General features: G+C 37.8%; 54 protein-coding genes and 4 pseudogenes (1 of these 58 only partly in view). 36 read left to right on the top strand and 22 right to left on the bottom strand.

From position 1 onward, the window contains the following. Nucleotides 1-50: 50 nt before the first annotated feature. Nucleotides 51-743, bottom strand: coding sequence for a site-specific integrase (locus QFZ72_RS22775; RefSeq protein WP_307438050.1), 693 nt, complete (start codon nucleotides 741-743; stop codon nucleotides 51-53). 325 nt (nucleotides 744-1,068) lie between these two features. Then, on the bottom strand, nucleotides 1,069-1,173 hold the full coding sequence (locus QFZ72_RS22765) for an Arm DNA-binding domain-containing protein (protein WP_307439948.1): 105 nt from the start codon (nucleotides 1,171-1,173) through the stop codon (nucleotides 1,069-1,071). Between the two features lie 298 nt (nucleotides 1,174-1,471). Between QFZ72_RS22765 and QFZ72_RS22760 the strand changes: the two genes are divergently transcribed. The 3 genes from QFZ72_RS22760 (at nucleotide 1,472) to QFZ72_RS22750 (ending at nucleotide 6,134) form a co-directional block, all read left to right on the top strand. Then, a complete protein-coding gene (locus tag QFZ72_RS22760) occupies nucleotides 1,472-2,158 on the top strand; it encodes a hypothetical protein (protein ID WP_307438048.1) in 687 nt (228 codons plus the stop codon). A 741-nt stretch (nucleotides 2,159-2,899) separates the two neighbouring features. After that, a complete protein-coding gene (locus tag QFZ72_RS22755; protein ID WP_307438047.1) occupies nucleotides 2,900-5,620 on the top strand; it encodes a DUF3289 family protein in 2,721 nt (906 codons plus the stop codon). 22 nt (nucleotides 5,621-5,642) lie between these two features. After that, the gene (locus QFZ72_RS22750; protein ID WP_307438045.1) at nucleotides 5,643-6,134 is read left to right on the top strand and encodes a hypothetical protein; all 492 of its coding nucleotides are present in this window, start codon (nucleotides 5,643-5,645) and stop codon (nucleotides 6,132-6,134) included. A gap of 378 nt (nucleotides 6,135-6,512) precedes the next feature. Here the strand turns inward: QFZ72_RS22750 and QFZ72_RS22745 are convergent, their stop codons facing one another. Together QFZ72_RS22745 and QFZ72_RS22740 are read right to left on the bottom strand one after the other, a co-directional pair. Then, nucleotides 6,513-7,064 carry a DJ-1/PfpI family protein gene (locus tag QFZ72_RS22745; RefSeq protein WP_307438043.1) on the bottom strand — a complete coding sequence of 184 codons (552 nt, stop codon included), beginning with the start codon at nucleotides 7,062-7,064 and terminating at the stop codon, nucleotides 6,513-6,515. Nucleotides 7,065-7,419: 355 nt separating this feature from the next. Continuing rightward, nucleotides 7,420-7,563: pseudogene (locus QFZ72_RS22740) on the bottom strand (helix-turn-helix domain-containing protein); the annotation flags it as partial. 235 nt (nucleotides 7,564-7,798) lie between these two features. Here QFZ72_RS22740 and QFZ72_RS22735 point away from each other — a divergent pair. The 6 genes from QFZ72_RS22735 (at nucleotide 7,799) to QFZ72_RS22710 (ending at nucleotide 13,433) form a co-directional block, all read left to right on the top strand. Continuing rightward, nucleotides 7,799-8,314, top strand: coding sequence for a GNAT family N-acetyltransferase (locus tag QFZ72_RS22735; RefSeq protein ID WP_307438041.1), 516 nt, complete (start codon nucleotides 7,799-7,801; stop codon nucleotides 8,312-8,314). Between the two features lie 140 nt (nucleotides 8,315-8,454). Beyond that, nucleotides 8,455-9,123: an O-methyltransferase gene (locus QFZ72_RS22730; protein ID WP_307438039.1), complete on the top strand. Its 669-nt coding sequence runs from the start codon at nucleotides 8,455-8,457 to the stop codon at nucleotides 9,121-9,123. A gap of 316 nt (nucleotides 9,124-9,439) precedes the next feature. Further along, nucleotides 9,440-10,726 carry an IS110 family RNA-guided transposase gene (locus QFZ72_RS22725; RefSeq protein WP_307437944.1) on the top strand — a complete coding sequence of 429 codons (1,287 nt, stop codon included), beginning with the start codon at nucleotides 9,440-9,442 and terminating at the stop codon, nucleotides 10,724-10,726. A gap of 501 nt (nucleotides 10,727-11,227) precedes the next feature. Continuing rightward, on the top strand, nucleotides 11,228-11,959 hold the full coding sequence (locus QFZ72_RS22720) for a hypothetical protein (protein WP_307438037.1): 732 nt from the start codon (nucleotides 11,228-11,230) through the stop codon (nucleotides 11,957-11,959). Between the two features lie 114 nt (nucleotides 11,960-12,073). Next, nucleotides 12,074-12,625: a hypothetical protein gene (locus QFZ72_RS22715; RefSeq protein ID WP_307438035.1), complete on the top strand. Its 552-nt coding sequence runs from the start codon at nucleotides 12,074-12,076 to the stop codon at nucleotides 12,623-12,625. Nucleotides 12,626-12,896: 271 nt separating this feature from the next. Beyond that, nucleotides 12,897-13,433, top strand: a complete 537-nt coding sequence (locus tag QFZ72_RS22710) for a cupin domain-containing protein (RefSeq protein WP_307438033.1) — start codon at nucleotides 12,897-12,899, stop codon at nucleotides 13,431-13,433. 712 nt (nucleotides 13,434-14,145) lie between these two features. Here QFZ72_RS22710 and QFZ72_RS22705 read toward each other — a convergent pair. The 3 genes from QFZ72_RS22705 to QFZ72_RS22695 all read right to left on the bottom strand — a co-directional run bounded on the left by QFZ72_RS22705 (nucleotide 14,146) and on the right by QFZ72_RS22695 (nucleotide 16,193). Further along, entirely contained in the window at nucleotides 14,146-15,018 is an 873-nt protein-coding gene (locus QFZ72_RS22705) for an NAD(P)-dependent oxidoreductase (protein ID WP_307438031.1), read from the bottom strand. Between the two features lie 208 nt (nucleotides 15,019-15,226). Further along, a complete protein-coding gene (locus QFZ72_RS22700; RefSeq protein ID WP_307438029.1) occupies nucleotides 15,227-15,691 on the bottom strand; it encodes a phage tail protein in 465 nt (154 codons plus the stop codon). A 22-nt stretch (nucleotides 15,692-15,713) separates the two neighbouring features. Next, nucleotides 15,714-16,193, bottom strand: a complete 480-nt coding sequence (locus QFZ72_RS22695; RefSeq protein ID WP_307438027.1) for a GyrI-like domain-containing protein — start codon at nucleotides 16,191-16,193, stop codon at nucleotides 15,714-15,716. Between the two features lie 110 nt (nucleotides 16,194-16,303). Between QFZ72_RS22695 and QFZ72_RS22690 the strand changes: the two genes are divergently transcribed. Continuing rightward, nucleotides 16,304-17,281: a helix-turn-helix transcriptional regulator gene (locus QFZ72_RS22690; protein ID WP_307438025.1), complete on the top strand. Its 978-nt coding sequence runs from the start codon at nucleotides 16,304-16,306 to the stop codon at nucleotides 17,279-17,281. 56 nt (nucleotides 17,282-17,337) lie between these two features. Here the strand turns inward: QFZ72_RS22690 and QFZ72_RS29635 are convergent. Then, nucleotides 17,338-18,307: pseudogene (locus QFZ72_RS29635) on the bottom strand (pLS20_p028 family conjugation system transmembrane protein); the annotation flags it as partial. Nucleotides 18,308-18,619: 312 nt separating this feature from the next. On the opposite strand from QFZ72_RS29635, the gene QFZ72_RS22680 reads away from it, so the two are divergent. Further along, nucleotides 18,620-19,468 (top strand): VOC family protein, encoded by an 849-nt coding sequence (locus QFZ72_RS22680; RefSeq protein ID WP_307438023.1) that lies wholly within the window; start codon nucleotides 18,620-18,622, stop codon nucleotides 19,466-19,468. Nucleotides 19,469-20,348: 880 nt separating this feature from the next. Here the strand turns inward: QFZ72_RS22680 and QFZ72_RS22675 are convergent. Continuing rightward, nucleotides 20,349-20,837: a DinB family protein gene (locus tag QFZ72_RS22675; protein ID WP_307438022.1), complete on the bottom strand. Its 489-nt coding sequence runs from the start codon at nucleotides 20,835-20,837 to the stop codon at nucleotides 20,349-20,351. A gap of 281 nt (nucleotides 20,838-21,118) precedes the next feature. Here QFZ72_RS22675 and desA point away from each other — a divergent pair, with 281 nt between their 5' ends. The 3 genes from desA (at nucleotide 21,119) to QFZ72_RS22660 (ending at nucleotide 23,940) form a co-directional block, all read left to right on the top strand. Next, a complete protein-coding gene (desA, locus tag QFZ72_RS22670; protein WP_307438020.1) occupies nucleotides 21,119-22,138 on the top strand; it encodes a Delta(5) desaturase DesA in 1,020 nt (339 codons plus the stop codon). A gap of 81 nt (nucleotides 22,139-22,219) precedes the next feature. Beyond that, nucleotides 22,220-23,344 carry a sensor histidine kinase gene (locus QFZ72_RS22665; RefSeq protein ID WP_307438018.1) on the top strand — a complete coding sequence of 375 codons (1,125 nt, stop codon included), beginning with the start codon at nucleotides 22,220-22,222 and terminating at the stop codon, nucleotides 23,342-23,344. Then, nucleotides 23,341-23,940, top strand: a complete 600-nt coding sequence (locus QFZ72_RS22660) for a response regulator transcription factor (protein ID WP_307438016.1) — start codon at nucleotides 23,341-23,343, stop codon at nucleotides 23,938-23,940. The genes QFZ72_RS22665 and QFZ72_RS22660 overlap by 4 nt, the downstream gene beginning before the upstream one ends. A gap of 325 nt (nucleotides 23,941-24,265) precedes the next feature. Here QFZ72_RS22660 and QFZ72_RS22655 read toward each other — a convergent pair whose 3' ends face one another. From QFZ72_RS22655 to QFZ72_RS22640, 4 genes are all read right to left on the bottom strand, one after another. Next, a complete protein-coding gene (locus tag QFZ72_RS22655) occupies nucleotides 24,266-25,171 on the bottom strand; it encodes an NAD(P)/FAD-dependent oxidoreductase (protein WP_307438014.1) in 906 nt (301 codons plus the stop codon). Nucleotides 25,172-25,338: 167 nt separating this feature from the next. Next, nucleotides 25,339-26,202 (bottom strand): class I SAM-dependent methyltransferase, encoded by an 864-nt coding sequence (locus QFZ72_RS22650; protein WP_307438012.1) that lies wholly within the window; start codon nucleotides 26,200-26,202, stop codon nucleotides 25,339-25,341. 87 nt (nucleotides 26,203-26,289) lie between these two features. Further along, entirely contained in the window at nucleotides 26,290-26,688 is a 399-nt protein-coding gene (locus tag QFZ72_RS22645; RefSeq protein ID WP_307438011.1) for an Rrf2 family transcriptional regulator, read from the bottom strand. Between the two features lie 301 nt (nucleotides 26,689-26,989). Next, nucleotides 26,990-27,475 (bottom strand): DinB family protein, encoded by a 486-nt coding sequence (locus QFZ72_RS22640; RefSeq protein ID WP_307438008.1) that lies wholly within the window; start codon nucleotides 27,473-27,475, stop codon nucleotides 26,990-26,992. Between the two features lie 141 nt (nucleotides 27,476-27,616). Between QFZ72_RS22640 and QFZ72_RS22635 the strand changes: the two genes are divergently transcribed. The 6 genes from QFZ72_RS22635 to QFZ72_RS22610 all read left to right on the top strand — a co-directional run bounded on the left by QFZ72_RS22635 (nucleotide 27,617) and on the right by QFZ72_RS22610 (nucleotide 32,636). Further along, on the top strand, nucleotides 27,617-28,447 hold the full coding sequence (locus QFZ72_RS22635) for a GNAT family N-acetyltransferase (RefSeq protein WP_307438004.1): 831 nt from the start codon (nucleotides 27,617-27,619) through the stop codon (nucleotides 28,445-28,447). 154 nt (nucleotides 28,448-28,601) lie between these two features. Continuing rightward, the gene (locus QFZ72_RS22630) at nucleotides 28,602-29,354 is read left to right on the top strand and encodes a helix-turn-helix domain-containing protein (RefSeq protein WP_307438002.1); all 753 of its coding nucleotides are present in this window, start codon (nucleotides 28,602-28,604) and stop codon (nucleotides 29,352-29,354) included. Between the two features lie 166 nt (nucleotides 29,355-29,520). Next, nucleotides 29,521-29,934: an NUDIX domain-containing protein gene (locus tag QFZ72_RS22625; protein ID WP_307437999.1), complete on the top strand. Its 414-nt coding sequence runs from the start codon at nucleotides 29,521-29,523 to the stop codon at nucleotides 29,932-29,934. Nucleotides 29,935-29,987: 53 nt separating this feature from the next. Then, nucleotides 29,988-30,524 (top strand): DinB family protein, encoded by a 537-nt coding sequence (locus QFZ72_RS22620; protein WP_307437996.1) that lies wholly within the window; start codon nucleotides 29,988-29,990, stop codon nucleotides 30,522-30,524. A gap of 71 nt (nucleotides 30,525-30,595) precedes the next feature. Further along, nucleotides 30,596-31,870 (top strand): MFS transporter, encoded by a 1,275-nt coding sequence (locus QFZ72_RS22615; RefSeq protein ID WP_307437993.1) that lies wholly within the window; start codon nucleotides 30,596-30,598, stop codon nucleotides 31,868-31,870. 295 nt (nucleotides 31,871-32,165) lie between these two features. Then, nucleotides 32,166-32,636, top strand: coding sequence for a GNAT family N-acetyltransferase (locus QFZ72_RS22610; protein WP_307437991.1), 471 nt, complete (start codon nucleotides 32,166-32,168; stop codon nucleotides 32,634-32,636). A 34-nt stretch (nucleotides 32,637-32,670) separates the two neighbouring features. On the opposite strand, the gene QFZ72_RS22605 is transcribed toward QFZ72_RS22610, so the two are convergent. Next, nucleotides 32,671-33,426 (bottom strand): alpha/beta hydrolase, encoded by a 756-nt coding sequence (locus tag QFZ72_RS22605; RefSeq protein WP_307437989.1) that lies wholly within the window; start codon nucleotides 33,424-33,426, stop codon nucleotides 32,671-32,673. Between the two features lie 162 nt (nucleotides 33,427-33,588). Here QFZ72_RS22605 and QFZ72_RS22600 point away from each other — a divergent pair, with 162 nt between their 5' ends. The 5 genes from QFZ72_RS22600 to QFZ72_RS22580 all read left to right on the top strand — a co-directional run bounded on the left by QFZ72_RS22600 (nucleotide 33,589) and on the right by QFZ72_RS22580 (nucleotide 38,243). After that, complete coding sequence (locus QFZ72_RS22600) at nucleotides 33,589-34,821, top strand: MDR family MFS transporter (protein ID WP_307437988.1); 1,233 nt, start codon at nucleotides 33,589-33,591, stop codon at nucleotides 34,819-34,821. A 333-nt stretch (nucleotides 34,822-35,154) separates the two neighbouring features. Then, on the top strand, nucleotides 35,155-35,682 hold the full coding sequence (locus QFZ72_RS22595) for a helix-turn-helix domain-containing protein (protein WP_307437986.1): 528 nt from the start codon (nucleotides 35,155-35,157) through the stop codon (nucleotides 35,680-35,682). A 45-nt stretch (nucleotides 35,683-35,727) separates the two neighbouring features. Next, nucleotides 35,728-36,504 (top strand): CPBP family intramembrane glutamic endopeptidase, encoded by a 777-nt coding sequence (locus tag QFZ72_RS22590; protein WP_307437984.1) that lies wholly within the window; start codon nucleotides 35,728-35,730, stop codon nucleotides 36,502-36,504. Nucleotides 36,505-36,523: 19 nt separating this feature from the next. Then, nucleotides 36,524-37,423 carry an ABC transporter ATP-binding protein gene (locus QFZ72_RS22585; protein WP_307437983.1) on the top strand — a complete coding sequence of 300 codons (900 nt, stop codon included), beginning with the start codon at nucleotides 36,524-36,526 and terminating at the stop codon, nucleotides 37,421-37,423. Continuing rightward, complete coding sequence (locus QFZ72_RS22580; RefSeq protein ID WP_307437981.1) at nucleotides 37,416-38,243, top strand: ABC transporter permease subunit; 828 nt, start codon at nucleotides 37,416-37,418, stop codon at nucleotides 38,241-38,243. The genes QFZ72_RS22585 and QFZ72_RS22580 overlap by 8 nt, the downstream gene beginning before the upstream one ends. Before the next feature lie 223 nt (nucleotides 38,244-38,466). Here the strand turns inward: QFZ72_RS22580 and QFZ72_RS22575 are convergent, their stop codons facing one another. Next, nucleotides 38,467-39,240, bottom strand: coding sequence for a SurA N-terminal domain-containing protein (locus QFZ72_RS22575; RefSeq protein ID WP_307437979.1), 774 nt, complete (start codon nucleotides 39,238-39,240; stop codon nucleotides 38,467-38,469). 324 nt (nucleotides 39,241-39,564) lie between these two features. Here QFZ72_RS22575 and QFZ72_RS22570 point away from each other — a divergent pair. The 3 genes and pseudogenes from QFZ72_RS22570 to QFZ72_RS22560 form a co-directional block, all read left to right on the top strand. Then, a pseudogene (locus QFZ72_RS22570) lies at nucleotides 39,565-39,857 on the top strand (hypothetical protein); the annotation flags it as partial. Nucleotides 39,858-39,881: 24 nt separating this feature from the next. Further along, nucleotides 39,882-40,394 (top strand): acyl-CoA thioesterase, encoded by a 513-nt coding sequence (locus tag QFZ72_RS22565; RefSeq protein ID WP_307437978.1) that lies wholly within the window; start codon nucleotides 39,882-39,884, stop codon nucleotides 40,392-40,394. 555 nt (nucleotides 40,395-40,949) lie between these two features. After that, nucleotides 40,950-41,636, top strand: coding sequence for an alpha/beta fold hydrolase (locus tag QFZ72_RS22560; protein WP_307437976.1), 687 nt, complete (start codon nucleotides 40,950-40,952; stop codon nucleotides 41,634-41,636). Between the two features lie 329 nt (nucleotides 41,637-41,965). Here the strand turns inward: QFZ72_RS22560 and QFZ72_RS22555 are convergent, their stop codons facing one another. Further along, nucleotides 41,966-42,352, bottom strand: coding sequence for a VOC family protein (locus QFZ72_RS22555; RefSeq protein ID WP_307437975.1), 387 nt, complete (start codon nucleotides 42,350-42,352; stop codon nucleotides 41,966-41,968). Between the two features lie 419 nt (nucleotides 42,353-42,771). Continuing rightward, complete coding sequence (locus QFZ72_RS22550; RefSeq protein WP_307437973.1) at nucleotides 42,772-43,662, bottom strand: LysR family transcriptional regulator; 891 nt, start codon at nucleotides 43,660-43,662, stop codon at nucleotides 42,772-42,774. A 138-nt stretch (nucleotides 43,663-43,800) separates the two neighbouring features. Between QFZ72_RS22550 and QFZ72_RS22545 the strand changes: the two genes are divergently transcribed. The 4 genes from QFZ72_RS22545 (at nucleotide 43,801) to QFZ72_RS22530 (ending at nucleotide 47,630) form a co-directional block, all read left to right on the top strand. Next, the gene (locus tag QFZ72_RS22545; RefSeq protein ID WP_307437972.1) at nucleotides 43,801-44,376 is read left to right on the top strand and encodes a LysE family transporter; all 576 of its coding nucleotides are present in this window, start codon (nucleotides 43,801-43,803) and stop codon (nucleotides 44,374-44,376) included. Between the two features lie 844 nt (nucleotides 44,377-45,220). Further along, complete coding sequence (locus tag QFZ72_RS22540) at nucleotides 45,221-45,604, top strand: VOC family protein (protein WP_307437970.1); 384 nt, start codon at nucleotides 45,221-45,223, stop codon at nucleotides 45,602-45,604. A 262-nt stretch (nucleotides 45,605-45,866) separates the two neighbouring features. After that, the gene (locus QFZ72_RS22535) at nucleotides 45,867-46,655 is read left to right on the top strand and encodes a DUF2935 domain-containing protein (protein ID WP_307439946.1); all 789 of its coding nucleotides are present in this window, start codon (nucleotides 45,867-45,869) and stop codon (nucleotides 46,653-46,655) included. Nucleotides 46,656-47,168: 513 nt separating this feature from the next. Further along, nucleotides 47,169-47,630 (top strand): SRPBCC family protein, encoded by a 462-nt coding sequence (locus tag QFZ72_RS22530; RefSeq protein WP_307437969.1) that lies wholly within the window; start codon nucleotides 47,169-47,171, stop codon nucleotides 47,628-47,630. A gap of 138 nt (nucleotides 47,631-47,768) precedes the next feature. On the opposite strand, the gene QFZ72_RS22525 is transcribed toward QFZ72_RS22530, so the two are convergent. Beyond that, a complete protein-coding gene (locus QFZ72_RS22525) occupies nucleotides 47,769-48,110 on the bottom strand; it encodes a YflT domain-containing protein (RefSeq protein WP_307437967.1) in 342 nt (113 codons plus the stop codon). A gap of 238 nt (nucleotides 48,111-48,348) precedes the next feature. Here QFZ72_RS22525 and QFZ72_RS22520 point away from each other — a divergent pair, with 238 nt between their 5' ends. Continuing rightward, nucleotides 48,349-49,065, top strand: a complete 717-nt coding sequence (locus QFZ72_RS22520; RefSeq protein WP_252204190.1) for a YebC/PmpR family DNA-binding transcriptional regulator — start codon at nucleotides 48,349-48,351, stop codon at nucleotides 49,063-49,065. 625 nt (nucleotides 49,066-49,690) lie between these two features. Here the strand turns inward: QFZ72_RS22520 and QFZ72_RS22515 are convergent. The 3 genes from QFZ72_RS22515 to QFZ72_RS22505 form a co-directional block, all read right to left on the bottom strand. Continuing rightward, nucleotides 49,691-50,917 carry an NAD(P)-dependent malic enzyme gene (locus QFZ72_RS22515; protein ID WP_307437963.1) on the bottom strand — a complete coding sequence of 409 codons (1,227 nt, stop codon included), beginning with the start codon at nucleotides 50,915-50,917 and terminating at the stop codon, nucleotides 49,691-49,693. 290 nt (nucleotides 50,918-51,207) lie between these two features. Continuing rightward, nucleotides 51,208-52,632 (bottom strand): aspartate ammonia-lyase, encoded by a 1,425-nt coding sequence (aspA, locus tag QFZ72_RS22510; RefSeq protein WP_373464624.1) that lies wholly within the window; start codon nucleotides 52,630-52,632, stop codon nucleotides 51,208-51,210. A gap of 48 nt (nucleotides 52,633-52,680) precedes the next feature. Continuing rightward, nucleotides 52,681-53,967 carry a cation:dicarboxylate symporter family transporter gene (locus QFZ72_RS22505; RefSeq protein ID WP_307437959.1) on the bottom strand — a complete coding sequence of 429 codons (1,287 nt, stop codon included), beginning with the start codon at nucleotides 53,965-53,967 and terminating at the stop codon, nucleotides 52,681-52,683. A gap of 223 nt (nucleotides 53,968-54,190) precedes the next feature. On the opposite strand from QFZ72_RS22505, the gene QFZ72_RS22500 reads away from it, so the two are divergent. Next, the gene (locus QFZ72_RS22500; RefSeq protein WP_307439944.1) at nucleotides 54,191-55,429 is read left to right on the top strand and encodes a sensor histidine kinase; all 1,239 of its coding nucleotides are present in this window, start codon (nucleotides 54,191-54,193) and stop codon (nucleotides 55,427-55,429) included. Next, the gene (locus QFZ72_RS22495; protein ID WP_307437958.1) at nucleotides 55,426-56,343 is read left to right on the top strand and encodes a response regulator; all 918 of its coding nucleotides are present in this window, start codon (nucleotides 55,426-55,428) and stop codon (nucleotides 56,341-56,343) included. Before QFZ72_RS22500 ends, QFZ72_RS22495 begins: the two co-directional genes overlap by 4 nt. A 348-nt stretch (nucleotides 56,344-56,691) precedes the next feature. Here QFZ72_RS22495 and QFZ72_RS29630 read toward each other — a convergent pair. Continuing rightward, nucleotides 56,692-56,784 (bottom strand): annotated as a pseudogene (locus QFZ72_RS29630) (small, acid-soluble spore protein, alpha/beta type); the annotation flags it as partial. Between the two features lie 654 nt (nucleotides 56,785-57,438). Between QFZ72_RS29630 and QFZ72_RS22490 the strand changes: the two are divergent. After that, nucleotides 57,439-57,671 carry the 5' end (the start) of a hypothetical protein gene (locus QFZ72_RS22490; RefSeq protein ID WP_307437956.1) on the top strand. It continues 622 nt past the right edge of the window, so the window shows 233 of its 855 coding nt (coding positions 1-233); its start codon is at nucleotides 57,439-57,441; its stop codon lies off the right edge, out of view.

The following is a 57,671-nucleotide window of genomic DNA, read 5'->3' as shown; positions in this document are numbered from 1 at the left end:
ATGCTAACTTTTTGCTAACTCTGAAGTTTTTAAAAACTTAATTTCACCAATTAGAGAAGACCTTTCGTAAGTTCGCTGAACTTATAGGAGGTCTTTTCTTCAATGTTTTTTGTCATGTGTGCATAGATGTTCATTGTTGTGTTTATGTCGGAATGTCCTAACCTCTCTTGTATTTCTTTTATACCTGCACCAGCTTCAATGAGAAGTGATGTGTGGGTATGTCGAAAGCTGTGTGAAGTAATGTGCTTGTCTATGTTCATTCGCTTCATCAAACGTTGTAATCGTAATGCTACTTGCTTCATAACCATTGGATTGCCTGTGTTTTCTGCAAAAATGAAGTTTTGATCTTTATAAACTAAACGTTGTTTCATTTTCAACTCCATTTGGTCACGCCTGTGGGCTTTAAATAAATTGATAAGACCATCGTCAATCATTATTGTTCTGATGGATTTTTTTGTTTTTGGAGTAAGAAGTTCATAACCTGTCTTTCCGTTATTTGGATTGTAGTAAGTCTTTGTGATTCTCAATGTTTTCTTTATAGAGTCCAAATCAGACCATTTTAATGCAAGCATTTCACCTAAACGCAGTCCTGTATATGCTAGAGTTGCAAAGCATAAATAGTCAAAAGAAAGCCCATGTTCTTTAGCTACGCTTAAGAAAGCTTTTAATTCATTTAACTCAAGAAACTTCTCTTGAATCTCCTCTTCTTCAATATCTTCAACAGTCACTCGTTTTTTTGGCATTACAAAACCATCTGTGGGATTTGTTCTTAATAAGTCTTGACGGATAGCGTGCTTAAAAATCATGTTTCCAGTCGTATGGATGCTGTCAAGATAGTTGCGACTTAATATCTTGCTCAATTCATTGAAATGAGATTGATACATGTGCCTGGTAATCTTCCGTAGGGGAAGAAGACCCCATACTGATAAAAGATGTTTCATGGCAATGCTACGAGCCCTAACGCTACTTACTTTTACTTGAGTAGCATAGTATTCAACCCATTCAGTTTCAAATTTCTCAAAAGTGATGTTTGTTTCCTGTATAACACCGCCATTTGCGATTGTCTCTTCAACCTTGTTCGCTGCGAGCTGTGCTTCTTTTTTTTGTTCTAAAACCTGATTTTGTTATTTGCCGACGTTTCCCGGTAACTGGATCTTTTGCAACTTTGACCATATATGCCCATTTATCTCCACGTTTAAGAATGTGTGCCAAATTTTTCTTCACCGCCTTTCAAATATCATTTTTATATTATAAAGTGGAGGAGTTCTTTAGAAGAACATTATTTCTGAGTATATCTTTTGTTGATTATGTAACCTTGTAACATAAAAGGAATTAATTTATATACACCCTAGTGCAATAACGAATAAGGCTCATATTTAGTTTTTTGGCTTATATACAGAGTAACTCAGTGTAACCTTGCTTTTTTCTTAAAGTAAAAGTAGATATTAATTAGAATGGGGATGGGCATAATATGGTGGGAAAACTTAAAACTGATGAAGGATTGACTAAACAAAAAACAGGGAACACCTCAAAATATAAAACTATACGAATACATCCGCAAGATTTTGAATTTCTGAGGTCTTGGGCATATTGTAACAATTCAACTGTAGTAAATGGAATTTCTCAGGTGATTCAGGAATACAAAAATAGTAGACTTCAAGAAAAAAAGAGTGTATTAGAAGATATAAGGTTCAATGATGATGACCATAGAAACAAATTTGCTGAGTATGTTGAACAATTTCCTGATCAATTGAATAGTAAAAACTTAGTAGCATTCTATGCTAATGCAGCAGTAGGTATTTTTTCAAATGATTTGAAAAACCCTTTAGGTTGGATAGGGAATTGGTCTGAATCTGGAATAGATCCTTCAGAAAACTATATACATCTGGAGTTGGGAAAACAACAAATTATAAATCTAGCATTCATTCTTTTAAAAAGTAATGATAAAAATTCCGTTATAGAGGAATTAATAAAAATTAATCCTGATTATCTTTTAATTGCTCAAGAATTGTTACGACTAAATCAAGTGGGTATGGATAATAAAAGTAGAAAAAAAATCCATATGACGAAAGAAGAAGCGCAAGCTTTGGCTGGGAGGATGATTGAGAATAGCAAGAAATATGGAATTCCAAATGAAGCCAAAGAAGAAAAAGGTTGAATAGTATATCCATCATATGTCATTGATTAACAAAAAGCCTTCCAAATGGAAGGCTTTTTGCTGTCCACTGCTCTAAAGGAGGTATTTTGCAATTATCCATAAAAAATCCTGTGTTGATGTGCATGATTTTTTCTTGTTCAGCAATCGGGCCATTTTCTTGAACAAAAGTTTTTGAAAAAATTGGCTGTATATATAGGTTCAATCTCTAAAGAAAGATCAATGATTCATAAGTCTGATAAAAATATTCAGGAGTTTTTTACCTTACATTCCATATTTATCCTATGTAAACTGATACTGAGTGGATAAATAAATTTTTTAGGGAGGGAAAGGAGAAAAATGAATTTATTCCTCAAGGAACGATAAGAGCTGTTACTGTTTTTTTATGCTCTTAAATGCTTTTGTATTTTCGCCACAGTCTAAGGACCAAAAAGCATCATCCCCTGAACATTTTATATAAACGGTGGGGAGCGAAACGGGGTCCATTCATTGGTTTACAGTTCGAAAATAGATTGGGGCAAAGATTTATTGATGTTCGGTAAATTTAAGTGTCATTCTGGCTCGAAAATTTTTGTAAAATTCAAATATCTTTTGATAAAGACAACAAGTTGCAATTAAAAAATAACACTTGTAAGGGAGTTGATCTAATGACATGATTTCAAGGATTTTGACAATATTTCTTCGGGTGGGAACCACGATAACGTCAAAGGTTAAATAAATATTTTAATAGAGGAGATTATCACGGTGGGAAAAAAATTAAAAAGGATGTTGAGTTTTTTATTGATCTTTGCAATGATTTTTAGCGGTTTTGGGCAAGCGGTCGTTGCCAAGAGCAATAACCAAGCTAATCAAGGAAAAAATAAGATTTCTAGTGAGCAAAATGTAAAACAGTGGTTAAGTGAATATGAATTCTATGAGGACACAAGAATTGCAAAAATCTATGATCAGATTGCAATAAAAGAATTAAAGCGTTTTGCCACAGTCATAAAAGAAACGAATGCGAAGTTTGATTCTAAACTGATAGCGGAAATGGATGAAACTGGAGACTTTAAACAAAAAGAGATAAATGAACCTGATGTACTTCAACAATTGATTAACGAATATGAACAAGCTGTTGAAGAGGAGTACATAAAAGAGGTGGTTCTTAAAAGTGATCGGCTCTTGAAAATCAAACATAAGTTAACCATAGGTCTATGGGGGTATGTAAAAGAAAACGATTTTAATGAACCAACTGAAGCATTACTTGCAGACATACTCTTTAATTTTTATTTATCTGATAAAATTGTCAATAAAAATGCTATCGGCATTTTAAAGGATATCTCTGATCAAACGGATCACAAAGGAAATAAAATAAAAGCTCATTTGAATAACGCTGTGAAAATGTCTGAAAAAGCGAATGGGTTTCTAGAAAAAGATCTAGCTATCCCTGCATCAAAATCCTATCAAAATGTATATAAACAAGTATTATTCGGACTTGAAAAAGCAGGCTATCAATTTAACACAGAATTCTTTGAATCTACTTCTGACACGGATGGTGACACGATAACCGATGGAATAGAATTCCTAGAGGGAATGAATCCATTTGAAAAGGATACAGATGGTGATGGATTAAAGGACAATATTGAATATGAGATGAAATCCTCTATTTCCCCTATAAAATATGATACAGATGATAATGGCATAAGTGATGCAGATGAAGATAGCGATGAAGACGGCCTGAAAAATAAAGATGAGCAGGCTTATCAAACAAATTTGATGAAGAAAGATTCAGACCAAGATGGTTTAACTGACGGATTTGAAGTTCAACAGTTTGATTCATTACCTAATAAGGATGATACAGATAGCGATGGATTAAGTGATGGAGATGAACATGCTTTAAAGACAAACCCGAATGCTGCAGACAGTGATAATGACGAGACCACGGATTCACAAGAACTCCATCAACAATCTATTCGTCAATCATTGAAACCGTCTGGTAAATCAGAAATTACAAGTGTAGAAGTTAGTTTTAGTGCAAAGGATAATATTAATAAAACGACTAGAATTAGCACAAACAAAGGCAATATGAAAACAACTAATTTACACGGTATTATTGGTTCTCCTATTAGGATCAATACGCAATCAGAATTTGAGAAAGCAAACATTACATTTACTTATGATGAATCAAAGCTAGGAGACACGTTGGAAGATGATCTAGCCATCGTTTGGTATAATGAAGAGGAAGAAATGTTTGAAGGCCTTAACGCTGTGTTAGATACAAGTAAGAATACAATAAGTGTGGAAACGACTCAGCTTAGTGAATATATGGTTGTTGATAAGAAAAAATGGTTGGAGCTTTGGAGTAAGGAAATAGACTACTTAAGCAGAGATAAGAATATAGTTTCTAGTAGCGATGATTCAAGTGGTGGAGAGACAGATCCAAAAGATTCAGATGGGGATGGCTTATACGATACCTATGAAACTAAAGGAATGAAAACACCATACGGTATCATCTACTCAGATCCTAACAAGAAAGATAGTGACGGAGATGGATTAACCGATGGGCAAGAAATGGGTCCATTCAAAACATTCACGATGGAATTTTTTGGAATTACTATTCATTTTGAAGGTTTCTTTCCAACCAGTTTTCCTGACCAAAAAGATAGTGATGGAGATGGAATTTTTGATAAAGAGGATGAAAGACCGTTGTTGTACTCTGATTTATCCAATTTAGTAATTTATCAATCAGATAGACCAGAAGGCTATGATGAAAATGGAGATGTAGCGAATGATATGAAAACAAATGATTATACTGGAGATGAAATGACTGACATTAGCTGGATGTTCAACTTCCAATTATGGGAATCTGATTGGCCAGATATTCTCTTTGATGAGTTCGAGTGGATGTCAACAAGCTTATTTTCTACGGGAGAAATGGAAGATGTTATTTTAGATATGATTGATCATTTTGAGGAAGGAAATGGTACTGATTATCGCAATCAGACTTTAACGAAAAAAGCGAGGGAGCATGAGACAACAAAAGCCTATATTGAATTCCTCAAAAATGCTTTAGTTGATGAGTTAAAGAAAAATGGAGGTAATTTGGCAGCACTTCAGTTTGATGAAAGTACAAAGGATACAGATAAATTTTATCAATATATACAGGATAATGCTGTTTACCCGACGTTTAGCACTTGGGGCGATAGAACAGGCGGACTTACAATTTCAGTAAATGATACTTGGGGGAATACCGTATCCGTAAAAGACTTTTCAGTAGAGAACAATCACTTTAAAGGTGTTATGCATGTTCGTTTATATGATCATTTTGGGTTAGATCAGCCAGATGTGGAAAAGGAGTATGTCAACTTAGCAGGATTTCGTGCCTGGTTTGTCTTACAGCATTATGATGATTATGATGGGGAATATAAGCCTTTTGTTACTTTAATGGATATGGAAATACCTTTCGAGGGGGAATTCAGCAATTAAAGTTAATTTAAAAATTCTAGTTTTGATTATTAGCATATGCTTCATTCCATTATACTTAATTGGATGTACAAAGAATGAGGAATCAAGCGGGGAAACAAAGATTTTCGAAATTGCCAATACAGAACAGGTCGTTGGTAAAAATGATGAAGAAGTGGTGACGCTTAGAAAGCATTATATGATTCTGAATCCACCAAAAGATTTAAAGGTTTTGAAGGAATTAGTTGAAAAATACATTAAGAATCATCCAGTTGAAGAAGAAATGAAAGTAATAGAAGGAAAAAAGAGGATTTTTTATATATCCTTCTATAGGGAAAGTGACGATTTGCCAAGAGACTGGCAGCCTGATGAAAGTTACATGAATACGGATCGGATGGAACATCATAAGCATGATCTCATTGCATCGATCATTTGGTCAGATGCTGAACCACAAAAAGAATACAATGTTTATGATAAAAGTAAGGAAGGAGAAATAATTAAGTGGTTGCGTTTTATTGAGGATCAGCTTGTTGAGTGATTAGACTGGGGATCACTATTCCCATATGACCCTCATTACTCGAATCGTTTCCATGTTCCGTTAAAGGGCGCAATTGTTGAGTAAATAAACCCAATTTCTCATGTGAAACACTGAGAGATTGGGTTTTTTAATCTTGAGTATAGATAATGGCTTCAAAATCTGGTTTTCCATCAGGGTCTGAAACACTAATTTTGCCATCGTGGATCTGTGTCGAGTATATATTTTTACCTTTCCATTAAACTTTGAAAGAACTATTCTACGACAATAAATCCTCATGAAATATGTAAATAATACTTATCTTTTAAATTTTCTAATGAGGTACCACCTAACATTTAGATTTGCTGCTTTTTGTACCAAGATATCCTTGAGAAACTCATCTTATTTTAGTAAATTAATAAATTCACGCATGAACCCAGGTAGATCTGGCCACGCATGACCAGAAACAAGGTTTTGATGTGTGTGTAATGTTTCATCAATATATGTAGCGCCACATGCAGTCACATCAGGTTTACAAGCAATATATGCTGTATACTCCCGGCCTTTCATCAAATCCGGTACAATAGTAAGCACTTGTGCCGCATGACAGATAGCACCTACTGGCTTATTTTCCTCAAAGAAGTGACGGATAATTTTCGGTAACGATTCCTCTAAACGAATATATTCAGGTGCTCGTCCTCCAGGAATAATCAACCCGTCATATTGCGAGGGATTAACATTAGCAAAAGCTACTTGAGAATCAATGCCATATGCAGGTTTTTCTACATATGTTTCCATTCCTTCTATAAAGTCGTGACTTACTGTTTGTAGTTTTTTTACAGAAGGTGAAGCAATCGTTACGTCAAATCCTTCTTCAAGACACCGATAATATGGATAAAAAATTTCAAGCGCCTCTACAGCATCCCCAGTAACAATCAGTACTTTTTTACTCATGAACATAACCTCCATATAAAATAATTTTAGTAGATAAAAAGTGTTTTTTCCTTCCATGTTGTCTTTTCATCTACTCAATTCAACATTTCTATACGATTTCCTTTTAAAGAAACGTACCCATATGTCTATTACTAAATTAAAAACATCTGTTAAGTTAACATTCCAATAGAATAAACCCTATTTGTGATTTTATAATATTGTTAGAATCCAATAATCGGAGTGTCACTTGATATATACCGAAATAGTGAGGATGGAGATATTTTGCATTTATTTCAAGTGTTATTTTGCACATCAACTTTAAAAACCCAGCTACCTTTCATGAGAAGATTAGCTGGGTTTCTTCATTACTTCCGATTTACTGTTTTTCTAAATAACGATAAATCGTCGTGCGAGACACGCCCCACTTTTCCGCAACATCTTTAATCGGTGTACCACTTTCAATTAAAGCTTTCATCATTTCAATATCTTTTGGTCCATACTTCTCCGGGCGCCCACCTATCAAATCAAAAAGAAGCGTGTTCAGAAAAGGACGAGTTTTGAAACATAGAAGACAAATGAGTAATCTAAATGTATAAATGAAAAAGCATTAGTAAATGTGGATTTGAAATAAATTTCAATAATGTACAAGATTTTTTCTTGTTCAGCAATCGGGCAGTAGAGTTTAATAAGAAGGAATTAATCTTAGATAAAGAGAACTGGTTAGATATTATCAAATATAGTGGAGTTGAATCAATGTGAACAACCAATTAACATTAGAAAGACTAAATAATGAAGATTTTATTGTGGAATTGGAAAGTGAATTTGAAAAACAGGGGAAAAGAAGAACAAAGGGCTATTTCGAAAAATGTTATTTAGAAAACATCAGTGGTAACAGAGTAACAATTCTGGCTTACTATAAAGGAAAACTAGCTGGATGCTGTCATTTAATAAAAAGTTCAGGTTATCCCTATTTTAATGAAAATAACATTCCAGAAATTAATGATTTAAATGTGTTCCCTGAGTACAGAAATAAAGGCATTGCAGGCAGCATAATCGATGAATTAGAGAAAATTATTTCTAAAACACACAATACAGTAGGAATAGGTGTAGGGCTTTATAAAGATTATGGAAGTGCTCAAAGACTGTATTGCAAAAAGGGCTACATACCTGACGGGAACGGAATTCAATATAATTATGAAAAAGTATTACCGGGGACACATGTATTTGTTGATGACGATTTAAATCTGTATTTCACAAAAAAACTGAAATAAGTTCTTCAACAATCGGGGGCTTTTCTTTAGGAACCCGTCTTTTTTTGACTAGTTAAAAGTACTGAAATTAATAACTGGAATAATAGAATAATTGTAAATGGAAATATGTCTATTAATACATAGGATAGGGTGTGAATATTATGAATAGATCTTTATGGAATGATGTAGATATTTACTTTAGCAGTAAACTTCAAGAGTCCGATCCGATTATGGATTCAATACTGAAAGCAAATGCAGAAGCTGGCTTGCCTGCTATTGATGTGTCACCTAATCAGGGAAAGTTACTTTACTTGCTTGCCAAGCTTAAAGGAGCAAAGAATATCCTGGAAATTGGAACTCTTGGCGGCTATAGTAGTGTTTGGCTCGCGCGTGCATTACTAGAGGATGGACATCTTGTTACACTTGAATTTAGTGAAAAGCATGCAAAAGTGGCTAAAGAGAATGTAAGATACGCAGGATTAGAGAATAAAATCGAAATCATTGTAGGACCAGCGCTTAAAACTCTTCCAACCCTAGAAAAGAAAGGATTCTCAAGCTTCGATTTCATCTTTATTGATGCGGATAAACCAAACAATCCAAATTATTTGAAATGGGCACTAGAACTTTCAAGACCTGGAACAGTTATCATTGCAGATAACGTGGTACGTAATGGAAAAGTGATTGAAGATGACACTGAAGACTCAAATGTGCATGGGATTCGTCAATTTATTGATTTGTTATCAGAAGAGTCACGTATTGATTCGACGGCTATTCAAACTGTTGGTGCAAAAGGATATGATGGGTTTTTTTTAGGAGTTGTAAAAGAGTAAGAGGATGACAATTGAATTAAGAGTTAATTTTCCACTTGAATTCTATTCAACAATCTGGCACTTTTCTTCGATAAGACAACATAAATGATATTCAACAATCGTGGGCTTATCTGTAATAAGGTAAGTGTCCTTTTTAATGGAATAAAAGATTGAGTTAATCACCAAATTTTGAAATAATTGGTATTAAGCAATCGGGCAGCATTCCTGTAATGAAGAAAAATGGGGTTTGAACAAAAAATAAACCTCTTGGTAAGATATGAGTGTCCAGTGCTTGCCGGCAAAAAGGACGAACTCAAATAACCAGGAGGCTGTTCAAATGAATTATAACCAAAATAAAAAGATTGCTCAAATAACTTCTCAAACACTAATTGTAGGTGTAGATATTGCGAAGTACAAGCATGTAGCTCGTGCTCAAGACTTTAGAGGCCTAGAGTTTGGTGCACCTTGTCATTTTGAAAATACCAAATCACATTTTAATCTTTTTTTAGGCTGGATAAAACATTTGATGGAACAACACGGCATGGATAAGGTGATTATTGGAATGGAGCCGACAGGTCATTATTGGCTCAACCTCGCTCATTTTCTTAAAGAAGAGGAGATAAAGTTTGTCGTGGTAAATCCTATGCATGTGAAGAAATCTAAAGAATTAGATGATAATTCTCCAACCAAAAATGATGTGAAGGACGCAAAAGTCATTGCACAGCTAGTCAAAGATGGGAGATATGCCGAACCTAATATTCCACAAGGAGTTTATGCAGAACTTCGTGTGGCAAGGAAAATACGCGATCTCTTATTTGTTGACTTACAAGCTGTGCAGGGGCAAATTCATAACTGGTTAGATCGATATTTCCCTGAATTCCTTACAGTGTTTAAGGATTGGGAAGGAAAAGCAGCACTACAATTATTAAAGTTAAATTTATTACCACATGAGTTAGAGATAGTCTCCGAACAAAAGATCCTCATTCACCTCAGAAAAGCTGTAAAACGTGCGGTTGGACTCAGTAAAATTCAAGAACTTAAACGAGTAGCCAAAGACTCTATTGGTATTCGTGAAGGTTCAAGGATGGCTAAATTAGAGCTTCGCACTTTACTAGACAAGTATGAGTTAATAAATGAAAAGTTCGAAGAACTAGAATCTGATATTGATGGACTCCTTGAACGGATACCAGGTGTTCAACAAATGTTGGCCATCACAGGAATCGGCAAGGACACTGTAGCTGGCTTCTTTTCAGAAGTAGGGAATTTAAGTTACTATTCTCACTCTCGACAAATCATCAAGTTAGCTGGGTTAAGCTTAAAGGAGAATACCTCTGGAAAGCACAAAGGACAAACGAAGATTACAAAGAGAGGTAGGAAGACACTAAGGGCTCTCCTCTTCCGAGTAGCGATGCCTTTGGTAGCTAAGAACACTGCTTTTAAAGCTTTACATGAGTATTTTACAACACGTAAAAATAATCCTCTAAAGAAAATGCAGTCTCTTATAGCGATATGTAATAAGCTGATACGTATTCTTTTTACGATTGGTACAAAACAATGTGAATTTAGTGAAGATAGAATGTTGAAGGATATTCCTCATATGGCTCCTTTACTGAAAGCAGCTTAGGGTTCATTAGTTAATATTCAAAAGGTTTTATTTAGGATTATTATTTAGACATTTGAAGCACGGATTAGTCAGTAAAACAACAATACTACGGACTTTGATCCTGTCGGGCAGCATCACTGACATCCACCTCATGGAAAGGTTGGACGAAGGAATTTTGGAGCATAGACTCTGTGAGACATGGGAGGGTTGACCTCCATGAGACATGTGGACATCCACCAGTGCAACCATACTTTTACTAGGTAACCACTTTTTGGATAGGAGTGGTTAGGCAGTTAAGGACTTTTTTTCTCTAACACTCCAAAAATATCCTTAATTTCAACTTAAATCCATAACTTTGATGTCTAATTAAAATAAATCTAGATGAAATCTTAAGAAAAAGCTAGAAATCCAGAGTTATTCCTTTCTTTATAGAGGGAGGATTGTGGAGTATAAGGATTAAGAAGATAATAGAAATTTGTAACATTTTTGGTTGATGCTTGGTTATATAGCTGAGGTGAAGATATGACCAAAAATAATTTAGAAGATAGGCTAAATAAACTTAAAAAATCTTATGTAGAAGTACCGGTAAAAACTGATATCCATAAGGTTGTTAAAAACATAAGGAATGTTGAGTGTAGAACAAAGTTAGAAATAATGAAAAGAAAGTACTTAATGTCTTTTCTCTCTATCACGACCATTTTCTTATTTACTGTTTTAATTTATCAAAGTTATATATCTAATAATAAACAACCACCGGAAGATACATCTCCTTTAAGAGTTGGTTTAGAAGATAGCGAGTCTTCAACTTCAGATGAGTCACCTTCAACCTTCAACATTAGCTTTGATACCAATGATTATCAAATAGTTGAAGATAAGGGTAAACATATCATCTTGCCAAAAGATCCATTGCCAAGGCAGTATCCTAAAGTATTAATGGAAATTGAACAAATTGATGACACTTCAATCGTAAATGAAGCAGATAAGTTACATAAATCATTATCCAATGATTATAAAAAGGTTGAACCACCAAAAAATATTTCATCTCCATTTAAAGGAGTTTCACTCTTTGCGATTGGTGGAAGTGGGGGAACGGATTGGAACGATCCAGTTATTAGGATATACATAACATCCAATCAATTAGATGGTGTATACATAATTAAACAACACTATTTTATTGAAGCCTCTGAAGGGCACGGTGCAAGATTTGATGAAATGCTAAACGATTTCCATATCATCAAGTCATTAAATAAGTAAATTGGTTATTCAACAATCGGGGGCGATTGCTTAACAAAGAGTCACCCTTACCTCAGATGCTATAAGCGATTTAATGAATATGCTATTGAAAATAACGAAAAAGGTGAATTTTTGATGGAACAATCAAATCCTTTAATGATAAAAATTGAGAATCAAAGATGGCTATACAATGATGAAAAAGACTTATGTTCTCACGGTGAAATTATCCTAAGTGTCAATGGAACTATCATTACACAATCTTATATAAACGAAGAATGGGGAATTAGTGAGTCTGCTTTGGCATTGTTAAGAACCCTTGATAAAGATTATATTTGTGACCCCGATAATGAGGAAGGTCTAATCCTCCACGGATGCGGTACAATTTTAATGATGGGTTGCCCTATTTCAATACATTGGAGCGTAAGACACATTGACGACCAAGTGATTTTATCGGATTTTGTTAAAGTTACTACAACCAACCCAGAAACGGGAAGTATATATTATCCTGGACTAGAAATCAAATTAAGCAAAAACGAATATAAAAACCAAATTGTTTCATTTGCCCTTCAAGCTAAAAAACTCTTTGATAATTCGAAAGAAAAGCTGATTTCTGATGACTTTGATAAAGAAATGTATGAAGATTTTTGGGGTGAATACAACCAGCTATTAAAAAGTAATTCACATTAGTGAAGTTCTTATTTCTGGCGACTATAATTATCAAACTCTTCTTCAACAATCGGGGGCTTTAATGGAATAAGAAAAGACCTTGCAGTATAAACTGGAGGTCCCATTTTTTAAAATGCACTTATAAAATTTTCAGTTCCATATATTGACAATGGGTAAAATTCTTGGCATAATATTGAGTATAAAGCGTAATAATTACGATTTGTGTATTTTTTTCTTGTTTCCCTTTTAGGTCATTACGATAATCACAACCCTACTAAGGAGCTGTATTCCAATGGCAAAATTACGTTTTCACGATAATCAAGAACGCATCGATAATCAAGAGGAAGTAACACAATACTTAGAGAGTCAGGGTGTGCCTTGTGAGCGTTGGGAGATTAATAAGATTCCCGCACGATTACGGGAAAAATATGATTTAACGGAGGAGGAGAAGGCAGAGATTTTTGCCGTGTTTCGTAATGAAATTGACGATTTAGCCAAACGTCGCGGTTATCGCCTCGATAACATCCTCTCGCTCTCTTCTGCAACGCTCGATCTAGATCAATTATTGCAGAGAATGGGACAGGAGCACCATCACAAACAGTATGCAGCACACTTTATGGTCAGCGGTCACGGTATTTTTACCATTCAAGTACCTAACGGCCGTTACGTGGATGTAGAGAAGGAAGCAGGTGATTTTTTCTGTGTGCCAGAAGGTTACCGCCATTATTTTGCCTTGATGGCCGATCGCCAAATGGTCGCTATTCAGAGTAGCATTGGAGAAGCGATCTATGAAAAGGATGAGAGTGGGGTTCAGCCGAGATACGTGTAAAAATGGGTCATATGCTTACTTTTATTTCCAAGTTGCACGATATCAAAAATAGCATCAAACTGATTTTCCTTACAGTACTCCTTTATCAAAATTAATGGAATTTTCAAGTGACAAGAAGTGTTTTGTATGTGGAAATGTTTAGGACTCCTAATTAAACTAAAAAGTGCATTCCTTTAATAAGGGATGCTTTTTTCTTATTGAAGTAAAGAGGCAGCATTCCTGTAATTAATAAAGTGGAAAAAGAAGAAGTTTGTGAAACAATGTACTTAAATTAACGGGTGCTATTGTTGAACAATCCAATCTAAAAAAGTCGGTTCCTTAGCGTACAGGAATTCGACTTTTTTAGGTTGAAATTCACAATTCGTGTTTCTTTAACTACATTAAGAAAATTTTAATTTTTAAATATTTTAAGATGCCAAATCATGAAGTGTTAATAACGTATTAACTCAAGTGTAAATCTATGTTACTCTCATAAGCATTGGTTCATTTGAATACTAAACTTTGATTTTTTGCAAGTTCAGTATTATAAAGCACCCCCCGGTGGGCGAGGATCGCTTACCAGTAACAGTTATCGGTTTGGGCAGTATGGGCTCGGCACTGGCCGAAGCATTCATCAAGGCGGGACATCTTAGCGCAAACCTCCCGGAGAGGGGCTTCATTCTTGAATTAGTCGCGTCCAAAATGGGCTGATAAGAAGTTAGCGGGAGACGAATCAGACGTCCTCGCGCAGCACTTTGATCAGAGCGCCAACTTCTTCGTTGCCGTATCCCGCAGCCTGTGCTTTTCTCAGGAGGCCTTGGGCGAATGCCGGGAACGCTGCGTTGATCTGTGCTTCTTGGGCTTGCTGCACGAACAGTTCCCCCGTTACAGCACAGGTATTCAGTGAGCTTTCGGGATTCTCGAACAATCCGGCTTGGATGACCTCACCGTTGTGCTTGTTGATCTCGCCCATAATCGGAGCGATATCGGCCATCATTGATCCGAAGGAATCTACACGCAGGCCTTCCGATTCCAGAATGCGTGCGGCATGAATGAACCCGAACATCGAACCGAATAGGTTGGCAAGGAAAGCCAAATCGTAGGCTGACGCTGAACCCACCTGCTCACCGAGATAAGGCACATTGCCAGCAAGGTCGTTCAGGAAAGGGACACTCTTCTGGAACGCACTATCGGAGCCCGATGTGAAAATCGTGGTGTCTGGTCTTCCCATTTGACTAGGCGTAGCCGCGATCGCACCATCCAGGTACTCCGCACCTCGTTCAAGGGCCCACGCTTCGTTATCTCTCGCCTGTTGAGGCGTGCCCGTGCTTAGCTGAATCAACACGCGACCGGCAAGCGCAGGAAGGACTTCTTTCGTATCCAGAATCCGATACGAGGTCTCGTAGTTGGCAACGCAGATAATCGTGACGGGACTCGCCTCGATTGCCGACGCCGCACTGGAGGCCAGAACCGCACCCTCACGAACCAGCGGTTCCGCATTGGCGCTGGTCCGGTTCCAAACCGTGACACTCTTGCCGTTCTTCAGCAGTGCCCGTACGAGCGCCGCGCCCATAGGGCCCAAACCGATAACAGATACTTGACTCATTTTTATTTCCTCCTCAGTGGGTTTTAAAACAGAACAGTTTCGTCTCGTTCTATGAATTAATAGTACAGTTCTGTCTCGTGTCAACAAGAAAAAAAATGTCCATTAGCAAGGCCCTAGAGTGAAAATAGCTTTCACTAAATTCAATGAAGAAAAAGGATGACCAATTACAATAAATGGCTAGATTCCACACCTTGCGCTCTTGCTTACTTTAATATTCTCCTTTGATTACAAAAAACGAGCCCCGAATGGTTCCAGCTAGTTTAGACTTTTGTCTAGCAAACTTAAACTTCCCTTCTAACTCCTTTGGTACCTCCATCCCCTCAGAAAGCTTAAAACCAACGGCCCGCTTCTTAGGGTCATCAACTGTATACATAACGTTGACCCCAAGACCGTCCTCATAAAAGACGTAGGCAAATTTGATATTTTCCACTTGAAAACGCGACGTTTCTAAAGGTTTGGCCGCAAACTCAATATTACGTTCTCCTTTCAAAATTCGGTTCACATAATCAAGGGTCTCCTGGCTTTCTCTAGCTGGTACAACCGTAAATTCATGCTTGTATTTATTCATAAAGTAACGGGCTTCATTAGCACGTAAACCAGAAAGCGCTTCTACTACAGGTGAGGATTCTAAACCAACCGTAGACACACTTTTAAAATCAACGATATAGGACATTTCCATCCCTCCAGTTATCTCTTTATTTCCTAACAACAGGAATCCACATTTCACCAAAAACTAAGCCGTTTCGCTGCCCCATCTCAACCGTTGCATTTGGCCCGCCAACATAGGCAAAATTCTTTGCTTCTGGCAAAACTTGACCAAAGGCAATGCCGGAAAGTTTATTATTCAATTCTTCAGCCGTCTTGCCTTCCCCTTTCACAACTAGGTATTCCCCCTTAGGAAATTGGATCACTCTGGCTTCTTCTGGTGCCGATGCCTCTGTCATGACGCCGGCATAATGCATCATCTTGTTATTCACTGCTTCGTTCACGGCAAAGACGTAGTCATTGATGGCTATAGCTTTTAAAGCGTCAAGCCTTCCATCTTGACTGAATGCCTGCCAAAAGTCTGACTTTTCCTTGTTTATGCCAGCATAGTCTGTGTAATCGCTCTTAAGCTCAGTTCCAAAACCTAAAACGGTAAAGCTATCTTTTTCTTGTAGAGTATAATTTGTCATATTTAAAACCTTCCTTTTTTTAGATTTATCAAATGAGTTTGTTATCTTCACTTGATAAGTTTATAATAGTCTAAAATCATGTCAAAAAATGATACTGTTTAGGAGTCCTGATGAAAAAAGTTGAACGGATTAATATCATCATGCGGTATATCAACAACCGCTCCCACTTTACAATTTCTGAAATCATGCGAGAATTTAACATCTCTCGTTCGACAGCTATCAGAGATATCAGAGAAATTGAGGCGATGGGGATGCCACTTGTCGCTGAAGTTGGAAGGGATGGGGGCTATTTTGTCATGCACAACTCTGTCCTGCCCGATGTTCGCTTTACCGATAATGAGGTCAAAGCTCTTTTTATTGCCTTTATGGCCACAAGAAATCAACAACTCCCCTATTTAAAGAGTCGTCAGTCTTTAGCTGAAAAATTACTTGGCCTCATCTCACAAAACCAGCAAGATGATCTTGTTCTTTTAAATCAAATCTTGCTTTTTGCAGGGACCAATCCCAATAATCCCGATCTACTTGATCTGTCGGACCTCCCCCATCCCATGTTAGAAAAACTCATCCAAATTCTTCTTTTGGATAGATATATATTGGTTACCGTCGAAGAAGAGAAGATAATAAAGACTTATCCAATCTATCTTTTGCACCTTTATCATGAAAAAAGCGTTTGGCTGATAGAAGGCTTTGACTTAAAGGAAGAAAAGAAGCAGATTTTTCCTGTCGACCAACTCACTTATGTCAAACCCTACCCGGCGAAAAAAAGATTAAGTAAGAAAAAGATATTAGAAAAACTAAGTGAGCAGGAAGAAGTAAACAACCTTGTCCTTGAACTTGGTCCAAAAGCAATTGCCCAGTTTAAAAAATACCATCCATTAAAATCTTCAATTTCCTATACGAATCCTTACCAAACCACAGCCATTCTAAAGACTTATATCAATGTTAATAAGCCCGAAGAATTGAACGAAATAACAAATTGGCTACTTTTCCTAGGTGGGGATATCAAGGTCAGGGAAGTACCAGAAGAAGTCCTAGAAGTTATACAAGAGAGATTATGCTTATATCGGCTTTCATTGTTTTCTCGATAATTTTTTGCTAGCTTGATAGCGATTGTCAGCAACGTAAAAGCCGTAATCGCTAGAGTAACGATGACGGTAAACCAATCTACCTTGTATTGATAATATTTTTCGTCATATTTGAGCCAACCGCCCTCTAATTTCACTTTTTTAGGGTTGCCATAATCGTCATACTGCAGTTTGTTAGAAAAAACCTCCGTGCCAATCTCTGTCATTTCTTCTTCCTTATCAGCAAACTGAAAATCCTTATCTATGCTTTGTGTAATATCAATCTTCATAATTCTGCTTTCTGGTATACGATTCGGCTTTTTTAACTCTGTCGTTGTCCAATTGGTTAAATCAAACTGCGCAAGATCAGTAATATTTTCTCTTAAAATTTTTTCGGCGGTAGAACCGTTATTTTCTTCCTCAATCGCATCGATCGCATCATCAGTAAATTTATTTGCTTTTTCCATGCCATCACCAAGCAACGCTAGAACAGCAAATGCCAAAAACATGTTGACTGCGATAGCTTCACGTTCGACCTTCTTTTGAAAGATAATCAGATAGCCGACATAGAGAAAGGAAAGACCCATTAATGTTCCACAAAGAGGCAGTAACATCTCTACGAGCCCCTCAACATCTGCATCAGTAAAGTAGATAGCAGCTCCAAGTATCACCACGATCCATGAGGCCGGGCAGCTGCTGATCCGCAAATCCATTCTCCTCCACGCCTGGCACATATAGCTTGCCACACTCGCATACATAAACCCGCTGTACAATGGCACCCCGAATACTTTTCTTATCCCTTCTTCAGGATACGCCCACGAACCCATCCGCACCTTATAAAGCTCAAGAGCAAGTCCGATAATATGAAAAACAAAAATAACCTTCACTTCATCTGCTGTTTCGTATTTGAAAATGAATCATCAGGATTTAAGCAGTAAGACAAATCAGTAAAATCAGATCATAGCGGGCAATTGAAGGAACTTCTATGTATTTTGTCAAAGCGAGAGTTAGAAAGATAATAACCGGAAAAAGGCAGGACACGGCTTGCATGTAACCAAAGTAAAGAGCACCTCTGGTAAAAGCGATTGTTTAAGCTTTTGAATTAAGTTATTGGAAAGAATAAATATTGTGCTTTGATGGTATCTCAAGCTCCGCACCTCGCATTCGTATCTGCTATTCGGAGCGGGTCTTGGTTCTATCGCTTTTCTTAGTATGGTTGAAACGAATTGGGAAGTTTATATAATTAAGTGATTTTCTTATTTGACAATTGTAAAATAATTGCTTGACTTCTTATGGTTACGAAAATATAATTACTTACATAAAGTAAGTCGTAATCAAATCATATTAAAGGGGGATTCATTTATGGAGTTTCATCAGCATCCGCATACGTATGTAGGTCAAGTCAGCATTAAAGTTCAGGATTTAAACAGGGCATTAACGTTTTATCAGGATGTGATCGGTTTTAAGATTCTTGATCAAACTGAAAGGCATGCTAATTTGACAGCTGACGGCAAAACGGTTCTTCTGTCGCTTGAACAGCCGGAAAATATTTCAGCTAAACAGCCTAGAACAACAGGGCTTTATCATTTTGCTCTGCTGCTGCCAAACCGGTCAGACTTAGGCAGGGTCCTGCAGCATTTGGTTCAGATCAGCTATCCTATTGGGGCATCCGATCATTATGTGAGTGAAGCCCTTTATTTAAATGATCCGGACGGAAACGGAATTGAAATTTATGCAGACCGTGCAGCATCAGAGTGGACATGGCAGGATGGTCAGGTTTCCATGGCTACAGAACCGCTTGACGCTCAAAGTGTTCTGGCTGAAGGGAAGGGTGAACCTTGGACTGTTCTTCCTGATGAAACAGTAATGGGACATATCCATCTGCATGTATCTCATTTGAAAGATACAGAAGAATTTTATGGAAAAGGTCTGGGATTTGAGGTTGTCACCCGTTACGGCAGACAGGCTTTATTCATGTCAACAGGCGGCTATCATCACCATATCGGTTTAAACACATGGGCTGGAGAAGGTGCCCCTGCTCCGTCCGAAAACAGCGTCGGGTTAAAATGGTTTACACTTGTCTTTCCTGATGAAGAAGCAAGAACTAATGCTATTCAGCACTTGAAGCAGACAGGTGCGGACGTCTTGGAAGAAAACGGCGAGTTGATCACGGCAGACCCTTCCGGTAACCGAATTTTATTGAAAATTTAATCACTGCTGCAGTCTTATTGGCGACGCCTGTAAGGCTGTTTTTTGTTACATCTGAGAATACTGATTAAAATTTGATTTGCACTGATTGGACTTAGATTTACACTGATAGAATCTATATTTGTTCTGATGGAGCTATGGGGCACCAAAACCGGGTAAAAGCTGAAAAAAATGTTTCAAAGTAGCAGAGTGGAGCACAAAACCGGGTAAAAGCTGAAAAAAGTGTTCCAAAGGATCAGAATGGAGCATTAAAACAGGGGAAAAGCTGAAAAAAGTGTTCCAAAGGATCAGAATGGAGCACTAAAACAGGGGAAAAGCTGAAAAAAGTGTTCCAAAGGATCAGAATGGAGCACTAAAACCGGGTAAAGGCTGAAAAATGTGTTCCGAAGGAGAAGAATGGGGCACCAAAACCGGGTAAAAGCTGAAAAAAGTGTTCCAAAGGATCAGAATGGAGCACTAAAAATGGTTAAAGGCTGAAAAAAGCGTTCCAAAGGATCAGAATGGAGCACTAAAACAGGGGAAAAGCTGAAAAATGTGTTCCGAAGGAGAAAGAATGGAGCACCAAAACAGGGTAAAAGCTGAAAAAAGTGTTCCAAAGGATCAGAATGGAGCACTAAAAATGGTTAAAGGCTGAAAATAGTGCTCCAAAAGAACAGTAGAGCACTAAAATCGGGTAAAGGCTCAAAAACATGCAGCAGCTCATTAATGATAAGCCCGGACCAGAGGGTGAAAAAGGAGTGATAGGATATAATTTTTAGCGCTTCTGTCTAGTGTCAGCGCCTAACTTCGGTCAGAACGGATCCTCCAGTAAAAGCAAAAAGCGCATTTACTGGAGGATCCTTCTCTGCCTTTCGGAGCTGACGAAGTGCTTGCATGGTTCTATTTAAGAAGTTGGAGCTCCCATATCAGACCATTCTTCTTTTGAAGGCCCATAAGCGCCCGTAACTGGAAGTCCTGCCTGACGCATCAAAACAGTCAGCTGTCCGCGATGGTGGATTTCATGTTTAACGAATAGAGATAAGGTCATCCCGTTTTTCCACTGAAAACCAAACACTTCTTTTGTTTCCTGCATCTTCTCATCATCCCAATCACTTACGCCCTCAAGAAGAGATTGAACTGCCACGCGGTATTGCTCCGCAATCTCTGCTGCTTTAGCCGGAGGCTCGCTGTTTGCAGGTCCCTGAATTTTTAACCCCATCGGTTCAAGCATTCCTGAAGACGGCACTAAATGCCATGCCAGATCACCAAGAGACCGATGTCCGGATGCAACTTCTTGCTTTAATGAGGCATCTGTTAAAGAACCTAGCAATTTTTGTGTGACGGCTGCTTCATTTTTGTAGTCACTGATAAAGCTCTGTACACTTAAATACATGTGATTAACTCCCATCCGATTTGGATTTGAAATAGAACATACGTACTGTTCCTTTATACAATTCTACATAACATCCTCTTTTCCTTCTTAAAACACATAACGTTTATTAAATCTTAAAAAACGCGTATAGAATATTTTTAACCTGCAGAAAATGAATGTGGAAATCATCTCCACTCCCTATATGACATTTATCATGTATCCAGCATGACACCTATGTCTGCACAGATGAATGGAATACCTCTATAATTTGAATTACCTTATTTAGAAGGGAATCAAAAACAATGAGCAAAGAATTGCAAAGAAACTTACGAAAACAAGTAGCTCCATATGAAAAAGCAAATACGAAAGACAGCATTATGCAGATCATCAATACGATAGGACCCTTTATGATCCTTTGGGTGCTTGCGTATCAGAGTCTGTCGATATCATACTTCCTGACACTTGGACTAGCTGTCCTGGCTTCTGGATTTTTAACAAGAATTTTCATTATTTTTCATGATTGCTGTCATCACTCGTTCTTTAAGAACCGTAAAGCAAATAAAATCGTTGGTACGATTACAGGTGTTTTAACGCTGTTTCCTTACAGCCAATGGCAGCATGACCATTCGATTCATCATGCAACCAGCAGTAATTTAGATAAGCGCGGAACAGGCGACATTTGGGTTCTCACAGTGGATGAATATCTGGCAGAGCCGGTGTGGCGCAGAATTGCCTACCGTCTATACCGAAATCCGCTTGTGATGTTCGGACTCGGACCAACCTACGTATTTCTTTTCAAGAACCGTTTTAATAAAAAAGGTGCAAAGACAAGTGAGAAAATGAACACTTATCTTACAAATGCATTAATTGCAGCAGCAGCGGCTGCTTTGTGTTTCACGATTGGATGGGAAGCCTTTCTTTTAGTACAAGGTCCGATTTTCTTAATCTCGGGATCAATGGGAGTATGGCTTTTCTACGTACAGCATACATTCGAGGATTCTTATTTTGAAGAAGATGAAAACTGGGATTATGTAAAAGCAGCTGTAGAAGGAAGTTCATTTTATAAGCTTCCAAAGCCGCTTCAATGGCTTACGGGCAACATCGGCTATCATCATGTTCATCACTTGAGCCCGAGGGTGCCGAACTACCGTCTTGAAGAAGCACACAACAACACAGCCCCTCTTCAAAACATTCCGACGATTACACTTGCAACAAGCTTGCAGTCACTTAAATTCCGTTTATGGGATGAAAGCAGCAAAAAGTTTGTCGGATATAAAGAAATAAGAGCTCTCTCAAAAATGAGAAGCAGTCATCAGATATAAGAATAATTGGAAAATACATGCAGTCTTATAGGCTGCATGTGTTTTATTATGATAAAATAGTTAAAAAAAGGAGTTTCCATCATGTTTAAACGATATATTAATAACGGAATTTCTCCTTATATATGGGCCGTACTCAGCATTCTGCCATTTTATTTTATCCTACAATCATCCTCAACGGCTGAGATCATCGTTGGAATATCTTTGACCATTTTATTTTTTATTATTTTTCGGTTTGCATTTATTTCAAAGGGCTGGCCTGTTTATGTTTGGACGTGTCTATTAATAGCCATTTCTTTTACGTCGATGTTTTTATTTACTTACATTTACTTTGCGTTTTATATTGCTTATCTGATCGGAAATATAAGAGACCGCATCGCTTTTTTGACGCTTTACATCATCCATTTAGTTGTTACTACAGTTACCATTAACTTCAGTATTATTTTACAGGAAGCATCTTTTTTAGAGCAGCTCCCATTTATTATTATCACGTGCATCAGTGTCATTCTTCTTCCTTTTAATATCTATAATAAGAAGGAGAGAGGACAGCTTGAAGAAAAGCTTGAGGATGCCAACAAGAAAATCTCCGAGTTTGTAAAGCTTGAAGAGCGTCAGAGAATTGCCCGCGATCTGCATGATACGTTAGGACAAAAGCTTTCGCTTATAGGTCTGAAAAGTGATTTGGCCAGAAAATTAATTTATAAAGATCCTGAAAAAGCACGCGAAGAATTAAAAGATGTTCAGGCTACAGCAAGGACAGCCTTAAATGAAGTGAGAAAGATGGTCTCGCAAATGCGGGGCATCAGGCTTAAAGAGGAAATGGTCCGCGTAAAACAGATTTTAAAAGCGGCTGAAATTGAGTTTGTGATAGAACAGGATGCGGCACTTTCAAATGTTTCCCTGCTTACGGAAAATATATTGAGCATGTGTTTAAAAGAAGCGGTAAACAATGTTGTGAGGCACAGCAAGGCAAAAACCTGTTATTTCGGGGTTGAACAGACGTGGGACGGAATTGTGATGACGGTCCGTGATGATGGAATCGGAAGCATCACAGAGGGTGATTTTACAAAAGGCAACGGGCTGAACGGCATGAAAGAGCGCTTGGAATTTGTAAATGGAAATCTCGAGATTCACTCAGAAAAAGGAACCACGCTTACCATTAAAGTACCGAATGATGTAAAACAAAAGGATAAGGAGGATCTCATATGATCCGAATCGTTATTGCAGAGGATCAGCAAATGCTTTTGGGCGCATTAGGATCACTGCTGAATTTGGAAGATGATATGGAAGTTGTAGGGAAGGCTCATAACGGGGAAGAGGCTGTGGCCCTTGTGAAAAAATTCAAGCCGGATGTTTGCATCACAGACATAGAAATGCCTGGAATGAATGGACTCGAAGCTGCCGAGAAGCTGAAGGCGGAAGGCTGTAAAGTGATTATTTTAACAACGTTCTCTCGCTCTGGATATTTTCAGAGAGCGGTAAAAGCAGGAGTTAGTGCCTATCTATTAAAGGACAGCCCAAGCGAGGAGCTTGCAAGCTCAATCCGCAGTGTAATGGAAGGCAGAAGAATTTACGCACCTGAACTCATGGATGATGTGTACAGTGAAGAAAACCCCTTAACGGAACGGGAAAAAGAAGTGCTGGAGCTTGTGGCAGACGGAATGAACACAAAAGAAATAGCCGAAGAACTTAGCATTAAAGCAGGAACAGTCCGGAATTATATCTCAACAATCTTTGAAAAGCTGGAAGTGAAAAATCGGATAGAGGCCATTTCCCAATCGAAGGAAAAGGGCTGGTTTAAATAAATGACTGTAAACCTTGATAAAGTGGAAAACACTGCATTGAGGTTTTTTGTTTTGGCGTGAATTGGCAGCTGTTTGAAAAAAAGTATTTTGTAAAACCGGACACTATTTGATTGAATTAGGATAGTAACTTAATTATATTGACAAGTAAAAGTATTATTTAAGAAAGTGAAAAAAGCTGGCGATCAAATTTTGAGTTCAGTTGATCAGTGCAAACAAATCAACTAACATATGAAAGAGCATACCAATTGGCATTGTAATTGGTATGCTCTTTTGTTGATTTGATAGGTTTTCACAAAAAGCACCTGTTATCTGAAGATTACCGTAATCAAAAACGTTCCATAGTTAGATCAGTATTTACGGAAACTGCAGCTTTATTACCTTCGGCAGCAGAAATCATTAATGAGGAAGGTCCGGATTTTTCAGTTTCTCCCGCAATATATATATTTTTGTGTGTTGTTCTACCAGCACCATCTGTCACAACTGTTCCATTTTCTTGAACTTCACACCCAAGCTTCTCAGCAAATAGATTGGGACGATAAAAAGATGGAACAACAAACCCGCCTGATCTTATGATCGTTTCTCCTGATACAAATTCAATTTTTTGCAGATAACCGTCATTACCTATTAAGTTTTTTACCGGCTCCGATTTTATTATGATATTGTGTTTTTGCAACTCTTGAACTCCTTCTTTAGAAAGTTCAACTCCATTTGTTATGACAACTAAATCCTCTGACCAGTTATAAATTAATTTAGCCATATGCAGGGAATGCTCTTCTTTTTCTGCCATTACAATTAATGGCTTATCCCTTAACTCCCAGCCATCACAATACGGGCAGCTAAAAAGGCTTTTCCCATAATAATTTCTTACACTTTGAATAGAAAATACCTCTTGAATACCAGTGGCTAATATAATCTTTTCTGCAGCAAATTCCTGACCCTCTGTTGCTGTAACAATAAATCTTTCATTGCCAATATCTTTGATAATTTCAGTAATTGTTGTATTAGAATATGATACGGTTGGATAATTCTCCAACTCTTTTAACCCTATTTCTTTAAACTCTTGTGGTTTTATCCCATCTCGAGTAATAAATCCATGTGACTCTTGTGTGACTCTATTCCTGTTCGTTCCATCGTCAAATAATGCAATTTTTCTCCTAGCCCTCCCTAAAGTTAAACTAGCACTTAATCCAGATGGACCTCCACCTATAACGATACAATCAAAAACATTCATTTTTTACCTCCCTATTCATTTCTGTTTTAATAACCATTAAAGACCTTTTATATCTATAATTAAACTAAAAAAATGATGTATACATCATTTGTTAATCTGTATCCACACAATTATCAATATTAATTTTCATAATGGTAAGCATAATATTTATCAAATAGTATTGATTCTTAATCTTCCAAATGAACAAGAACTTTTCCGAACCTTCCCCCCATCCTAACCGAGATTTCATCTTCATAAGTTTCACGTAAATATTCTTCAGATTTTCTAAGTAACTTTTCTTCTGCTGGAATCCCATATTCAATAAACCACTCTGTTAATTTATCTACTGCGCTATCTAAATCTATTTTCATAGTTTTCATCTGTTTTTCAATTAACGTTTGATAAGAATAACCGTTAACATAGAGTAATTGTAAAAGGTATGCCATATCAGAGGAACCTATTTCTCTTGGTTCTAAATCTATAATCGGTAAAAGTTCATCCATTAAGTGATTTTCTTTTGGACCAGCCATCATGCTTATATAGCAAAATTTCTTGGCGAAACTTAATGCTTTCTCCACCATCTCCCAATCCTTCATAGCTGGGCACATTGATGCAAAAACAAGATCGTACGATTGATTATGTTTATCTGTTGATATTTCCTCAAAGGGTTTTTGTATAACATTCACTTGAACTGAGTAGTTCATAGTGTTTTTTTCTAGCATCATAGACAATTCAGGAGAAGGTTCAATCGCAGTAACATTTGCTCCTTTTTCTGCAAAAGGGATACTGAATACACCAGATGCTGCACCAATGTCTAAAACAGAAAGATCCTTAAAGGAAACAACTTGATTTTCAATCCATGTCAAGATTCTATTACTACGTTGTCTACCTTCATGGCTAAAGGAATTTTTATCATATGATATCGCCCATTTTTTGAACTCTTCTGTTTGATAATTACCCTGGCCCAGTCTTTGCATAATTCTTAAAGAAGTGTTTGGATCATTATTCCAAGCAGAATTCCATACTTGATGTTTAAATAAATTCTCTTCCATAAAAATTCCTCCTCAATTCGACTGCAATTTTAACGACATGAAAGATATTTTATATCCATAATTGCGGTATAGAAGACAACATATTTTTTATAGTGTTGTCCTTTTAACAATCAAATCAGCGATTGTTTGTTTTCTTAGTTCTTCTTCCATTTTTTCTTCTGATCTCAACATGACTTTTTGAATTGAGCATTCAGATCCATGATCAAAATCACAATCAAACAAAGAAGACTTCCCTTCAATTGCATAAATAATATCGAGAAAAGAAATGGATTCCCACCCCTTAGTTAATGAGTATCCGCCATTAGCTCCTGAAGCAGAAGTAACCATGCCTTCTTTAACAAGCTTTGTTAGGATCTTAGATAAATAAGTAGGTGATACTTTTTGCTGTTCTGCCAGCATCTGTACACCAACAGGTTTTGCGGAATTTGACAATGCTAAGTGTAACATCGTGTGAAGAGCGTAATTAGTGGCTTTTGAATACTTCAATGGTTTTCATCATCTCCTTATAATAAAAGACTTTAAGAGTCTGCAATATCCATTATAATTCAGGTGATTTGATTGTCAAGTTAAAGGAAATCTTCACAATTTCCATGATGTGTTTTAACATAGATCTTCGATTTTATTAATAACGTTCTTTAACAATCTGACCCGATTATTGATCAACTAAACTGCTGGAATTTCCATTTTGTCATTGATTCTATCACCGAAAAAGCAGACCATTAATTCATGCTAAATGGTCTGCTGATTAGTATGCGATTTTACTGTTTTGCACCTCTGAACTTTTTGACTAAGCAGTCTGTTCCGCTTTTTTAATGGCTTTGTAGATGCGCTTTATAGTTTCAATATGCATGGCTTCGTGATAGAAACTGAATAAAAAGGTCTCTCCTACGGTATGAAACGTAATACCGGCCCGGTTGGTGAAAGGCTCTTTCAACTTTTGATGAAAGTGACCCGGAATGTACTCCTTTAACCTATCCTTTTGATTTTTCAGCACTTCTGAAATCTCAGCAAATGAAGGCGGTTTTCCATTCCAATCAGACGGTTTAGTGCCAGCGCTGAACAGCTCCTTGTAATGCCCAGGAACTCCAGCTTCTTCACCAGCGAGTTCAAAAACAAGCTTTTCCTGTATGTAGGCAATATGTCCAAAGTTCCAGCGGATGTTATTGTTATAGCCTGCAGGAATGATGTCCGCTGTTTCATCAGGTATTCTGCTGAGTGTGTTTTCTGTAATTCCTCTCACAAGCTCCATGTGCTGCATAATTGTATGTTCCATGAAAAATCACTCCTTTATATATGATTTATTCGTGTTTATGCCCTGTTTTCCTCCTCTTTTGCCTTATTTAAAAGGATTTTTGATTTCTTTTAAAGAATAATACTTTGATAGTCAAAACTTTATAGTTTCTGGAGGAAAAACATGTTAACTGAAAAACAGCTGATTGAGATTGGGGAGCTTCAGCATGAATGCGAAGCTAACGATAAAATACAATTAAAACTGAACTGGGAGATGCTTAGAAATCGTTCTGAAAATGAACAGAGTAATTTTCTTCATTATGAAGACGGAAAGCTTGCGGCATTCTTGGGAATATACAGCTTTGGAAAAAAGGCTGAACTATGCGGCATGGTCAAACCAGAGTACAGAAGAAAAGGGGTTTTCTCTAAGCTTATGAAACAGGCTTTGTCAGCCTGCACAGAGCAAAAGTACAGGGAAGTTCTTTTTAATGCTCCTGGACAGTCTGAAGCAGCAAAGGATTTTCTGAAAACCATTTCATGTGAATATTCCTTTTCTGAATATCAAATGAAGTGGGCGGAAAAAGAACTTGCCGCTGATAATCATGTCACGTTAAGGCAATCTGAACCTAGCGATCTGCCGCTCGAGATTCAGCTGGATGTAAGTTGCTTTGGATACATGGAACAAGATGCATCAGATTACAACCATTCCATCAAACGTGAAGATGATCAGGATTTTATAATGATTGAATTTGAAAACAAAGCAGTGGGGAAAATGCGTGTTTCTCATACAAATGGCGAGGCATGGATTTACGGATTTGCTGTGCTGCCTGCTTATCAGGGCAGGGGCATCGGAAGAAATGCTTTGCATAAAATAATTGCAAAGGAAAATGAAGCAGGCTATCCGATCTTCCTTGAAGTTGAGGCTAAAAATGCTCATGCTCTTAAACTGTATGAATCATGCGGATTCAGGTCGTTTCATGTTCAGGATTATTATGAATGGAAGAAAAGCAGTTAGAAATGTTTTGTCAGGCGTTATCAATTTACTTGATGACGCTTGTTATCTCTTAAGCTGACACAGTGTTTATTAAAAAAAATAAGAGAAAATGCTACTCATCATTAAATGCCTCTTTATAACTTTTTAACAGGAAGTTATGAGGGGGGATTTTTTGATGAAAAAAACGATTGATTTTCTTGCATGCCCTGAGACTTATAAAAAACTGCAGCTCTTTAGCACATGCGAAGAGCTTGACGCATCCATCTACAATCATTTGAAAGATGAGAATAATAGGCTTACCAAAACAATGATTGAGGTTTTAAAGCTTATTGGAAGATACAGTTTGAAGTACATGGGAGTCTCTTTTTTATCAAAAAATAAAATTGGTAAATTAACAGGGAAAAGCCGGAGAACGATTATCCGTGTTTGTCATCAATTAGAGGAATTTGGAATTATCAGGCAGTATGCTCTTAAGCGTAAAAGCGACAATCAGCAAACGTCAAATGCTATCGTCATTCTGCCTCATCAGCAAAAGCGAAATGTCACACAAGAGAAAATGCAAAATGTCACACCTTTAAACCATCCTTCTTTAAGCATAAAAAAAGAATTAAATACGTATCCAGAGATCCAGCCTTTGTCACCTTTTCTCCAATTTCAGCATATGTGCCAATGTTTTACAAAAGATCAAAAATTAATTAACCGCATGTACGGAATCTATACAGCACAAATTGTCCATTTAAATGGTATTTACATAGAAAAGACTTTATTAAAAATAGGAATTGAATCAGTCAAAATTGTGTTTCAAGCTGTAAAGCGAAAAAAGTTACGCAGCATCTCAGGGTACTTTAATGGCGTTCTAAATCAGCTTCTAGATCGATTGTATTATGAGGATATGGAGGAAAAGCATTGGAAGTATAAGGAAAGATAAGAAGTAGGTGTGTTCATTAATTTACAATTCACCTGTGACATTCCTGAATAGCAGAGCATAATCATATCAAATGACCAAGCACATTCTCTTCGCAGAATTCAGGGAGGAATAGACTATCAGGAGCCGATCAGAATTTGATGACTTTTTAAGCGTAGATGAATCCGAAATGGTTTCATTTCAGCCGTTGGCAGGATCTTTTGTTATTTTCAAATGCAGGGGAAAATTCCTGCTTTGTTTCAGTATAAAGAGAAAGCAATGGGAGCTTCCCGGCGGGAGAAGGAAAATCGGGGAATCTCCAAAAGAATGCGCAATAAGAGAGTTATTTGAGGAAACCGGGCAATTTGTTCCGGAACTGGATTTTGCAGGTTTGCTGAAAAAAAGAAAGAAACGCACGGGAAAAGTAAAATACAGTCCAATTTTTTTCGCTGCTGCAGAGGATTTAAAGCCGTTTAAAGTGAATAAGGAAACATCCAAGATTCAATTATGGAACCTTTCTAAAAACATAGGCTCTGTAGATGAAACCCACTTTAGGCTTTTGATCCGTTTGGAAAAGATGGTGAGGGATGGGAATTGGACATAGAATGAAGAATAAGAGTTTATAAAAGAGAAAATATTTGATAAAGGATGAGGAGCATGAACAAACGCCCGGAACAAAATGAATATGCACAGTATTATGCAGGATATATCAGCATGATACCTGAAGGAGATATTGAACAGCTTTTAAAGCAGCAAGTAAAGGATACCCTGCATTTGCTTAACGACCTTTCTGAAACAGAAGGGGAATTCAGATACGCACCGGGTAAATGGAGCATAAAGGAAGTGATCGGCCATGTTGTGGATACTGAAAGAATCATGGCATACCGTCTTTTATCCATTGCAAGGGGAGATGCGGCGCAGCTGCCTGGCTATGATGAAAATGCATATATAGCTCAGGCGAATTTTAATCAGGAGAAGATGGAAGATCTCCTTCAGAACCTGTTCGTTGTCCGAGAGGGAACGCTGCTCCTGCTTAAGAGTTTAAAAGAAAAAGACTGGCTGAGATGGGGAACGGCAAATCAATTGGATGTTACAGTACGTGCGATCGCATGTATTATTGCCGGTCATGAGCTTCATCACCGAAAAATCCTTAAAGAACGCTATTTGGGGGCGAAGGAATTTTCAGCTGGATGAAGCTTGAAGATTACTGCTGTGAAATTCTATGGTTAATTTAAAATAGAATAAAAGAGAATGAAGGTACATATATGAAACGTATTCACTATAGCTGGATCATTTTATCTGTCACTTTTTTGGCCATTATTGTAGCCGGCATTATCAGATCTTCCTCGGGAGTATTTATCGTGCCTTTTGAGAAGGAATTTGGCTGGGACCGCCCCGTCATATCGCTTGCTTTTGCCATCAGTCTGTTTCTATATGGCCTGTCGGGACCATTTATGGCTGCCCTGATCGAAGTGCTTGGCTTAAAAAGAATGATGATTCTTGCGATGACCACCTTACTGTCAGGGATTGTACTCACTTTTTTCATGCAGGATTCCTGGCAGCTCATTCTAATATGGGGTGTTATTATAGGTCTTGGTTCTGGGTTGTTTTTGACCGTATTGAGCCCTTATGTTGCAAATCGATGGTTTGTTAAAAGGAGAGGGCTTGCCGTTGGAATTCTGACAGCAAGCACCGCAACCGGCCAGTTGATTTTACTGCCGGTTTTAGCCTGGATCACTGAAGTTTATTCATGGCGGGAAGCCATTTCCCTTGTTTTATTCCTTTGTCTTGGAATGTTTGTAATCATCCTGATTTTTATGAAAAATTCACCAATGGATATCGGGATTTTGCCTTATGGATCAGAGGATGAAGAACCAATAGAAAGCTCGTTCCAAAAGGAAAATCCGATCATCATGGCATTTCAGGGCTTAATCGAAGCAATAAAAGCAAAGGAATTTTGGCTGCTTGCAGGAAGCTTTTTTATATGCGGGCTATCGACGAGCGGGTTGATCGGAACGCATTTTATTCCGGTTTGCATCAGTTTTGGTATTCCGGCAGTGACAGCTGCGGGCTTGCTGTCCTTTATGGGCATCTTTGATTTAATCGGAACAACGGCGTCTGGTTGGCTTTCAGATCGATTTGATAATCGCTGGCTGCTGTTTTGGTATTACGGACTTAGAGGTTTGTCTTTGCTGTTATTGCCATATGCATTATTTGAAGGCTCTACAAGTCTACTAATCATTTTTTCTATTTTTTACGGTTTGGACTGGATTGCGACTGTTCCGCCCACGATTGGAATATCGCAGCAAGTCTTTGGTATTGAAAAGAGCGGAATTATTTATGGATGGATTTTTGCTGCACATCAAGCTGGTGCTGCCGCGGCTGCCTTTGGCGGGGGAATGATTTATAAGGTTCTCAGCTCTTACACGTGGGCTTTTCTTATATCTGGTCTATTCTGCTTGGTGGCGAGTTTGTTTGTTTTAGTGATTAAGAAGCAGGAAGCGCCTGCAATTATGGAAAACCGTACTGTAAAAGGGTAACTAAAAAAAGCTGTGCCGCATAAGGACACAGCTTTTTCTTGTTATATAGCCTGGCTATGTTTCAGACAAACGTCTTTTGTTCACAATTATGCGGAATTAATATGAAAAGTCTTGGAATTAATGGCAAAAGTCTTGGAATTAACTCGAAAAGTCTCGGAATTAATGTGAAAAGTCTTGGAATTCACTCACAATGATAAACAGGTATAAATGACTGGTTGCGCCCAATTAAACTTTATACCTGCAGGTGAAAAAGGATGAGCTGAATAAAAGACAGCTTCAGTTAGAGGGGGATTGCATGCAGGTATTAATAAAAAAGATGAACCGAAGAATGGCTGCTGAAATTCTGCAATGGAACTATGAACCGCCTTATGATTTTTATAACATGGAGCTTACAGAAGGCAATATCAATGGAATGCTGTCAAACTCTTATTATGCGGTGGTTGACATGAACAACAGATTAATAGGCTTTTTTTGCCTGGGAAAACCGGCTCAAGTTCCGAACGGCCCTTTCCCGGGCATCTATTCAGAAAATATGATTGATATCGGCCTTGGTCTAGAGCCGGACAGAACAGGCAGAGGAATGGGTTATTTGTTTTTTTCGTTTATCCTGCATCATGTTCAGCTGGGATTTCCAAATATGCCTCTCAGATTAACAGTGGCTTCTTTTAATAAAAGGGCCATTCGTCTATACAAAAAAGCAGGCTTCATTGAAACAGTAAGTTTTGACAAGGGGCAGTCAACCTTCTTAGTCATGGTCAAAAAATAAAGGCTCTGTCAATAGATAGAGCCTTTTATGTGCATTAAACGGCAGTCTGATTCAGTACTTTTTCAATAAAGTGAAGCGACTCATCAATGATCTGCTGCTGGTCATGATCAAGCGTAGCGACATGGTAGCTGTTTTCAAGAGTGATCAGATTTTTATCCCTTGAAGAAATCTCTTTATAAATGACCTTTGAGTTATCCGGCGGGACAACGTTGTCCACTGAGGAAACGAAAATAAGTGCAGGACATGTGATCTCGTACAGGCTGTTTTTCACTAATGCCATGAGCTTATTAATCTCTTTTAATGATTGAACAGGTGTTTTTTCATAAGCAAGCTCGGTTACCTCAGGATTTTTAATGTCAGATCCAATTGCGTCCAGAAATCTGGCCTGAATTTGCTGGGCTCCTGCCATGGTCGGAATATCAATTGCAGCATTTATGGGAATGATCGCTTTTATTTCCGGATGTTTTTGGGCGAGATAGAGAGTAAGGGTGCCTCCCATTGAAAGTCCTGTAACAAAGATGGTGCTGCAGCGCGCAGACAGCCATTGATAGCCTTCTTCAACAGAAGCAGCCCAATCCTCATAAGTAGTTCCTTCCATTTCCTCATAATGTGTACCGTGGCCTTTAAGCCGAGGACCGCACACAGTGTATCCAGCTTTTGCGTAGGCTTCTCCAAGCGGGCGCATGCTTTGAGTTGAGCCTGTGAATCCGTGTGATACGAGAATCCCAACCGAATTCCCCTCAAAATAAAAGGGTTCTGCTCCTTTTAATACCGGATATCTTTCTGACATAAAAAAACCTCCTGCCAATTATTTAAAAACCTCAACGTTTTACCATTCGCTATTAGACTTGCAATCTCCTACTAAAGGTTGAGATTCATCCTTCCATTTTAGGATTCGGAAAATGAGAAATTGTGGTAAACTAGCTTTTATCACAAGGTGGAGGGTACATTCATGAAACAGCTTAAACAGATTCATCCGCTAGGGTGGAACATCTTAATCGGCACGATATTCGGCAGAATGGCAACATCCATGAGCATTCCATTCCTGGCCATCTATTTAACGCAAGTGAAAGGCGTCTCTGCGTCCATGACAGGGACCATTATTGCTGTCAGCTCACTTGCCGGCATTTTATCAAGCTTTTATGGAGGCTATTTGTCTGACAAACTAGGAAGGAAAAAAGTGCTGCTGACATCCATCTTTCTTTGGATACTTGTTTTTATTGGTTTTGGAGTGGCAGACAGTGTGCTTTCATTTTTTATTATGAATACTCTGAACGGGGTGTGCAGATCGGTATTTGAACCAACCACGAGAGCGCTGTTATCGGATATTACCGATCAGAAAAATAAGCTGCTGATTTTTAATTTGAGATATGCCGCCATCAATGTCGGGGTGGTATTCGGACCGATACTTGGCATCTTTTTGGGATCAGCAAAAACGACCTTTCCCTTTTATATTGCAGCCGCGATATATACCCTTTACGGCATCTCACTGCTGCTCACATTTATGAAAACGGAACTTCCAAGTGAAGCAGACGACACTGCCCGTATTTCATTTCGGGAGGCATTTCATGTAACGAGAAAAGATAAACTGCTTCTTTTAACTTTAGTCGGCATTATTTTATGCATTACAGGATTTTCACAGCTTACTTCTACATTGCCCCAATACTTTGCCATGTCTCCTGAGATTAAGGACGGGGCCAAAACGTTTTCTATTCTGCTGTCCCTGAATGCTGTCGTGGTTTTGATCATTCAGTATCCGGTTGTCAGAATTGCGAGGAACTATTCTCCCATCAGATCCATTATGCTTGGGAATTTATTTGTCGGTTTAAGCCTTTTCAGCTTTGCTTTTGCAAAAAGCATTTGGATGATCGGCCTGGTTGTCATTTTCTTTACTGTTGGAGAGGTCCTGCTCTTCTCAATGATGGATGTCCTGATTGATGAAATTTCCAATCCTGATATGAAAGGTACATATTTTGGCGCAATGGGATTTACTCAGCTCGGAAACGTTATCGGTCCATGGATCGGAGGGCTGCTTCTCGATTCTTACGGTGTCAGTGATCCGGCCATCTTATTCTGCTGTCTGATGCTTATCACATTAAGCGGTCTGCCGGTTCTGCTGCTTGTGAAAAAAGAAATGGAGAAAAAGGAAAAAAGTACAATTATTAAACAACATGTTCATGTGTAAGGAAGGAGGGATGCGTACAACTTGCGCTTCCTTCTTTTTTGACAGCAAACGATTTCAGCTATCCTTCGCCATGTTTCGTAGTTCTCTCTTATTTACATACGGAACCAATTAAAGCAGAACGGGTTGTCATCATAACCTGCTTGGAAAATTGCTGCATGCATAACTTCCTCTTTATATAAAGGTTTTATAGAATGATTTTAAGAGAAAATTTGGAAAAAACAATTGATTATTATCAAATAATGTATTATTATCAAAAGTGATAAACGTAGTTAATTTTTGTAAATTCTATCGTTATTCATAATGATAACAATGAATACACTGGAGGATAAAGACTTGAATAAATCAAAGATGAACCTGATCCTGCATCCTGTGAGAATGAAAATTGTTCAATCTCTGCTGAACGGCAAAGAAATGACTGTTGGCCAATTGGGGGAGCGGGCCAAAGATGTTCCTCAGGCGACACTGTACAGACATCTTAATAAACTTCTTAAAGCCAAGATCATTCAAGTTGTAAAAGAAAATCAAATTAGAGGAACGGTTGAAAAAGTTTATGCGCTTAATGAACCATCTGTACAGTCGCAGGAAGACTTTTTAAACTTATCAAGTGAAGAGCATTTAGAATTGTTCATGAATTTTACAACTCAGCTGATGGGCATGTATGAGAATTATTTACAGCAGGGAGAAGCTGATTTGATGAAAGATGGAGTAAGTTACACTGTAGCAAATGTTCATTTATCAGATACCGAATTTATGGAACTGATAAAGGGTATGGCTGAACTGCTGCAAAAGGCCATGCTTAATAAACCTTCGCCCGAACGTACAGGAAGAAACATTGCAACGATCGTCATACCGCAAAAGTAATAAAACGTAACAGCTGAGAGGGAGAGGCTAATGAAGGGGATGGATTTGAAATTAGCTTTATTGATTGCAGGCATCTGTTTTGCATCTGGTTTTCTTTTGCTGCCATATCAAATGAATTCATTAAAATCAGCGGTGTCTGCAAATGAATTTGAGGAAATGACCGGCGGTGCCTCCATGGTTGTTTTATCTCTAGTATCATCTGTTCAATTATTTATAATGAGTTTCCTCCTTGCATTTCTTGGTTTTAAACTGGCACGAAAAACTGGTTTTTCTTTTGACATCCTGCAATCGCTCTTTGAAAAAGGGAAAAAGAGGCCATTCAACCGTTCATCTCTGCTGCTCTCCATTGTTCTTGGAACAGTGGCAGGATTCATTATTGTCGGTTCAGACCGCTTTTACTTTCAGTATCAGATTCAGGAGATAGGGGGAAGCACGCCTGAATTCTCTTGGCTTGGATTATTCGCAGGTGTTCTGGCAGGCGGATTGTTTGAGGAAACCCTGATGCGGCTGTTTTTAGTCAGTTTGCTGGTATGGATTTTTCAAAAAACGGCCGGAAGAAAGAGGCAGCAGCTGCCGAAATCTTATTTCTGGGCTGCCATCATCATCGCTTCACTAGTATTTGCTGCTGGCCATTTACCGTTCACTTCAATGGTATTTGGTGATTTAACGGGTATCATTCTTTTCCGCTGCTTCCTGCTGAATGGTATTGGAGGTTTGTTCTTCGGTTACCTCTATTGGAAAAAAGGGTATGAGTATGCAATCGTCTCGCACATGTTTGCTCATATCTCGCTGCAGCTGCTGTTTATTCCATTATTCTATTAAAAAGGGAGCTTGAATACAGATGATTGAAGTCGCGGGTGTTTCAAAAACGTTTGGCAGTCAGACTGTGCTGAAGAACGTCAATTTCAAAGCAGAACAAGGAAAGATTGTAGGGCTCCTTGGACCAAACGGAGCTGGGAAAACAACATTTATCCGAATATTAAACGGCGTCATTAAAGCTGACAGCGGGACGATTTCGATCCTGAATCATGATCCTGTAACACATGGCGATGAGATCAGAAAGATTTCAGGAATTGTCACAGAAGGTGCAGGTTTGTATCATCAATTAAGCGGTGAAGAAAACTTAGCTTTTTTTGCAGATTTATATGGAGTCAAGGATAAATCCAGAATCATTCAATTGCTTGAGCTGTTTGATCTGGCTGAACATAAAGATAAACCTGCAGGAACGTACAGTACAGGCATGAAAAAAAGGCTCGCGCTTGGAAAAGCGCTTTTACACAGTCCGAAATTGCTGTTTCTGGATGAACCGACAAATGGCCTCGATCCGGACGGCATCAAAATGGTACTCGCTTATTTGAAAAAATACAACGAAGAAACCGGCACAACTATGATTATCTGTTCTCATGTATTGCATCAGCTGGAACCTGTTTGCGATTCCTTCGCTTTTCTTCTGAATCAGACCATTGTTGAGCAAGGCACAATGGCTGAACTTGAGAAAAAGTATTTAAAAGAAATCAAGGTAAAAGTAAACACAGATATGAAGCTTCATAGAAAAGGATACTTGGAGTTTCCTTGTGAACAACGTGCAGAAGGCGAAGTCATTTTCACACTGCCTGCAAAAGAAGACATACCTTTTTTACTGAAGGGGATTTTAGAAAAGCATCATGTCTATTCCGCAGAAATTTTAAATCATGATCTTGAATCCATTTATTTTAAAGTAAGGGAGATGCACAATGAATAGCGCAATGATGAAGGCGATCATCAAAAAAGATTTAAGGGATATTTTTCGCAGTAAAAATTTGTTTGCTACGCTGATTATTATTCCGGTTATTTTTTCAGCAATCATACCCGCAGCTCTCCTGGGAAGTGCTCTTATTTTTGATATCGAAGAGATGGCTGGAAATGATGCACAGAAGCTGATCAGCAGTTTCCTGACTCATTTGAAACAGGAGAATCTTGTGCTTGAAACATCGGAACAGCAATTTGTTTATTTGTTTATTAACTACATGCTTCCGTCCTTGTTTTTGCTGGTGCCGATTATCACGGCAAGTGTTGTAGCCGCCAACAGCTTTGCAGGGGAAAAGGAGCGGCGTACACTTGAGAGTTTGCTTTTTTCTCCTGTGCCGATTAAAACACTCTTTGTGAGCAAAATCCTTGGATCTTTTATTCCGTCTCTTCTCGTCTCCTTTTTGAGCTTTTTGCTGAGCGGAATGATTATTAATATTCTGGGGTTTCAGCTGTTTGAAGAAATGATCTTTCCATCTGCCAATTGGCTTGCGCTGATCTTTTGTCTTTCACCAATGGTGTCTCTTATGACGGTCTTGCTTATCGTCTTTATCTCCTCTCGTGTCAAAACGTATCAGGAAGCTCAGAACATTGGAGGCTTGATTATCCTGCCTGCTGTGGGAATGATGGCTGGTCAGTCAAGCGGTTTATTCTTTGTGGGAGCACAAATTACGCTGCTGATCTCACTTGTGATCCTGATCGTGAATGCCGTTTTGCTGCAGAGAATCACGAAGTACAATGATCGGTTTATGCTATTTGAAAAACAGATTCATTGAGGGGACTCGAATTTAAGATGATGGAAATCAGGTTTGCTTTATCCCTGTATCTGCACCAATAGAATTAGCGATTCCCTTAAAAGAATCTTCACCTGTTAGAAATCTTTTAACGGCAATTATTTTTTCTTCTTTTGAAAATTTATCCATAGAAAAACTGCACCTCCAATTGTTAGATGATGTCTAACAATTGGGGTGCAGTTCATATGGCACAGGGGGTTAGCTGTTAAATTTTAAGATCAATCTTCGCGTTTTTCTTCAGTTCTTCCACTTTTTGAGCAAGCTGTTCCTGCTGTTTTTGCTGCTGAAGAGATTGTTCAATCTGAGGTTTTACTTCTGCAAGTTTTGGAACTTCCTGTCCGCTGCTTTTTCCTTGCTCAGCGTATTGGTCATATGTTTTTTGAATTTCTTCATCTGAGATTTCACCTGCAGGCACTTCTTTTTCAATATACTGTCTGAATTTAATATCATCTGCAATTTGAGCTTCAAGTGTTTTCATGTCCATGCCAGATTTTTTAAGAGCTGCTTCGAATTCCTTTTCAGTTTTAAACTGTTTTCTCGTTTCGTCAAGCTGCTTTTTAACGTCTTCATCAGATGCTTTATAGCCTTTTTTGTTTGCCTCTTGAAGAAGAAGGGTTTGTCCGACTAAGCTGTCAAGTGTTTGTTTTTTCACTTGCTCTGCAGCTTCTTTAGAAGTAGGGTCTTGTCCCATTTGCTGCATTTGGCCCTGAGTTGATTGCAGGACGCTGTTATAGTCGCTGCCAAGGATTTTTTCGTCATTCACAAGAGCAACAGTTTTCTTTTCATCCACTTGCTGCGCTTCTAATTTCTTTTGCATTTCTTCCATTTGCTTTTGCTGATCCTTCTGCTGATCGGTTTCGGCTGTTTTTGCATCATTTTTTGCATCATTTTTTGCTTCTTTGCTTTCTTCATTGCCTCCGCATGCTGCTAAAACAACAGCCATTAGACCGGTTATTAATGGTAACATGACTTTTTTCATAATCGATCTCCTTCCTCAAGCTAGAAGTATAATTTTTTCTTTTGAAAAAAAATCATCTAGTGCGCATTATAAAGGAAATCCTGTGAAAAAGAAACCTTATGGAGCCGATCTGACGAATTGTAACAGGATTGAAACGTTTAAAATCAGCAGAGCGCTTTAGGGAAATATGTTAGAATATGGGTATCTGAGTGGGGGCGGGATGGATATTGGGAAGAGGGGCAGGTTTTGAATGAAAAAGTGCTGAGCAAGCATCGGCTTTTTATTCGGCTGTTTTTGGATGGCATATTGGTGATCCTAAGTGGGATAGATATCAAATGAGCACTTGAATATATACAAGCAAAATTAGAAGATATATACTTTTCCCAGCAGGAAGGTATTGATTATGCATTGAAAAAATATAATCTCGGGCGCCATCCTTTTTCCTTCGTATATTGGTTCAACGATCCTTCCATTGCCCTTCCTGCAGGGTATATGGAAAAGGGGAGGCCCTTTGGAATTACTTTAGCGGATCTGCTTTTAGTCAGGGGCTCTTAATAAAGCTTGGATTTTCTTATGAACAGCATACGAAGCTTAGAAAAAGTCCATACTTTGAGAATAAAATTCAGCAAAATTCTTAGAAATGCAATCAAAAGGAGAATACTATGACACAAATACCTAACAGCAAACCGTGTTCAGAATCAAGAGTCTTCCAAACAAACCGTGTACTTCCGCCTGATACGAATAATCATCAAACCTTGTTCGGCGGGAAATTAATGGCTTCAATAGATGTTGTAGCCTCAATTTCAGCTGCTAAACATTGCCGGTCAGAATGTGTCACAGCATCCATGGATTCGGTGGATTTTCTGCATCCGATTCGTCCGACTGATGCGGTGCATCTAGAATCTTTCGTCACATTCACGGGAAGATCATCGATGGAGGTATTCGTGAAAGTAACGGCAGAAGATTTAAAAAGCGGTGAATCCAGAGTTGCAGCGACAAGCTTTATCACATTTGTTTCATTGAATGAACAGGGTAAGCCAAAAGCCGTTCCGCGAGTTTATCCTGAAACAGAAGAGGAAAAATATTTATTTGATTCAGGTGAGGAGCGCTCGCTCATCAGGAAGGCAAGAAGAAAAGCGAGTATTACATTCTCTGAGCAAATTAAGCAATATTAATTGGTCACTCATACCGTGCCCACCTGGAAAAAAGTGCATCAAAGCAGTGTGTAGAGCAAAAAAACCGCCTCAACCCTGAAAAAAGTGCATCAAAGCAAGTGTTACCCAAAACACTGATTTTGCCCGTTATAGGGTATCATACGCACTCTTTGAGTACCTAAATAACGGATTTTTCATGTTTCAGGGTTCCATAGGCGCTCTATGATTACCCAAAACACTGATTTTGCCCGTTATAGGGTATCATACGCACTCTTTGAGTACCTAAATAACGGATTTTTCATGTTTCAGGGTTCCATAGGCGCTCTTTGAGTACCTAAATAACGGATTTTTTATGTTTCAGGGTAACATACGCGCTCTATGATTACCCAAAACCAGGATTTTACTTGTTATAGGGTTCCATGTGCTCTCTATGATTACCTATAACCAGGATTTTGCCTGTAAACTAAAGGGAGAAGAGTTTACGCAGAAAATATTCACACATTCGCTGAAATATATATGTATGGATTAAATAAATCGGGTTTAAATGACGAAACCCGCCCTAGGAGATGACCTGAGATGGAAACACGGGTGAATCAAATTGAGTTGAATGGACTCACTTTTCAATATCGTGAGAGTGGGGAACCTTCTGCACCGCTTGTTGCACTTCACGCGCTGGGAAAAAGTGCAGAATCATGGGATCAAGTGGCTGCCGTATTAGGAGAAAAATACCGCGTTCTAGCATTAGATCAACGGGGTCATGGTGGGAGTGACAGAACCAGTACATACACTTTTGAACTGATGTGCGATGACTTGCTTCATTTTGCGAATGCTATGAATTTGGAACGATTTACGTTAATTGGTCATTCCATGGGGGGGACAGTATCCTATCTTTTCTCGGAAACATTTCCGTCAAGGATAGAACGGTTGATTGTAGAAGACACTCCTCCTCCTTTTCTGGATAAGCCGATCGAAGTTCCTTCTAAACCATCTGATCCCCTGCCGTTTGATTGGCTGGTTGTGCCTTCGATTCTGCGGCAGCTTAATGAACCAAATCCCGAATGGTGGACGCGACTTACCGACATTATCATGCCGACTCTTATTATAGGCGGTGGGTCCAGTCATATTCCTCAAAACAAATTGCAGGAAGTTTCTGAGCTTATTCCGAATTGCGAATTGGTGACGATAGAAGATGCTGGGCACTTTGTGCATGATGCTAATTTACCGGCCTTCTTAGCTGCCGTAAAAAGTTTTCTTCACTTATGAGTTTCCGAACGCTTTCATTATTACCCTAATTTTATTAAACAAACGCACGCATTTCTAAACTGCTTGATTTTAAAATAACTGGAATAAGCAAATCGGGCAGGATTGTTGAATAAAGCCTATTAAAACAAAACTGGTTAGTTCATATAAAGGATAAGAAAAAGTTATTAATCACATTAAGAAAAAAGTCATACTATTTCAATAAAGGAATCAAGTGTTCGATTCCATTTTTATTATTGTTTTTTTGATCTTTTTGTAATTATCAAAATGTAAATTATCAGAGTCAATTCAGGAGGAAGGGAATATCTATTGAAAAACAAATTATCGTTCTTTTATTCCTTCTCTAGGTAATGTGATATCTCAATGAGATTCTGATCTGGGTCTCTAATATATACGGATAAAATTGGACCGAGTGCACCTGTTCTTTTTACAGGACCCTCCTCAATCATCACATTATTTTTTCTCAGATGCGTTATTACCTTCTCTATATTTTCATCAGAAATAAAACAAAGATCAGCAGATCCAGGTAGTGGGTGTTTTGCTTTAGGCTCAAATTCATTACCAGCCTCATGTAAATTTATTTTTTGAAATCCAAAACACAACGCTTTTCTTCCTAACCCAAAGGTTTCCTCTTTCATTCCCAAAAAAATTGTATAAAACTTTATAGTCTCTTCTATATCTTTTACTGTTAAAACCAGATGGTCGATTTGTTTTATCACAATCATTTCCTCCTATTAAAATATTTAAAGTTTTAAAAGGGTTATCAAACTTACATTTATAAATTATTACTTTTGATAAAGAATAATTTATAATAGAAATTTCCTTTCCTTGAATCTTACTTATAAGTTTTTTTCGTACGTGCTATAGCTATAGATTGTTTATATTATATGTATTTTTAGAAGACACCCTCGATTATGTTCCCGCATTTCATGTTATCATCGACTATTTATAATGTATACTCCATTATAATTATATTCTTAATACGTCTATGTAATAAATTAAGCTGCGTCATAAAAAAATTTTAATAAATAGAATGGCAATAAGTTAAATATTTTCAGACGCTGCTGCGTAAGTAATGGATGACATGTACAGCAAATTTAAAAGGATCTTTGAATAAAGATCCTTTTAAAACAATAAGTCAGCCATAAATCGGTGGCCGTACTGATTCTAATGTTAACTCAATAAACTTTTCAACCGCAGGGGATTGCCATTTTTTTGACTTGACGAGTACATGTGAGTAGATGGGTTCAAACCTCTCATTGTGTTCAAGAATATTTAATAACCCTTTTTCAACCTCATTTTTTACCGTGATATAGGGTAATACAGAAAATCCTAAACCACTCATTACTGATTGTTTAATAGCTTCCAAACTCCATAGTTCCATTGTCTGAAATTTAGGCAGTTTATTGTTGGCTAAGTATCTCTCAAACATGGAACGATAACTGCATCCCTCTTCATTTGTAATAAAGTAGTCAGTAGTCACCTTATTTTTATAATCATCAAAATGTTGATTTTTATTCGGACTAGTAATTAAAACGATCTCTTCTTTGTGTAATTGATAGTGAAGACAATTATTTACTTCTAATTTGGGCCAAACCATAAAAGCAATATCAACATGTCCACTCATAAGGTCTTTTTGGTTTTGCCCACAAGTTCCGTTACTCAATATAATCTTAACGTCTGGATATTTAGTTGAATACTCTCGCAGAATAGACCCTAATCTAGAAATAGTTAATGACTCAGGTGCAGCAATTTTTAATTCTCCACTTACTTTGTCATGATTCTTCATTTGGGATATACGATTATACGTATATAGCAATTCATCGGCCAAAGGAATTAATTCTTTTCCTAAGGAGGTCAATTTTAACTCTCGCTTGACGTAAGTAAATAATTCTCCGCCGATTTCTTCTTCCAATGCTTTAATATGAGAAGTAATTGTTGATTGAGTATAGCCTAATTTTATTGCAGCATTTGTGTAACTCCCGACATCAACAATTGTTCGGAAAGTAATAAATTGTCGTATTTCCATTAGCAATAACCTTCTCCCTTGTATTTAAAAAAATGATAATGATTATTTGTAATTTCAATTTTACCGATAGATAGTCCTATATTACAATTAATTACGCAGGATATTCAATTATTTTATTTAAAAGGAGAGACTAACTACGTGAATTTTACAGCATTCCTTTCCTACGTAATTATTACATCCTTTACACCGGGACCAAGTAATATTTTAGTAATGAATGAAGCAAGAAGATTTGGATTTAAAGGCTCCATACGCTTCAACAGTGGAATCATTTCAGGGTTTATTATTCTAGGTGCAGTAACCTCATTGATGACTACAAGTCTTTATAAGTGGGTACCAATGGTAGAACCCTACTTTAAAGTCGTGGGTGCCTCATATTTATTGTATCTAGCATGGAAAATTACTTTTTCTAAAAAAAATAATGATAAAGACATTTACGGAAAGTCTTCTTTTTTCTCAGGGCTGTTTTTCCAGATTCTCAATATAAAAAGTATATTGTACTTTTTAACAGCAGCGTCAACTTTCATCCTTCCTTATGTTAATTCAAATATATCTATACTCTTTTTTGTGTGTTTAACAATACTAATAGGTTGCGCCGCATTGTTATTGTGGGCTATATTTGGCTCGGCTTTTAAGAAGGTATTTGCAAAATACGATAAAATAATCAATTTGATAATGTGTTTGTTGCTCATCTATTCTGCAATTACAATTTTCTAAAAGTAAGATTCATCTATATATGAAAGAAAGGTCTTAATTTGATATTTTTCATATAAGATATTGTTCTTTTATAAAATATTACCTTATCATTCTGGTTTTTTCATTACCATTCCTTGCGATCGCCCTGATGCTGCAAGCAACATGTTAATTGCTGAAAAAATATTTGTTGCACCACTTTCAAAAGGAATTCGAGTAGCAGCATGCTCTGTTCCAGTTGCACAGATGTAAGGTCTAGCAGCTAAAATCCAACAGGCTAGCGATGTCGAATACTGTTAAATTATAGTATTTTTACAAAAAATCAAATCATCGTTGGTTCAATTTGTTTACTATATTCAAACAGTAGAGGGGAGGAGATTAAATGAGTAAATTATTGAATAACGGTATTGTTGAAGTAGCACCGCTAACACCTATTTCAATTCAGATAGGTGATCCAAGTAAAATGTTGATAGGATGTTAGAGCAAATGAAGTTTGAAGTTAGATTGTAATAGTGTACGTAAATGAAAGAGTAGCGTAGATCCAAGAAGGATCAACGCCTGTTATTTTACAAACGGGGCAGTTAATGGAATAAAAGTGACTGTTTGAATTTGAGCTATATGCACATAAATAGTGAACCAAGGTATACCTTTCTCCCTATCTGATGCGACTGCTTCTTAATCAACAATCCGGAGGCGATAATTAAGGAAGGATAACGTCTCTTTTTGTTGAATAATAACAATTGGGCAGGATTAAGTCGATTCCATTAGGAAATCAGCCTGTAAAGTTGTTTCATGATTCTAAACTGGCAAGTATTGTTCAATAAGGTGTGAAGGTTTTCAACAAAGATAATAGAAGGAGTGAATAGTAATGATTAATAAAGTTGGACAAATCATGGTATATGTAAATAACCAAGATGAGGCAGTGAAATTTTGGACAGAAAAAGTGGGGTTTACGGTTATTTCAGAAGAGGAAAACGGTCAAGGAATGAGATGGATTGAAATAGCTCCATTAAATCATGTTGAAACAAGTATTATTCTTCACAACAAAGAATTAATCGCAAAAATGCAGCCTGAACTAAATCTTGGCACACCTTCCTTAATGTTTTTTACAGAAAATCTCGATCAATTACATAGCCACTTAGTAAATAAAAATGTCACCGTCGGAGAAATTGTAAATATACCTTCTGGGAGAGTATTTAACTTTGCCGATAGTGAAGAGAATTATTTTGCCGTCATGGAAAAAAGTGAATAACAAACTGTAAAAAACAACTTTCTTTTCAAAAACGTTTAGTCGATTCCAATTGGAATCGGCTTTTTGATTCGCCATAGGTGTTACACACAAAAAATAATGAACCCCCTTCAACTAAGGGCAGTTAGTCGAAGAAAATCTCTAAAAATAATGAGCCTTTTTTAGAACAGATGTGCTTTCTCATACATTAATTTAGAATTAGTTAGAATATGGACAACAAATCAAATATATATTTAGAAAGGAGTGAGTAAATGGGGGGATTATTCTGGCAAACTCAATTGTTGCAAGGTCGCTGGATGAAATAAAATTTTGGTCAAGGATTATGAAAGAGCACGCCTTATTTTTAAGTTTGGGGTTTACACATGAACAGAAACAATTGATCAGTGAAGCGCAGCAGTTTATCACTATTTTTGAAAGAATAGAGGAAAAGTTGAGCAGGTTCACGGTAAACTCAGATTTACGTCAAATACAAGCTTTTAATAGCGAGGTTTATCAAGCAGCTGCTTCTATATGGTCTTACAAGAGAAAAGTGTTAGGCTTAACATTACGCTGCGAAATTCGTTCTAATAATTTCCCTTTATTAGTTGATCACATTAGCAGAGAAGCAGCTTACTTTGCTAATCGATTAAAAGAACTCAATGAAGGTAAACTAGTCCCTAAACCAGAAGCTATTATTGAAGAAAATGTATTCTTTCTTAGAATCATGGCAGATCATGCTAAGTTTATCGGACATCTTTTAGATCCTTCGGAACGAAAATTAGTAGAGCAGGCGAGAGACTTTAGTCATGATTTTGATCAATTGGTTTTTCAGGCAGTTGACTTGGATTCTATGCGACCACAATCAGAAACTAGACCTATACTTAGCCAATTCTTAAATCAAAATAGAGTATCAGTAGCCTCGTTAAGGGATTTTAAGAAAACAGCAAGAGAGTTAATTGAAGAATGTCGTATTAAGAGCATTATTCATCCCCTTCTAGCTGATCATACTTTTAGAGAAGCTGAAAGGTTTCTTGAGATCATTGATTTATTTGAAGCGAGTCTAAAAAAGGCCTAAATATTATTTTTGAAAAGGTATTTACTTCTTCAATTCAAGGGAACGATGATAGAATAGATCTATACTTTATTTAACTAAATTGGTGGCTTTAGTGAACTAAAAAAAGGACATAATTGGTCCTTTTTTTTTGTTTTTTCAGCAAGGTTATCTCCAAACATCATAATATAGTTGCATATAATGGTAACATAAGAGGAGGTTGAGACAGATAGATAAGATCTTTGAGGCTCTTGCCGATTTAAGTCGCAGACAACTGCTTGACGATCTGTACAGGAATGACGGGTAAACATTAAGAGAGTTATGTAAACATCTGGATATGTCTCACAAGCTGATACGAAACACTTGGTCATATTAGAAGAAGCAAATCTTGTTGCTGTGGTTTGGCAAGGGCGTGAGAAGCTTCATTATCTTAATCCCGTACCGATTAGTGAGATATATTAACGATGAATACGAAAATATGAAAGCCATCATATAGAAGCATTGCATGAAAAGTAAACTTGAGGAGGACCAGAAAAGATGACTAAACCAAAATTTGTCTATGTGACTTACATTGCAACAACTCCAGAAAAACTTTGGGAAGCATTAACAAACAGTAATTTTACAGAGAAATACTTTTTCGGAAGCAAAATTGAATCCAATTGGCAAGAAGGCTCAACTATTACTTATTCACGAAATGGACAAGTTTCCGATTACGGAAAAATACTAAAATGTGAGCCTCATCGTTTACTTTCTTTTACATGGACCTATGTAGAAGATAAAGCCTTGCGCGAGCAGCCCTCACAGGTTTCTTTTGAATTAGTCCCTTTGGATTCAACTGTAAAACTAACTCTTAAACATGAAAATCTTGTGCCTGCTGATATTGTAGAGAAGGAAGATACCTTTGAAGGTTTAAACAATGGTTGGCCTGCTATCCTAAGTAACTTGAAAAGTTTGCTTGAAACGGGAAACACTTTGCCGCCTATTTCAATAGATAATTGAGTTAAGTTTTAATTGAAGTATATTTATATGGTAATGATCATTAATAGTAGAAAATAGGATGAATTTTTTTCAGACATATAAAAAGCTCTAGCAGATATTAGCTAGAGCTTTTCATATTTTTGTTTGTTATAAGATAATTCAAAACGTCACTTCATCCTGATTTCTTACAACCAGCAGCGTTTTCCCTTTAGCCAATTCTTCTTCAACCTTTTCAGCCATTTCTTTTTCAAAGCCGATTTCTTCCATTTTCACCCGCAATTTATCGCCTTTGCTTCGGAACACATTTTTTAAGGCAGTTCCGACTCCGGTTACGCCTACACCGATTTTGTTGGCATCTGTTTCTTTGCGGTCGCGCCTTACATGGTCGTTGTCATGTGAAAGGATATAAATATCATCATCTCTGATTCCATCATTTCTTAGTCTATCAATGGATTTGCTTAATTGCTCGTCATCGTGAAATACTTTGAATTTCGGTTTCATTTAGATCGCCTCCATAGGTTAGAGATACCCGCTCAATTAACCGGATAAACAAGAGAATATTTTAGTAGATTCAGCCAAGAGCTGCTGGCCTTTCTTTTTTCAGCAAGATACTCGTGAAAAATGAGGCGAATTTGATATAATAGATTGAATGCAGTAAATAACTAGTTTTAATCATGCAGCGAACTTTTTATAGGCATCGAAACTGCCTTTTATATGAACGGAAAGAGAGTGAAAAAATATGGGTCGCAAGTGGAACAATATTAAAGAGAAAAAAGCGTCAAAAGATGCTAACACAAGTCGGATTTATGCAAAGTTCGGACGTGAGATTTATGTGGCAGCAAAGCAGGGTGAGCCAGATCCGGAATCAAATCAGGCGTTAAGAGTGGTGCTTGAGCGTGCAAAAACTTACAGTGTTCCAAAAGCGATCATCGACCGTGCGATTGAAAAAGCAAAAGGCGGTTCAGAAGAAAGCTATGATGAACTTCGTTATGAAGGATTTGGACCGAATGGATCAATGGTTATCGTGGATGCCTTGACTAACAACGTTAACCGTACAGCATCGGATGTCCGTGCGGCATTTGGCAAAAACGGCGGCAACATGGGAGTTAACGGATCTGTTGCCTATATGTTTGATGCAACAGCTGTTATCGGCATTGAAGGCAAAACAGCAGATGATGTGCTTGAGCTGTTAATGGAAGCAGATCTTGATGTACGCGATATTTTGGAAGAAGAGGATGCAGTGATTGTTTATGCAGAACCTGATCAGTTCCATGCTGTTCAAAAAGCATTTAAGGATGCCGGCATTACAGAATTTTCAGTTGCAGAATTGACAATGCTTGCGCAAAATGACCTTGAGCTTCCTGAAGATGCACAGGCACAATTTGAAAAAATGATTGATGCTCTTGAAGATTTAGAAGATGTTCAGCAGGTTTATCATAATGTAGATTTAGGGTAGAAAGAAGAAAAATACACAAGAAAACGGGTACTAAAGTGCACAGCATTTTAGTACCCGTTTTTTTATTTTAAAGTTTGTTCTTAAAAAAACAATTAGTTTTGAAGATGATGCAAAGGGAATCTAGTTATCCCTGTTTTAGGTTAACAATCGCCTACTATGATTCACCAAACCTTGTAGTAAGCGAGTTCCGGTTAATCAACCGGAGGCCTTTCGAAAACTGGCTGATAGTTTTCCTAATGAGGAAATTGATTAACTAGGAGAATACTTATTATTAATCTTGTAATACGACCATCTAAGACTAGTTTGTAGTTATTCAAGAATAGAGCGCTTTTATGAAGTAAGTAAAGCCTAGGCTTTTATATATATAAAAGGCATTTTCCATGCAATTAAAGATATTGAGTGCTGCAAGAGTAAATTATTTATTCAAATAGATAAAAAAAGCAATTTAAAAACAGTAGTTGATATATTGATTCTTAATTAGAATATCGGTTTTAATGAATCAGTCAAAGGAATGTACGACGCAGAATATGAAATAAAGATTTAGGAGTGTGCAATGAGCAATATCTATCTTAAACAGTCTGCTAAGTCGCTATCTAATTTTCGATTTAAATATTATAAGAGTGTATTATTCATTAAGGGATAATAAGCGTTTTTTAATGTCTTCTGGGTTGATAGTTGTTTGGGCCACTCCACTGTCTATTGCCGCCTGTGCTACAGCTGCTGCAACGTGTGCCGCAACTCTGCGATCAAATGGATCTGGAATTACATAGTCTGAATGAAGCTCTTGATCTGGAATGAGTTCGGCAATAGCGTAAACTGCTGCTAACTTCATTTTTTCATTGATTTCTGTTGCGTATACGTCCAGCGCACCGCGGAAAATACCAGGGAAGGCAAGGACATTGTTGACCTGGTTCGGAAAGTCGGACCGACCTGTACCGACTACTTTAGCACCAAAATCTTTTGCATCTTGAGGCATAATTTCAGGGATTGGATTTGCGAGAGCAAAAATGATTGGATCATGATTCATGGACTGAATCATTTCTTTATTGATAGCACCGGCAGCCGATACACCTACAAAGACATCGGATCCAACCATCGCATCTTTTAATGTTCCTTGTTTCTGCTCTCTATTCGTAATAAGTGCCATTTCTTCTTTAAAAGGATTCATGCCGGCAGGGCGACCCTTATAGATAATTCCTTTTGTGTCACATAAAATCACATCTGTTACACCCATTTGCAGTAAAAGCTTCACAATCGCTACACCGGCAGCACCTGCTCCATTGACAACAACACAAATTTCTTCCAACTTCTTTTCTACAATCTTAAGGGCGTTAATCAACCCAGCTACTGTTACAATCGCTGTTCCATGCTGGTCATCATGGAAAATAGGGATGTTGCAAGCCTTTCCTAATTGTTCTTCAATCTCAAAGCATTGGGGTGCTGCAATATCCTCCAAGTTGACGCCTCCAAAGGTAGGCTCTAACATTTTAACCAATTCCACGACTTTATTAGGATCAGTCGTATTGAGGCAAAGAGGGAAGGCATCCACATCGGCAAATGATTTAAAGAGAAGGGCTTTTCCTTCCATTACAGGCATTGCAGCACGCGGCCCGATGTTTCCTAACCCAAGCACAGCCGTACCGTCTGAAACGACCGCCACAAGATTGCCTTTCATGGTATAGTCATATACTTTTGATTCATCATGATGTATCTCCATGCACGGTTCTGCAACGCCAGGGGAGTAAGCAAGACTTAAATCATAGGCATCACGCACCGGAACTTTCGAGTGAACACCAAGCTTTCCTCTATTTTTTTTATGCATCTGTAATGCTTTTTCACGTAGACTGTTCATCTTTTTGTTTCTCCTCTCGCATATTGATTAAAAAGGGGGGGGGGGGAATGCTGAAGAAAAGGTACTTCTTCAGCATTCTATATAAATCCCTCATTTTTGTATGATCATGATTGTTTTTTTATCCCGTTTAGGCTTTTCTGTTCTTACATCTTCTTTTATAAGCTCATAAAGGTTCTCATAAAAGCGCTTGACAAGAACCCGCGAGGGAGATCGGCATTCGCTAATAAGAAATCATTGACATAGATGTTTTTAATCCATGCCAAATGATTTCCGTGGATTTAAACAGCAGGTTACTCTCTTTCAAAAAGGGCAGCACCTGCAATCCCAGGGTTTGTCATCTCGTAAGGATTTAAAATGAGATCAAGCTCTTCGGCTGTTAATACATCATATTGCAGGCACAGCTCGCGTACAGATTTTCCTTTTAAAATGGCTTCTCGTGCGATGCGTGCAGCCACTTCGTATCCAATATGCGGATTTACAGCTGTAATAATTCCAACGCTTTTTTCTACATATTCTTTTAACCGGACTTCGTTTGCCTCAATGCCTGCAAGGCAGTAGTCGGTGAATGACCGAAATGCATTGTTCATTATACTGATTGATTGAAGCAAGTTGAATACAAGCACAGGTTCCATCACGTTTAGTTCAAGCTGACCCGCTTCAGATGCCAAACAGATCGTATGGTCGTTGCCAATTACCTGGAATGCCACTTGGTTAATCATTTCCGGCATAACCGGATTTACTTTTCCCGGCATAATCGATGAGCCTGGCTGACGAGCCGGCAAGATTATCTCCCCAAATCCTGCACGAGGGCCTGATGCCATTAAACGTAGGTCGTTGGCGATTTTCGACATGTTCATCATACATACTTTTAGGGCGGCAGATACTTCTGTGTAGGCATCCGTATTTTGTGTTGCATCAACAAGATGCTCTGCACCTGTGAGAGGAAGGCCGCTAATGTCCGCTAAATGCTTGACCACATTTTTGATATAGCGAGGGTCTGCATTTAAGCCTGTGCCAACGGCTGTCGCTCCCATATTTACTTCATACAGATGCTGGCGTGATTGTTGAATACGTTTGATATCGCGCTCTAATACACGACTGTAAGCTTCAAACTCTTGGCCAAGGCGGATAGGTACCGCGTCTTGGAGGTGTGTACGGCCCATTTTAATGACATGATCGAATTGCTTCGCCTTTTTTTTAAACGATTCCAGCATATATTGCATTGTGCCTAACAATTTTCCAACTAAATTAAGTGTTGCAATATGAATCGCGGTTGGAAACACATCATTCGTTGATTGTGACATATTGACATGGCTGTTTGGGCTCAACTCAACATATGCCCCTTTTTCTTTGCCGAGCAGCTCAAGTGCACGGTTCGTAATGACTTCGTTTGCATTCATATTCATGGATGTACCGGCACCGCCTTGGATCGGATCTACGATAAACTGGTCATGCCATTTTCCTTCAATGATTTCGTCTGCTGCCTGAACAATCGCATCTCCAAGGCCTTTGTATAAACGTTTCACATCCATATTCGCGAGCGCAGCCGCTTTTTTGACGATTGCCAATGCTCTAATTAATTCCTCGTGAATGCGATAGCCAGTAATCGGAAAGTTTTCCACAGCCCTTAATGTTTGCACACCGTAATAGGCATTAATAGGCAATTCTCTTTCACCCAAAAAATCTTTTTCTATTCGTACATGTTCGTATTTCAAGTTGAATTCCCCCATCTATATTTTGCTCACTTATGATGTTAAGAAAGATTATGCTACATTTGTTTGATTACTGGCTTCAAGTGATTTGATATAATCTTGCGCTTTTTTTTCATTGAATTGACCTTCCCATTTAGACATTACAATGGTCGCAAGAGAGTTTCCTATAACATTGACCACCGTTCGTGCCATATCTAATACACGATCCACACCTGCGATAAAAGCTAATCCTTCCATCGGCAGTCCCATTGCGCCGAGCGTAGCCAAGAGCACGACAAATGAGGCACCAGGCACGCCGGCGATTCCTTTTGAAGTTACCATCAGAACTAACACAAGGGTGAGCTGTTCTGGAATAGACATGTCAATTCCATACATTTGTGCGATAAATAAAGCTCCAATCGCTTGATAAATCGTCGAGCCGTCCAGATTAAAAGAATACCCTGTCGGAATGACAAAAGACGTAATAGCTTTCGGACAACCGAAGCGCTCCATTTTTTCTATTAGTTTTGGCAACACCGCCTCTGAACTTGCGGTAGAAAAAGCGAGTACCATTTCATCTTTCAAGATTTTCATGAGTGTAAAGATATGGGTGCCGCACCATCTTGCAACCAATCCTAATACAATCAATACGAAGAAAATCATGGCACCGTATACCACTATTACAAGCTTGCCAAGCGGAATAAGGGAAGCAAGACCAAATTTTGAAACCGTGACGCCGATTAAGGCAAATACCCCAAACGGTGCAAACTTCATTACTTGATTTGTCACCCAAAACATGGTGTCGGCAACTCCCTCAAAGAATGTCAAAACGGGCTTCCCTCTTTCACCGAGTGATGCTACCCCAAGACCAAACAAAATTGAAAAGAAAATAATCGCAAGCATATCGCCCTTCATTAAGGACTCAAATATGTTCGAAGGTACTATATTAACGAAAGTATCGGCAATTCCATGACTTTTTTGTTCGTTGGCTGAATCGACATACTGATCGATGTTGGTCGTACCTAACTCATTCATTTGAATGCCTGCACCAGGCTGTACAATGTTTGCAGCCAGCAACCCGACGATAATCGCAATGGTTGTGATGACTTCAAAGTATAGAATCGTTTTGCCGCCAAGTTTTCCAAGCTTTTTTATATCACCCACGCCGGCAACACCGACAATCAATGTTGCGACGACAATCGGCACGACAATCATTTTAATTAAGCGAATAAAAATATCTCCAATCGGCTGGAGGAATCCTTCAATATTTGGATTTCCATAAAAGGCAGCTCCAACCGCGATTCCTAAAATGAGACCAATTACAATCTGCCAAGCTAAGCCAAGTTTTAGTTTTTTCATCCAATCCACCCCTTCAAGTCTATTACTAATATTAGTGTAAGCGGTTACCTACAATAACCTACTGAATCATACCAAAACCTACAAATACTTATAAAAAAATAAAAAATTTTCTCATAACTGTTTCAACTATCCAAAGGTTTGAGTACAATGTGTAATGTTTGTACTTTGTTTTGTATGGAGGTGTCCGAACCTGAAGGAACGAATTTTAGCAGTTTTATTGTTGATGATTGCCGTACCGCTCGCTGGAGAGTTTAAATTCTATCCGTTCAATGATGCATTCCGTGTCAGCCTGGGGACACCGGCATTTTTCTTGTTTTTGTTATGGAACAGGAGTATTCACACGTATATTGCAGGGATTTTAACTGGGACAAGTGTGTTTATGTTTCGGTTTTTGCTGGCGGTCATCATCAGTGACATACCGGTTGAAGAGGCAATCTACCGTCATCTTCCTGTATTCCTTTATTACGCCATGTACGCTTTCATCTTTCATATTACAAAGCTGAATGAGCAGCATAACAAGCCGTTTATGATTGGATTACTAGGCGTGGTCATTGAATTTGGGGCAAGCTTGTCGGAAATGGCGATTCGATCCTCGTTAGCGGATAAGACCATTTCATTTCACGCAATCAAACAGATTATCTTTATCGCGTTTATTCGAAGTTTTTTTGTACTTGGTTTTTTTAACATTATTAAACTTAGAGAAGCAAAATTAGCAGAGGAAGAGCAACGCAGACAAAACGAGCAAATGCTGCTGTTCATTTCAAATTTGTATGAGGAATCTGTTCAGCTTAAGAAAACGATGCAAAATGCAGAAGAAATCACCCATAAATGTTATGATTTTTATCGCAGGTTGAAATCGGGAGATTCTCATGGCCATGAGGCCCAAACAGCACTGCAAATCGCAGGTCTCGTGCATGAAATAAAAAAAGATAATCAGCGGATTTATGCTGGACTATCAAAGTTGATGGACTCTGAAAAGCTAGAGGACTACATGAACATTGAGCAGCTGAGTAACATTATGTTTGTTTCAAATAGAAGGTATGCGGAGTTATTAAATAAACACGTTTCGTTTTCTCTGCATGTGGAAGGAGAACATCCGCCATATCAAGTATACATGGTTTTATCATTGATAAATAACTTGATCGGAAATGCGGTGGAAGCCATTGAACAAGAGGGACATGTATCGTTGTATGTCATTCGAAGAGACCGGATGGTAGAATTTCATGTCTGTGATAATGGACCAGGCATTGAGCAAAAGCTGAAAGAAGTTATTTTTAAGGAGGGGTTTACAACGAAATATGATTCTCGCGGCAATCCTTCTACAGGCATTGGACTTTCGTATGTGAAACAAACTGTTGACAAGCTTGGCGGACATATTAAGCTAATAGATAGTCATAAAGAAACCACATTTTTCATCGGGCTTCCGATTGATGCGATGATACAGAAAGGACAGGTCATATGAATTACTTCATTATAGACGATGATCCAGCTATTAGAGCGATGCTGACAGACATGATTGAGGATGAGGATTTAGGCAAAGTGGTGGGTGAAGCAGAAGACGGATCATTGGTGGACAATGGGAAGCTTGCGCTCAAAAAAGTAGACGTGGTGCTCATGGATTTACTGATGCCAAAGAGGGATGGAATTGAAACAATTCGTGTTCTTTCTTCTGAATTCCAGGGGAAATTCGTGATGATTTCTCAAATGGAGGCAAAGGAGCTCATAGGGGAAGCATATAGCTTAGGAGCAGAATACTACATTACAAAGCCGTTAAACCGCCTTGAAATAGCAGGAGTGTTAAAAAAGGTAAACGAGCGTGTGATTCTGGAAAAATCAATTCGAGGCATTCAAGAATCGTTAACATTATTTACAGGTCTTCAGTCGCCGCCATCCAGCTCTTCTCATACAAAAAATATAATCGAAGCAGGCCGTTCATTGATTTCGGATTTAGGGATGATCGGAGAAAGCGGCAGTGAAGACTTGATGAAAATTTTAGAATTCCTGCAGGATGATAAACAAAAGTTCGGATCCTCCTGCATCTTTCCGCCTCTAAAAGAAATATTTTATGGAAATGCCCAAAAAAAGCTTGGTGAACAGGCTGCCGAGGCGGAAATACAAAAAGAAATGAAAGCCTCCGAACAACGGGTTCGCAGAGCTATTTACCAGGCGCTCAACTATATTGCCTCATTAGGGTTAACAGATTACACGAATCCAAAATTCGAAGCGTATTCATCCACATTTTTCGATTTCTCGGAAGTCCGTAAGAAAATGTTGGAGCTTGAAGATAAAAGTGAACGAAGCACCAATCAAAGCCGAATCAATATGAAAAAATTCATTCAATCGCTCTATTTAGAAGCACAGCAGTTGGTGGATTAGAAAATAAATTTGTTTCTTGCAAATTGCAGGGATATAAAAGTGTTGCAGTCATGTTGTAAAAAGGTGTGCGAGTTGTTGCTTGACAACATGTTCAGAAACGAACAATAAAACTAGGGGTTTCACCGAAACCTTCATATTCGAATAGATGGGGGAAGTTCTCGTCACTTGAGACTCTGACATGCAAAAAGAAAAACCATTCATTTTGTATGAAGCTCGGTTTGCACCAGACCCTAAGTTGAAAATAAACACTAAGGTTGATTAGGAAAAAAGCCTTCTGAACTAACAGAAGAAGAACTCGATAATTTTAGAATTAAATAAATAAAGAGCATGATCATTAGAGATCGTGTTCTTTTTTGTTCTATCAGCACCTAAGTTCACACCAAATTCGTGAGCAATTTCATACTTGATTTAATTAATTGCTTGTTGAGATCCAGGAACCATTACTTCATCACCAATGTTGTTTCTTCCTATCACCTGAATTAACTCCTTAAATAGTGTTGAGGTTATGTTGGATTTGCACCATAGACTGCTCTTTACCCGCTTTGCTAACCCATTAATTATATGTGCTAAGTATAAAATTTTCTGTTGAATGACAATAAAGATGTTTAAACAGTCATACTATTCAACAATCGGGCCATTTAATGGAATAACTTGTATTACTTGAAAATAAAGTTCTTTACCGAACAAAATTGATGTTAACTGAACAAAAAAGGTTGTTTACTAAGGGTATGTAGTAAATAAAGGAAAACATACAGCTGGTTTTTATAAAATTGTTTGGACTTTATACAGTTCTTGAATAGTGGTAAGTTTTTTTGTTCGTTTCGTTTGTTGATAGTAACAACTTTATTCCTATCGTCCCCTTTTTTTAACAAGGGGGACGATAGGAATAGATAGACGAAATGGTTTAATTATTTTTTCACACTAGTATTTAATATATGCAAAACGGTTTCATTTGCTTATTTTGATTCAAGTTGTATCTTATTGGAGTTTCCCTGTATGTCCTTCAAGCTTAGGAGGGCTTTCATTTTCCAAATATTTAAAGGTATCTAACGGTTATGCTTTGTAAAAATAATAATAAACATAGGAGAAACCAAAATGAGTAATAAAACATGTTGCCAAATATTTATCGTTATTTTTATATTAGCCTGTATGGTTAACCATTTGACATATGCAGATGAATTGGAAGATGAAGATACACCGATTAGCTTTAAAATCGAAATGTTGCCTTGGGAGGAAGTGAATGAGATCCTTCCTAATAAAACAAAGTTTACCATTATAGATGTTGAAACAGGCTTACAATTTAAGGTTCAACGAAGAGCCGGGAATCA

This window comes from Bacillus sp. V2I10 (assembly GCF_030817055.1).
In the GTDB taxonomy this organism is placed as follows: Bacteria; Bacillota; Bacilli; order Bacillales; family Bacillaceae; genus Bacillus_P.
This window is presented reverse-complemented; position numbering and strand designations above follow the sequence as displayed.

Coding starts and splice junctions, on each gene's coding strand:
- QFZ72_RS22715 (WP_307438035.1), top strand. CDS start 12,074: ATGGAACAATCAAATCCTTTAATGATAAAAATTGAGAATCAAAGATGG.
- QFZ72_RS22710 (WP_307438033.1), top strand. CDS start 12,897: ATGGCAAAATTACGTTTTCACGATAATCAAGAACGCATCGATAATCAA.
- QFZ72_RS22690 (WP_307438025.1), top strand. CDS start 16,304: ATGAAAAAAGTTGAACGGATTAATATCATCATGCGGTATATCAACAAC.
- QFZ72_RS22695 (WP_307438027.1), bottom strand. CDS start 16,193: ATGACAAATTATACTCTACAAGAAAAAGATAGCTTTACCGTTTTAGGT.
- desA (WP_307438020.1), top strand. CDS start 21,119: ATGAGCAAAGAATTGCAAAGAAACTTACGAAAACAAGTAGCTCCATAT.
- QFZ72_RS22500 (WP_307439944.1), top strand. CDS start 54,191: ATGATTGCCGTACCGCTCGCTGGAGAGTTTAAATTCTATCCGTTCAAT.
- QFZ72_RS22520 (WP_252204190.1), top strand. CDS start 48,349: ATGGGTCGCAAGTGGAACAATATTAAAGAGAAAAAAGCGTCAAAAGAT.
- QFZ72_RS22585 (WP_307437983.1), top strand. CDS start 36,524: ATGATTGAAGTCGCGGGTGTTTCAAAAACGTTTGGCAGTCAGACTGTG.
- QFZ72_RS22765 (WP_307439948.1), bottom strand. CDS start 1,173: ATGGTCAAAGTTGCAAAAGATCCAGTTACCGGGAAACGTCGGCAAATA.
- QFZ72_RS22515 (WP_307437963.1), bottom strand. CDS start 50,917: ATGAACAGTCTACGTGAAAAAGCATTACAGATGCATAAAAAAAATAGA.
- QFZ72_RS22675 (WP_307438022.1), bottom strand. CDS start 20,837: ATGTATTTAAGTGTACAGAGCTTTATCAGTGACTACAAAAATGAAGCA.
- QFZ72_RS22580 (WP_307437981.1), top strand. CDS start 37,416: ATGAATAGCGCAATGATGAAGGCGATCATCAAAAAAGATTTAAGGGAT.
- QFZ72_RS22600 (WP_307437988.1), top strand. CDS start 33,589: ATGAAACAGCTTAAACAGATTCATCCGCTAGGGTGGAACATCTTAATC.
- QFZ72_RS22495 (WP_307437958.1), top strand. CDS start 55,426: ATGAATTACTTCATTATAGACGATGATCCAGCTATTAGAGCGATGCTG.
- QFZ72_RS22575 (WP_307437979.1), bottom strand. CDS start 39,240: ATGAAAAAAGTCATGTTACCATTAATAACCGGTCTAATGGCTGTTGTT.
- QFZ72_RS22615 (WP_307437993.1), top strand. CDS start 30,596: ATGAAACGTATTCACTATAGCTGGATCATTTTATCTGTCACTTTTTTG.
- QFZ72_RS22730 (WP_307438039.1), top strand. CDS start 8,455: ATGAATAGATCTTTATGGAATGATGTAGATATTTACTTTAGCAGTAAA.
- QFZ72_RS22610 (WP_307437991.1), top strand. CDS start 32,166: ATGCAGGTATTAATAAAAAAGATGAACCGAAGAATGGCTGCTGAAATT.
- QFZ72_RS22760 (WP_307438048.1), top strand. CDS start 1,472: ATGGTGGGAAAACTTAAAACTGATGAAGGATTGACTAAACAAAAAACA.
- QFZ72_RS22565 (WP_307437978.1), top strand. CDS start 39,882: ATGACACAAATACCTAACAGCAAACCGTGTTCAGAATCAAGAGTCTTC.
- QFZ72_RS22530 (WP_307437969.1), top strand. CDS start 47,169: ATGACTAAACCAAAATTTGTCTATGTGACTTACATTGCAACAACTCCA.
- QFZ72_RS22605 (WP_307437989.1), bottom strand. CDS start 33,426: ATGTCAGAAAGATATCCGGTATTAAAAGGAGCAGAACCCTTTTATTTT.
- QFZ72_RS22775 (WP_307438050.1), bottom strand. CDS start 743: ATGCCAAAAAAACGAGTGACTGTTGAAGATATTGAAGAAGAGGAGATT.
- QFZ72_RS22620 (WP_307437996.1), top strand. CDS start 29,988: ATGAACAAACGCCCGGAACAAAATGAATATGCACAGTATTATGCAGGA.
- QFZ72_RS22560 (WP_307437976.1), top strand. CDS start 40,950: ATGGAAACACGGGTGAATCAAATTGAGTTGAATGGACTCACTTTTCAA.
- QFZ72_RS22550 (WP_307437973.1), bottom strand. CDS start 43,662: ATGGAAATACGACAATTTATTACTTTCCGAACAATTGTTGATGTCGGG.
- QFZ72_RS22660 (WP_307438016.1), top strand. CDS start 23,341: ATGATCCGAATCGTTATTGCAGAGGATCAGCAAATGCTTTTGGGCGCA.
- QFZ72_RS22745 (WP_307438043.1), bottom strand. CDS start 7,064: ATGAGTAAAAAAGTACTGATTGTTACTGGGGATGCTGTAGAGGCGCTT.
- QFZ72_RS22625 (WP_307437999.1), top strand. CDS start 29,521: ATGGTTTCATTTCAGCCGTTGGCAGGATCTTTTGTTATTTTCAAATGC.
- QFZ72_RS22725 (WP_307437944.1), top strand. CDS start 9,440: ATGAATTATAACCAAAATAAAAAGATTGCTCAAATAACTTCTCAAACA.
- QFZ72_RS22720 (WP_307438037.1), top strand. CDS start 11,228: ATGACCAAAAATAATTTAGAAGATAGGCTAAATAAACTTAAAAAATCT.
- QFZ72_RS22505 (WP_307437959.1), bottom strand. CDS start 53,967: ATGAAAAAACTAAAACTTGGCTTAGCTTGGCAGATTGTAATTGGTCTC.
- QFZ72_RS22680 (WP_307438023.1), top strand. CDS start 18,620: ATGGAGTTTCATCAGCATCCGCATACGTATGTAGGTCAAGTCAGCATT.
- QFZ72_RS22640 (WP_307438008.1), bottom strand. CDS start 27,475: ATGGAACATACAATTATGCAGCACATGGAGCTTGTGAGAGGAATTACA.
- QFZ72_RS22655 (WP_307438014.1), bottom strand. CDS start 25,171: ATGAATGTTTTTGATTGTATCGTTATAGGTGGAGGTCCATCTGGATTA.
- QFZ72_RS22525 (WP_307437967.1), bottom strand. CDS start 48,110: ATGAAACCGAAATTCAAAGTATTTCACGATGACGAGCAATTAAGCAAA.
- QFZ72_RS22650 (WP_307438012.1), bottom strand. CDS start 26,202: ATGGAAGAGAATTTATTTAAACATCAAGTATGGAATTCTGCTTGGAAT.
- QFZ72_RS22635 (WP_307438004.1), top strand. CDS start 27,617: ATGTTAACTGAAAAACAGCTGATTGAGATTGGGGAGCTTCAGCATGAA.
- QFZ72_RS22630 (WP_307438002.1), top strand. CDS start 28,602: ATGAAAAAAACGATTGATTTTCTTGCATGCCCTGAGACTTATAAAAAA.
- QFZ72_RS22540 (WP_307437970.1), top strand. CDS start 45,221: ATGATTAATAAAGTTGGACAAATCATGGTATATGTAAATAACCAAGAT.
- QFZ72_RS22700 (WP_307438029.1), bottom strand. CDS start 15,691: ATGTCCTATATCGTTGATTTTAAAAGTGTGTCTACGGTTGGTTTAGAA.
- QFZ72_RS22665 (WP_307438018.1), top strand. CDS start 22,220: ATGTTTAAACGATATATTAATAACGGAATTTCTCCTTATATATGGGCC.
- QFZ72_RS22705 (WP_307438031.1), bottom strand. CDS start 15,018: ATGAGTCAAGTATCTGTTATCGGTTTGGGCCCTATGGGCGCGGCGCTC.